60 protein-coding genes, 1 tRNA gene, 1 other RNA gene and 2 riboswitches (1 of these 64 running past the window's edge) are annotated in these 57,671 nt (G+C 40.4%); of the genes, 5 read left to right on the forward strand and 57 right to left on the reverse strand.

Features of this window, described 5'->3' with window-relative positions:
• Positions 1-1,067 precede the first annotated feature (1,067 nt).
• The 11 genes from IRY55_RS07400 to IRY55_RS07450 form a co-directional block, all read right to left on the reverse strand.
• Entirely contained in the window at positions 1,068-1,397 is a 330-nt protein-coding gene (locus IRY55_RS07400; protein ID WP_194562674.1) for a hypothetical protein, read from the reverse strand.
• A gap of 187 nt (positions 1,398-1,584) precedes the next feature.
• Positions 1,585-1,980, reverse strand: a complete 396-nt coding sequence (locus tag IRY55_RS13415) for a DUF7695 domain-containing protein (RefSeq protein ID WP_213086684.1) — start codon at positions 1,978-1,980, stop codon at positions 1,585-1,587.
• A gap of 92 nt (positions 1,981-2,072) precedes the next feature.
• Positions 2,073-3,362, reverse strand: coding sequence for a MobP2 family relaxase (gene mobP2, locus IRY55_RS07410; RefSeq protein WP_194562675.1), 1,290 nt, complete (start codon positions 3,360-3,362; stop codon positions 2,073-2,075).
• 34 nt (positions 3,363-3,396) lie between these two features.
• Complete coding sequence (locus tag IRY55_RS07415; RefSeq protein ID WP_194562676.1) at positions 3,397-3,801, reverse strand: hypothetical protein; 405 nt, start codon at positions 3,799-3,801, stop codon at positions 3,397-3,399.
• The gene (locus IRY55_RS07420) at positions 3,798-4,133 is read right to left on the reverse strand and encodes a hypothetical protein (RefSeq protein WP_194562677.1); all 336 of its coding nucleotides are present in this window, start codon (positions 4,131-4,133) and stop codon (positions 3,798-3,800) included. Before IRY55_RS07420 ends, IRY55_RS07415 begins: the two co-directional genes overlap by 4 nt.
• Positions 4,134-4,639: 506 nt before the next feature.
• Positions 4,640-5,014 (reverse strand): hypothetical protein, encoded by a 375-nt coding sequence (locus IRY55_RS07425; RefSeq protein WP_194562678.1) that lies wholly within the window; start codon positions 5,012-5,014, stop codon positions 4,640-4,642.
• Complete coding sequence (locus IRY55_RS07430) at positions 5,005-5,508, reverse strand: ArpU family phage packaging/lysis transcriptional regulator (RefSeq protein WP_194562679.1); 504 nt, start codon at positions 5,506-5,508, stop codon at positions 5,005-5,007. The genes IRY55_RS07425 and IRY55_RS07430 overlap by 10 nt, the downstream gene beginning before the upstream one ends.
• Before the next feature lie 74 nt (positions 5,509-5,582).
• Entirely contained in the window at positions 5,583-5,828 is a 246-nt protein-coding gene (locus tag IRY55_RS07435; protein WP_194562680.1) for a hypothetical protein, read from the reverse strand.
• An 18-nt stretch (positions 5,829-5,846) separates the two neighbouring features.
• Positions 5,847-6,641, reverse strand: coding sequence for an ATP-binding protein (locus IRY55_RS07440; RefSeq protein ID WP_194562681.1), 795 nt, complete (start codon positions 6,639-6,641; stop codon positions 5,847-5,849).
• A 17-nt stretch (positions 6,642-6,658) separates the two neighbouring features.
• The gene (locus tag IRY55_RS07445) at positions 6,659-7,594 is read right to left on the reverse strand and encodes a conserved phage C-terminal domain-containing protein (RefSeq protein ID WP_194562682.1); all 936 of its coding nucleotides are present in this window, start codon (positions 7,592-7,594) and stop codon (positions 6,659-6,661) included.
• Positions 7,595-7,646: 52 nt separating this feature from the next.
• On the reverse strand, positions 7,647-7,928 hold the full coding sequence (locus tag IRY55_RS07450; RefSeq protein WP_213086685.1) for a helix-turn-helix domain-containing protein: 282 nt from the start codon (positions 7,926-7,928) through the stop codon (positions 7,647-7,649).
• Positions 7,929-8,098: 170 nt separating this feature from the next.
• On the opposite strand from IRY55_RS07450, the gene IRY55_RS07455 reads away from it, so the two are divergent.
• Positions 8,099-8,986, forward strand: a complete 888-nt coding sequence (locus tag IRY55_RS07455; RefSeq protein WP_194562683.1) for a helix-turn-helix domain-containing protein — start codon at positions 8,099-8,101, stop codon at positions 8,984-8,986.
• 34 nt (positions 8,987-9,020) lie between these two features.
• A complete protein-coding gene (locus tag IRY55_RS07460) occupies positions 9,021-10,160 on the forward strand; it encodes a site-specific integrase (protein WP_194562684.1) in 1,140 nt (379 codons plus the stop codon).
• Between the two features lie 130 nt (positions 10,161-10,290).
• On the opposite strand, the gene ssrA is transcribed toward IRY55_RS07460, so the two are convergent.
• From ssrA to IRY55_RS07580, 24 genes are all read right to left on the reverse strand, one after another.
• Positions 10,291-10,654: a transfer-messenger RNA gene (gene ssrA / locus IRY55_RS07465) on the reverse strand.
• A gap of 91 nt (positions 10,655-10,745) precedes the next feature.
• A complete protein-coding gene (gene smpB, locus IRY55_RS07470) occupies positions 10,746-11,213 on the reverse strand; it encodes an SsrA-binding protein SmpB (RefSeq protein WP_194562685.1) in 468 nt (155 codons plus the stop codon).
• A 15-nt stretch (positions 11,214-11,228) separates the two neighbouring features.
• Positions 11,229-13,553: a ribonuclease R gene (gene rnr, locus IRY55_RS07475; protein WP_194562686.1), complete on the reverse strand. Its 2,325-nt coding sequence runs from the start codon at positions 13,551-13,553 to the stop codon at positions 11,229-11,231.
• A 17-nt stretch (positions 13,554-13,570) separates the two neighbouring features.
• Entirely contained in the window at positions 13,571-14,320 is a 750-nt protein-coding gene (locus IRY55_RS07480; RefSeq protein ID WP_194562687.1) for an alpha/beta hydrolase, read from the reverse strand.
• Positions 14,321-14,429: 109 nt separating this feature from the next.
• Positions 14,430-14,657, reverse strand: a complete 228-nt coding sequence (gene secG / locus IRY55_RS07485) for a preprotein translocase subunit SecG (RefSeq protein ID WP_194562688.1) — start codon at positions 14,655-14,657, stop codon at positions 14,430-14,432.
• Between the two features lie 135 nt (positions 14,658-14,792).
• Complete coding sequence (eno, locus tag IRY55_RS07490; RefSeq protein WP_194562689.1) at positions 14,793-16,088, reverse strand: phosphopyruvate hydratase; 1,296 nt, start codon at positions 16,086-16,088, stop codon at positions 14,793-14,795.
• Positions 16,088-17,626, reverse strand: coding sequence for a 2,3-bisphosphoglycerate-independent phosphoglycerate mutase (gpmI, locus tag IRY55_RS07495; protein ID WP_194562690.1), 1,539 nt, complete (start codon positions 17,624-17,626; stop codon positions 16,088-16,090). Before gpmI ends, eno begins: the two co-directional genes overlap by 1 nt.
• Complete coding sequence (tpiA, locus tag IRY55_RS07500) at positions 17,626-18,384, reverse strand: triose-phosphate isomerase (RefSeq protein ID WP_194562691.1); 759 nt, start codon at positions 18,382-18,384, stop codon at positions 17,626-17,628. Before tpiA ends, gpmI begins: the two co-directional genes overlap by 1 nt.
• 14 nt (positions 18,385-18,398) lie before the next feature.
• Positions 18,399-19,586, reverse strand: a complete 1,188-nt coding sequence (locus tag IRY55_RS07505; RefSeq protein WP_194562692.1) for a phosphoglycerate kinase — start codon at positions 19,584-19,586, stop codon at positions 18,399-18,401.
• Between the two features lie 124 nt (positions 19,587-19,710).
• Positions 19,711-20,718 carry a type I glyceraldehyde-3-phosphate dehydrogenase gene (gene gap / locus IRY55_RS07510; RefSeq protein WP_194562693.1) on the reverse strand — a complete coding sequence of 336 codons (1,008 nt, stop codon included), beginning with the start codon at positions 20,716-20,718 and terminating at the stop codon, positions 19,711-19,713.
• 32 nt (positions 20,719-20,750) lie between these two features.
• The gene (locus IRY55_RS07515; protein WP_194562694.1) at positions 20,751-21,785 is read right to left on the reverse strand and encodes a sugar-binding transcriptional regulator; all 1,035 of its coding nucleotides are present in this window, start codon (positions 21,783-21,785) and stop codon (positions 20,751-20,753) included.
• 202 nt (positions 21,786-21,987) lie between these two features.
• A complete protein-coding gene (locus IRY55_RS07520) occupies positions 21,988-22,227 on the reverse strand; it encodes a glutaredoxin family protein (RefSeq protein ID WP_194562695.1) in 240 nt (79 codons plus the stop codon).
• Positions 22,221-23,021: a TPM domain-containing protein gene (locus IRY55_RS07525; RefSeq protein ID WP_194562696.1), complete on the reverse strand. Its 801-nt coding sequence runs from the start codon at positions 23,019-23,021 to the stop codon at positions 22,221-22,223. Before IRY55_RS07525 ends, IRY55_RS07520 begins: the two co-directional genes overlap by 7 nt.
• A complete protein-coding gene (locus IRY55_RS07530; protein WP_194562697.1) occupies positions 23,021-23,599 on the reverse strand; it encodes a LemA family protein in 579 nt (192 codons plus the stop codon). Before IRY55_RS07530 ends, IRY55_RS07525 begins: the two co-directional genes overlap by 1 nt.
• Positions 23,600-23,614: 15 nt before the next feature.
• Positions 23,615-24,157, reverse strand: coding sequence for an HdeD family acid-resistance protein (locus IRY55_RS07535; protein ID WP_194562698.1), 543 nt, complete (start codon positions 24,155-24,157; stop codon positions 23,615-23,617).
• 157 nt (positions 24,158-24,314) lie between these two features.
• Positions 24,315-25,436 carry an acyl-CoA dehydrogenase family protein gene (locus IRY55_RS07540; RefSeq protein ID WP_194562699.1) on the reverse strand — a complete coding sequence of 374 codons (1,122 nt, stop codon included), beginning with the start codon at positions 25,434-25,436 and terminating at the stop codon, positions 24,315-24,317.
• Between the two features lie 12 nt (positions 25,437-25,448).
• A complete protein-coding gene (locus IRY55_RS07545) occupies positions 25,449-26,846 on the reverse strand; it encodes an LLM class flavin-dependent oxidoreductase (protein WP_194562700.1) in 1,398 nt (465 codons plus the stop codon).
• 43 nt (positions 26,847-26,889) lie between these two features.
• A riboswitch (SAM riboswitch) is annotated at positions 26,890-26,989 on the reverse strand.
• Positions 26,990-27,643, reverse strand: coding sequence for a carboxymuconolactone decarboxylase family protein (locus tag IRY55_RS07550; protein ID WP_194562701.1), 654 nt, complete (start codon positions 27,641-27,643; stop codon positions 26,990-26,992). It abuts the riboswitch before it with no gap.
• Between the two features lie 162 nt (positions 27,644-27,805).
• A riboswitch (SAM riboswitch) is annotated at positions 27,806-27,910 on the reverse strand.
• 215 nt (positions 27,911-28,125) lie between these two features.
• A tRNA-Arg gene (locus tag IRY55_RS07555) sits at positions 28,126-28,197 on the reverse strand.
• Positions 28,198-28,323: 126 nt separating this feature from the next.
• Positions 28,324-29,820, reverse strand: coding sequence for a 5-carboxymethyl-2-hydroxymuconate semialdehyde dehydrogenase (gene hpaE / locus IRY55_RS07560; RefSeq protein WP_194562702.1), 1,497 nt, complete (start codon positions 29,818-29,820; stop codon positions 28,324-28,326).
• A gap of 101 nt (positions 29,821-29,921) precedes the next feature.
• Complete coding sequence (hpaI, locus tag IRY55_RS07565; RefSeq protein ID WP_194562703.1) at positions 29,922-30,827, reverse strand: 2,4-dihydroxyhept-2-ene-1,7-dioic acid aldolase; 906 nt, start codon at positions 30,825-30,827, stop codon at positions 29,922-29,924.
• A gap of 94 nt (positions 30,828-30,921) precedes the next feature.
• Positions 30,922-32,223 (reverse strand): TRAP transporter large permease, encoded by a 1,302-nt coding sequence (locus tag IRY55_RS07570; protein WP_194562704.1) that lies wholly within the window; start codon positions 32,221-32,223, stop codon positions 30,922-30,924.
• The gene (locus IRY55_RS07575) at positions 32,213-32,722 is read right to left on the reverse strand and encodes a TRAP transporter small permease (RefSeq protein WP_194562705.1); all 510 of its coding nucleotides are present in this window, start codon (positions 32,720-32,722) and stop codon (positions 32,213-32,215) included. Before IRY55_RS07575 ends, IRY55_RS07570 begins: the two co-directional genes overlap by 11 nt.
• A gap of 12 nt (positions 32,723-32,734) precedes the next feature.
• Entirely contained in the window at positions 32,735-33,778 is a 1,044-nt protein-coding gene (locus IRY55_RS07580; protein ID WP_194562706.1) for a TRAP transporter substrate-binding protein, read from the reverse strand.
• 219 nt (positions 33,779-33,997) lie between these two features.
• On the opposite strand from IRY55_RS07580, the gene IRY55_RS07585 reads away from it, so the two are divergent.
• The gene (locus IRY55_RS07585; RefSeq protein WP_194562707.1) at positions 33,998-34,657 is read left to right on the forward strand and encodes a GntR family transcriptional regulator; all 660 of its coding nucleotides are present in this window, start codon (positions 33,998-34,000) and stop codon (positions 34,655-34,657) included.
• A 74-nt stretch (positions 34,658-34,731) separates the two neighbouring features.
• Here the strand turns inward: IRY55_RS07585 and IRY55_RS07590 are convergent, their stop codons facing one another.
• The 7 genes from IRY55_RS07590 to hpaB form a co-directional block, all read right to left on the reverse strand.
• Positions 34,732-36,162: an NAD-dependent succinate-semialdehyde dehydrogenase gene (locus tag IRY55_RS07590; protein WP_194562708.1), complete on the reverse strand. Its 1,431-nt coding sequence runs from the start codon at positions 36,160-36,162 to the stop codon at positions 34,732-34,734.
• Positions 36,163-36,240: 78 nt separating this feature from the next.
• Positions 36,241-36,624, reverse strand: coding sequence for a 5-carboxymethyl-2-hydroxymuconate Delta-isomerase (locus tag IRY55_RS07595; protein ID WP_194562709.1), 384 nt, complete (start codon positions 36,622-36,624; stop codon positions 36,241-36,243).
• A gap of 11 nt (positions 36,625-36,635) precedes the next feature.
• Positions 36,636-37,394 carry a fumarylacetoacetate hydrolase family protein gene (locus tag IRY55_RS07600; RefSeq protein ID WP_194562710.1) on the reverse strand — a complete coding sequence of 253 codons (759 nt, stop codon included), beginning with the start codon at positions 37,392-37,394 and terminating at the stop codon, positions 36,636-36,638.
• Entirely contained in the window at positions 37,391-38,179 is a 789-nt protein-coding gene (locus IRY55_RS07605) for a fumarylacetoacetate hydrolase family protein (RefSeq protein ID WP_328799637.1), read from the reverse strand. The genes IRY55_RS07600 and IRY55_RS07605 overlap by 4 nt, the downstream gene beginning before the upstream one ends.
• A 149-nt stretch (positions 38,180-38,328) precedes the next feature.
• The gene (locus IRY55_RS07610) at positions 38,329-38,802 is read right to left on the reverse strand and encodes a flavin reductase family protein (RefSeq protein WP_194562712.1); all 474 of its coding nucleotides are present in this window, start codon (positions 38,800-38,802) and stop codon (positions 38,329-38,331) included.
• A 16-nt stretch (positions 38,803-38,818) separates the two neighbouring features.
• The gene (locus IRY55_RS07615) at positions 38,819-39,649 is read right to left on the reverse strand and encodes an FAD synthetase family protein (RefSeq protein ID WP_194562713.1); all 831 of its coding nucleotides are present in this window, start codon (positions 39,647-39,649) and stop codon (positions 38,819-38,821) included.
• An 18-nt stretch (positions 39,650-39,667) separates the two neighbouring features.
• The gene (hpaB, locus tag IRY55_RS07620) at positions 39,668-41,116 is read right to left on the reverse strand and encodes a 4-hydroxyphenylacetate 3-monooxygenase, oxygenase component (protein WP_194562714.1); all 1,449 of its coding nucleotides are present in this window, start codon (positions 41,114-41,116) and stop codon (positions 39,668-39,670) included.
• Positions 41,117-41,309: 193 nt separating this feature from the next.
• Here hpaB and IRY55_RS07625 point away from each other — a divergent pair, with 193 nt between their 5' ends.
• Positions 41,310-42,215 (forward strand): LysR family transcriptional regulator, encoded by a 906-nt coding sequence (locus tag IRY55_RS07625; protein ID WP_194562715.1) that lies wholly within the window; start codon positions 41,310-41,312, stop codon positions 42,213-42,215.
• On the opposite strand, the gene IRY55_RS07630 is transcribed toward IRY55_RS07625, so the two are convergent.
• The gene (locus IRY55_RS07630) at positions 42,178-43,017 is read right to left on the reverse strand and encodes a MerR family transcriptional regulator (RefSeq protein WP_194562716.1); all 840 of its coding nucleotides are present in this window, start codon (positions 43,015-43,017) and stop codon (positions 42,178-42,180) included. The genes IRY55_RS07625 and IRY55_RS07630 overlap by 38 nt on opposite strands.
• Positions 43,018-43,096: 79 nt before the next feature.
• A complete protein-coding gene (gene hpaD / locus IRY55_RS07635) occupies positions 43,097-44,086 on the reverse strand; it encodes a 3,4-dihydroxyphenylacetate 2,3-dioxygenase (RefSeq protein WP_235961088.1) in 990 nt (329 codons plus the stop codon).
• A gap of 246 nt (positions 44,087-44,332) precedes the next feature.
• Between hpaD and clpP the strand changes: the two genes are divergently transcribed.
• Positions 44,333-44,932, forward strand: coding sequence for an ATP-dependent Clp endopeptidase proteolytic subunit ClpP (gene clpP, locus IRY55_RS07640; protein WP_194562717.1), 600 nt, complete (start codon positions 44,333-44,335; stop codon positions 44,930-44,932).
• A gap of 88 nt (positions 44,933-45,020) precedes the next feature.
• Here the strand turns inward: clpP and IRY55_RS07645 are convergent, their stop codons facing one another.
• The 13 genes from IRY55_RS07645 to uvrA all read right to left on the reverse strand — a co-directional run.
• Complete coding sequence (locus tag IRY55_RS07645; protein WP_194562718.1) at positions 45,021-45,278, reverse strand: HPr family phosphocarrier protein; 258 nt, start codon at positions 45,276-45,278, stop codon at positions 45,021-45,023.
• Between the two features lie 14 nt (positions 45,279-45,292).
• Positions 45,293-46,237: a DNA-binding protein WhiA gene (gene whiA / locus IRY55_RS07650; protein WP_194562719.1), complete on the reverse strand. Its 945-nt coding sequence runs from the start codon at positions 46,235-46,237 to the stop codon at positions 45,293-45,295.
• A gap of 48 nt (positions 46,238-46,285) precedes the next feature.
• The gene (locus IRY55_RS07655) at positions 46,286-47,251 is read right to left on the reverse strand and encodes a gluconeogenesis factor YvcK family protein (protein WP_194562720.1); all 966 of its coding nucleotides are present in this window, start codon (positions 47,249-47,251) and stop codon (positions 46,286-46,288) included.
• Between the two features lie 6 nt (positions 47,252-47,257).
• Positions 47,258-48,142 carry an RNase adapter RapZ gene (rapZ, locus tag IRY55_RS07660; protein ID WP_194562721.1) on the reverse strand — a complete coding sequence of 295 codons (885 nt, stop codon included), beginning with the start codon at positions 48,140-48,142 and terminating at the stop codon, positions 47,258-47,260.
• A 606-nt stretch (positions 48,143-48,748) separates the two neighbouring features.
• On the reverse strand, positions 48,749-49,699 hold the full coding sequence (gene trxB, locus IRY55_RS07665) for a thioredoxin-disulfide reductase (RefSeq protein WP_194562722.1): 951 nt from the start codon (positions 49,697-49,699) through the stop codon (positions 48,749-48,751).
• Between the two features lie 113 nt (positions 49,700-49,812).
• A complete protein-coding gene (locus tag IRY55_RS07670; RefSeq protein WP_194562723.1) occupies positions 49,813-51,312 on the reverse strand; it encodes a tetratricopeptide repeat protein in 1,500 nt (499 codons plus the stop codon).
• 92 nt (positions 51,313-51,404) lie between these two features.
• A complete protein-coding gene (locus IRY55_RS07675) occupies positions 51,405-51,923 on the reverse strand; it encodes an acyltransferase (RefSeq protein ID WP_194562724.1) in 519 nt (172 codons plus the stop codon).
• The gene (ppaX, locus tag IRY55_RS07680) at positions 51,920-52,576 is read right to left on the reverse strand and encodes a pyrophosphatase PpaX (RefSeq protein WP_194562725.1); all 657 of its coding nucleotides are present in this window, start codon (positions 52,574-52,576) and stop codon (positions 51,920-51,922) included. Before ppaX ends, IRY55_RS07675 begins: the two co-directional genes overlap by 4 nt.
• Positions 52,569-53,507: a nucleoside recognition domain-containing protein gene (locus IRY55_RS07685; RefSeq protein ID WP_194562726.1), complete on the reverse strand. Its 939-nt coding sequence runs from the start codon at positions 53,505-53,507 to the stop codon at positions 52,569-52,571. Before IRY55_RS07685 ends, ppaX begins: the two co-directional genes overlap by 8 nt.
• Before the next feature lie 13 nt (positions 53,508-53,520).
• Positions 53,521-54,345, reverse strand: a complete 825-nt coding sequence (lgt, locus tag IRY55_RS07690; RefSeq protein ID WP_194562727.1) for a prolipoprotein diacylglyceryl transferase — start codon at positions 54,343-54,345, stop codon at positions 53,521-53,523.
• Entirely contained in the window at positions 54,338-55,285 is a 948-nt protein-coding gene (gene hprK / locus IRY55_RS07695; RefSeq protein ID WP_194562728.1) for an HPr(Ser) kinase/phosphatase, read from the reverse strand. The genes lgt and hprK overlap by 8 nt, the downstream gene beginning before the upstream one ends.
• Positions 55,286-55,421: 136 nt before the next feature.
• Positions 55,422-56,555, reverse strand: coding sequence for a DUF4097 family beta strand repeat-containing protein (locus IRY55_RS07700; protein ID WP_194562729.1), 1,134 nt, complete (start codon positions 56,553-56,555; stop codon positions 55,422-55,424).
• Between the two features lie 56 nt (positions 56,556-56,611).
• Positions 56,612-57,671, reverse strand: partial view of an excinuclease ABC subunit UvrA gene (gene uvrA / locus IRY55_RS07705; protein WP_194562730.1) — the 3' end only. 1,823 nt of this gene lie beyond the right edge of the window; only the last 1,060 of its 2,883 coding nucleotides appear in the window; the start codon falls outside the window, past its right edge — the gene reads right to left on this strand; it ends in the stop codon at positions 56,612-56,614.

Below are 57,671 nucleotides of genomic sequence, written 5' to 3' on the forward strand. Positions count from 1 at the left end.
TATATTATTCAAGCTTATTAATCGTAACATCAAACCTTTCATCAATGGATCGTACGTTTAAATTTTAACAAACCACTGCATACTTCTCATTGTTGTCCAAAATGGAATGAGCTTCTGCCCCTCCCGTTACTCCAGATAGTAAAATAATATAGCAATAGTTTTACCTTCTGCTGTTCGCATAACTCGCCCTACTGCTTGTGCTATATCAATTTTCGATTTATGTGGTTTTAAAACATAACAGCATTTAAATCAGGTACGTCTACATCTTCTGTTTTAAAAAACGAGCATGGGACAGCCCTCGACAATTGTTATCGGGTAATTCGCTCTTTAACCAGTCGATTTCCTCATTTTCTCAACAGCATTCATTGTTCCATCCGCATGTTGAATTTTCTATTTTAAATTGTCGTCCATATATGTTTTGTTCTATAAATAGATATTCATCTACAACAGTTGAAAACATTTCTGTAATCATTTTGAATCTTTAATTGTGACTGTAAATGCAATTGCTCTTTTCATTGGTAAGCCAAAAGTTTTGTTTGAATCACCATTACGCTTTACAAGACCGTTCCAACAGCTAATGTTTTTTGTTACATCATCAAACTGTAAGTCTGATGATGTTTTCGAGAACATACCTTGGAATCGTCTTGCTATTACATTTTTACTTTTTATAGGTGAGTATTTTCTCAAAAGCTCTGCAGATTGCCTTCTATTATGTTGTAAGATATTTTATTAATAGCTCAGCTTATTAACTAGCCTTCTTAATAAACTGTAATATAAAACTAATAATACAGCTAAAAGAACACTCCATCAATATTCCCTATATATGTGAGAAGCTTGTATTATACTTTAACCAGTTATTTTCTTATTCAGTACGATAGATAATCTGAGAATGAACCTTGCTATAATCAATTAAAAAGAAGAAAGGATGCATCCGTTAAGAGTAACAATCTTTTTGGACACATCCTCGTACGCAATGCTAGATTTATTATATTATCGTACTATTTAAAGAGCAATTTAATGTATAAAAATGTTCAAAATCTGACCCGATACGCCTCATTTAGATTTGTTTAAGGAGTCATTGCCATCATTGTCATCGCTCTTAAACCTTTGTGATTACAAGTAATCAGATAAACAATAACATTTTCCTCTCTACTCTCGGACCAACCAACTTCTACTACAAAGTGATTTGCTCTTAACCCACAAAAATAACTATCGTCTTTCTCAATCATAGCTACTTCTGTTGCATGAAATTGATTTAGTTCATCTATATGCTCATTTGTTAACTCTTCAATTGAAACTGAATCTAATACAACAGTAGATCTCATACCTTCATTTTTTTTATCATACAAAGCATTTAACCTATTTTCCAACTCTAATAATTCTCTTTTGTTGTCCATTTACTTCAAACCCTTCTATAATTTGATAAGATAACATTTTAGCTTTATTTAAAATTAGTTTCGAATAATTTTCAAAACTAATAATTACAACTATTATAACTTTTTTCATAATAATGTTAGAGTCTTTAAACATAACACTATAAGTTACCTACTTCACTGAAAATATACTACGCATAGAAACGGCTCATTATTCTTCGCTAGTCTCTCGATAATCTAACTCATGTTTTAAATTAACTAAATCAGCTAAATGCCCTTTTAGTCTCCTTTCATAGTGACTGACTTCATAAATGTTCTCACCTTTTTTCATTGCTTCAATCTGTTCTGCTAGTGCTCTAATTACTTCAAAAAACTCTTCTAAATTTTGATGCTTTGGTTCAGACATCTGATAAATAGATAGGCTTGTATCAATAAAGTCTTCCATTACTGCATCGGCTTCACCTCTCCCCCAACCCATTCGTTGATAGTCTGTGCCGCCATCAATAAAAATAGCGTTACATTTACACGATCGATTATCATGTCGATGTTTAGAGACAATTACATTATTACACTTTCTGCAGCGTACTTGATTTAAAATAATCTTCATAGAAAAACCTCCTGATTATACTTGATATTTATTGTTTCTTACTTTCACTGACAACATGTTTAAAACCAATAGTGAAAGCGTTCATTTAGATACTATTCATAATCAAATCCTTCAATCATACGATCAAACTCTTGTTGATTTCTTTCTTTTTGATAGTCATGGAAAGACTTCCTCATGACTTGGTTCAATTGAAAGACTGCTTGCCTGACTTGCATCTTATGTCTTTGATCTTGCGATAAAAGTTGATGAATACTTGGTTGCGAATGCTGCTTGCTCTTCTTACTAGTACTAAAAGCAGTTCTTCTTTCTTTTTCGACTGCTCGCATCGTATGTAAAACCGCATTGCCCATTCGCTCTCGTAAATCATCGAGTTTATTCTGTTTATAACTGTCAAATTGACTATCTGAACCATATAACCGTTCTGACAGTGCTACCTGTTCATCTAATTGAAGATGAAGTTCCTCGAGTTCTTCTGAGTGATAAGTTGAAAGATATGTGTCTACAAGCTCATCGATGTAAGGACGAGCTTCATTAACTGTATGATATCTATAATACCATTGATTCATTTCTTTTGGAAGATAATGTAATGCCTGTTCAAAGAGCTGTGAAACCTCTTGTACTTCGGTTAGATCAATCGTTTTCGTTTTAGTCGCAGTGTCTCGAATCAGTTCATCAATCCGTTTGTAAGCTTTACTACGGTCAACAATTTGATTCGCTACACTCGACCGTACTGCCATTCTTGTTTTATCTTTTCGCCATCCTCTCCTTTGTAAGATAGGCTCTCCTTGTTCATCAAATAACATTTCTTTCGTCTTTTTATCTTGTCCATGAACAAGGGGAAGGTGACTCGGATCTAACTCAACTGTGGCGATATGCACATGTATGTTGTCCGTATTATAATGAAAAGATGCAGTCCAAATCGGATCATGCATCTTTTCTTCTTCAACCATTTTATTCATCGCCCCACGAACAATTTCTTTCATTTTCTTCTCGTTTAACCAGTGTGTCTCGCCTTTGTATAGTCCCTGTTCTTCAAGCCAGTCATTATCAAAACTCAACACGTCTTTCCAAAGAGGAGACCCTTTTTCTTCTGCTTGGGCATACAACTCTCTCACTTCTTCCAATCTCTCTTCTGCGATTACATCTTCTTCTGCCGAGAAGAGTTGACCATTTTTCATCTCATCTTTCATATAGTCCATGTAACTATGAAAGACTCCTTCCACTTGGTTCATCTCCGACAATTGGAGTGGTTGCTCTTTCTTGTCTTTAGCATCCTCACGATCAATATAGGAAACGTATCCTCCATATTTTTTAGTAGTAGCCTTTGGATTTGGACAATCAAAATCCATCATGAGATTGACAACTGGAGTAATTTTTGACATGTGACGAACACCTCATGTTCATTTAATGATTTCCTTAACTATATTTTTTCTGTTGCATTTTTAAGATTCGATTTTGAATATTCGCTTCTGCTAAAGATACTTCATTTGATTTTTTGACATCTGACGTTAATAAATTCCCCGTTCCTTTTTCAAGGTATTGATTGTTCCAAAATTCGATTTGCATTTGACTTTCTTTTGAAATTTGGTTGACTCCCAACTTAATCTTTTTTAATTCATTATTTATTTCTTTTTGATAATCTTCAAACATCTTCCCCATCGCTTCATAGAATCCAACGTATTCAGCACCTTCATTTTTAATAAAATAATCGACAGTCATAGCCATAAATTGTGATTGACTCACATGTAAATGTTGCGCATATCTTTTAATCTTCTGATCCATTTCTTCTGTAAATCGAAATAACTTTTGTACCTTGCTCACTCTAGAATCCCTCCTTCATTTTCAATTGTGTATCTTTGAATAATTTGTTCGAGTTCTTGTACTTCCATGCCAGTTAGTAACGCAGTTAAAATCATTTGTCGATCCACGACTTCTTCCACTCTTGCTATTTTCTTCGTTTGAATTTCAAGCAATAATTTGATATCCGTTAATACATTTGCATATGCTTTTCGATCCTCTTCTAACAGTCCATCACGTGCATATTTTTCTAATATTTGCTTTCCAAGTTGTGAACGACTCGTCCCTAATTGTCTCGCTTTCTCATCGATTTTCTTCACTGCAATTGCATCTACACCTCGAATCAGTACATCCAACTTCATCACTCCTTTCGATAAAACTAGTTAAACAAGAGCTTTAAGTAATTGGTTAAATAAGAGCATAAGGACAAAGTGTTATCACATGCTGTGATATCCTCGGCAGTGCCGAGTTTTGTCTGTGTACAGCGTTTTTCAATTTTATATCGCTTTGCTATCGGTATTTTTGGTTGAACTATCACTTTGATAGCATTATTTTCAAACTTTCTATCACATTGCTATCGGTTTTTATGCTGATTTCACTTGCCTTTTTTGAGTTTACTTTCATTTTAAAACCATTTTCGGCTCTTTTATCCCATCCCTCACTTTTGATTGAACTGCTAATTCATTTTGTATTTCTCTTCCTACTTTTTATTTTTTATCGATTCATTTGTATTGAAATTTCTGACGAATCTACACTTAAAAGATAGCTGGGAAAGAAATAAAAAGATATTGTATAGGATTTTAAATTCAATAGACTCTACTTCTTCATTCTCTTATTGGATAAATATTAGTGATATCCTCTTTTATATGACTTGTGATACTTGTCCCATTTCAACTTCATTAAACTTCGAAAAAATTATGAAAGGCTCAATGTCAGTAACAGTAATATGTTGATTGGATTGGATGAACTCTTTTTCTAATTCATATAAATGCTTATAGGCATAGTTGAGCAACATTACCCCATCAGTAATATTTTGAGATAAACTATCATGCTGAAATCGATTTTGAAGCCCTGAGATGCACCTTGTAACTACTGAATCCAATTCGAATAGTTTTATGCAGTCTCTAATAACAAACCCTTCTTCCACTCCTTTAAATGCGATGAACGGATTAAGTAAATGATACAATTCAATAAAACTTGATTTTTCTTTTACGAACGTTGCAATTTTCAGATACATTTTTCTTCCTCCTTTAATTTTTTGTGTTCAGCTTGATACAATTTCATTCCGAGCATCTCCAATGCTTTTGGTTTTAAGCGATAATAAGTTGCTCTTGAATAGCCCAATGTGTCATACACATAATCATCGTTATAAAGCTTGCCATTTCTTCCTCTTGTTAAATATCTCAATTCGATTAATTCTTGATAATCTTCAGGTAGTTTTTTTAATACTTCATGAAAAGTAGCAATCCACTCTTCAGCACCTAGCTTCTTTAGCGTTAACTCTTCGACTTTACTTTTATTTGATGCTTGTTTTGAGATAGGAGTATCTGCATACATGGTCGTGAGTGAACCAATCTCGACCATACTTGCCATTCGCTGCATGATAAAATACCGCTCTAACCAAGCCTGCTCACAATATTTGATAAAGAACTTTTTTTGATCAATCAATATATCTTTTACTTGATCGTAATTAAATTCTTGAATGACGTGTGTTTGTACATAATTTAACAAGTGATCACCTCTTCACTGATTGACGTCAGCACTAATATTTGTTTTACTTGTTAGTAATATGATTTCGCCAAAAATCATATTACATTGCGCTCCTGCCAAGGGGGTGCTTTTTTTGTATTGCACGTTTTGAGCATTACAAAATCTTGAATGATAAAATAGTCCTTTCCAAAATAAAAATCTCCTTCTATTCTCGATCGTCTTGTTGTTTCATACACTTCATCCTTGCTGTAGCAGATTGTCTTATACTTTTCTTCTCCATCTTTGAGCCAAACAACAATCGCAAAAGGTTGCGAATCAAAACCAATCATTTCTGTAGCCATTTTTATCACCTCACTTTTCTATTTCTTAAGATGCCTTCTCCTAAAATCTTCTCCATGCATTTTAAAAATCTCTGCCTGATCCATTAGGCGACTTAAATTTCTTTCGCCAATAGCTCTTTTCAACTCTTCTGAACCCAAATTTGTTGTATAAATATTGTATTTATTTAATCTACTGTCTAAAACTTCAAATAATTTTGTTTTGCCCCATTCACTTGTCGAAGCATTATCAGCTCCGATGTCATCTAAAATTAATAAATCAACTTTTGTGATGCGATTCATTAAACTAGTTTCCGAAAAATGAGAAGTTTGATTGTAACTCGCTTTTATTTTCGTTAACATTTGCGGTAAGTTAATAAACATAGCCGTATAGCCAATGTTAGCGACATGTTTTGCGGTTGCATATGCCAAGTGCGATTTTCCGATTCCATATGTGCCAGTGAATATAAATGTTTGTTTTGACTCACTTTTCGGATCAAAATGGAGTGCAAATTCATAAACAACGTCTCTTACTCTCTTAAACTCACTATCTATCACTTCAAAATTTTCAAATGCAGCTTGTTTTAAGTCATCGTTGACTAGTGATACATTATTTAAAAATACTTGAGCATGTGTTATTTCTGCTTGCTTTGCTAGCTTTAGATCCTCACATTTGCACCCTTTATTAATGATGGCAGTCTCGCCTTTACGAGGTCCACCTGGCAAAATTATTTCAACCACTTGAACAACTTGATTACATTTACATTTTTTTGTTTCTACTATTTTTTCTTTGGTGACTATCTTCAACATCGGATGTAACTCTTTGACTGATTTCATTTTTTCCCTCCTTCAATTTAAAAACCATAATCATATTCGACTGACGAATCTTCTTCTTTTTCTTTTTTTATCCTTGCACCTTGATTCAAATACGCTTCAAATTTCTCACTATTGAATAACGTTGAAGGTCGAAGGTATTGCTCCATCTTTGTACCAATCCACTCTTCCACTTTTATATCAATCACTTGTTTAAAATCATCAAAATCATAACCTTCAGATATTCTTCCATTAATATATTTTTGATTACTCTTTGAATCATACTTGTATCTCTTTTTTGTTTTATCATTTAAATAATCAATTATTATTTTGTATATGGATATATCTTCTGAAACAACATTATTATTTTCTGTAGTAATTTTTGTAGTAGTCTTTGTAGTAATCTCTGGTATTGCTTGCTCATCTTGAGCATTCGATTGCTCATATTGGACTTTCGATTGCTCATATTGAGCCTTCGTATGCCCATATTGGACTTTCGATTGCTCATTTTGAACTTCGGACTGTTCAAAATAACTATTAGGTAAAGAATAACCTTCTAGGGAATAACCTAACTCAATAAGTTTCTGGTTAATAAATTGCAAGTCTACTCGATATTGCCATGTCTTATCCCACTTATATTTTGGATTTCTTCTACGGTTCACAAACTTTTTATCAACTAGATTTTTTAATACACGATCCATTGTTTGTCTGCTAATTGTTAACATAGTTTCATCTAACATTTCCTCAGCCGTTTTATAAATCCAACCATTAAGCAATGTAGATTTTGCTTCTTCTGGACTCATCACTGAACCATCATTATATCTTTTAGATCGCTCAATCTCTTCTTTCAAAAAGCTATCAGAGTCTTTGACTCTTTCACTCCAATATATAAATTGATTTAATACTATCGCTTCATTTACCTCATTAGTTAATTTTACTAATTCTTCTTTTATTAATGCTCTTTTCAGTTTTTTCATTAATAATTATTACTCCTTTAATCAATGTGTTGAATCCTCCTAATGTTTTAACTTAAATGATATTTTTTTCAAAAAAATTGTCGATATCCACTTTTCTGATATATTGCATCCCATCAATATCAACTACTGGTAACCCTGCAATTAAAAATCTTTTTAAAGTATTAAAACTTACTCCTATATATTCAGCAGCTTCTTTTTTATTAAAATATTGTTTTACAGTTTCTTTTGTTCGTAGGTCATTTACTGCCTTTTCGGCTAGTTCTCTAAACAAATTCTCTAACTCTTGCAAACTATCATTTGAAAAGGTTATAGGTAGCAACATCTTATGAGTCATTTCTTCACCTCCTTATTTTTTAATCTATAAAACAATAAATATTATTCTATAGATTAAATATAATATACATGTGATTGTATAACGAGTCAAATTTTAACTTACTCATACACATATTCTTATTTCTACTTGTAATGATGTATAATTAAATAAAATGAAACGGAGGGATTTATTTGGCAATTAAAGTGAATTTAAAATCTCTATTGAAAGAAAGAAAAATGACTATGACTCAATTGCATCAACTCACTGGTATTTCGATGAATGCGCTGAGTTTATTCTCAAATTTAAAAAGTAGTGGGATTCAATATTCAACCATAGAAAAAATTACAAATGCATTAGATGTTGGGGTTGGTGATTTAATAGAAGTAGTTGATAACGTGTTTGAACTAGTCATTGAAGACTGTGATGAAAATGACTACGAAGAAATGTTTAATTTAAAAGATCTGGATATTGAGAAGGGTTTAGTTTTACACAAATCATTTGGAAATGAAAAAGAAAATTATAATTTTAACTATAAAATAAAATTAAAAGATATAAATAACGATACAACAGAAGTTTATGTCAAGACATCTATAAACTATAATAAAACGAGCAATAGTTTATGGATTAAAATATTGAAAATCGACTTAAAAAATTCAAGCATTATATTAAATAATATTACTCATCTTTATAAAAACACATACAATGGTTTTCCAGAATTTTATTATATTGTGTCTCATTTAATTGTTAATAAGATTATTTCAAGTGAATATTTCAAAATTATGAATATCTATTGGGAAGTTATTGTAGATTGGAGATATTCAGGAGAAATACCCGACTTTTATTACGATGACAGAGCTTCTGAATCACTTAGTAATAATAATGATGCATTAATATTTGTATCTCAGTTAATCAGAGTGAATTTAGTGCCAAAAGATCCAAAGGCAAAAAAAGAACTTTTACATGAATTTAATTTAGACATTCCTTATATAGCCAACTTAGATCATTTGACACAATTAAAGCTTGTACACAATGTTGAGATTGATGAAGCTACATTTAAAAGGACAGTATACATTTCTTAAATTGGATTAATTACTTTATAAGGTGGTAAGTTCAATGATAAAAAAATACACTTTAAAAAATGGAGAAATTCGATACAAATTTCAAGTATATTTAGGAACTAACGAATTAACTGGTAAACAAGAAAGGACTACAAGACGTGGATTTAAATCAAAAAAACAAGCAGAATTAGAATTAGCAAGGATAAAGTTACAAGTTGCTAATAAAGAATTTAGACAGAGAAAAATAGAAACTTTTAATGATGTGTATAATTTATGGATTATACAATATGAAAAAACTGTAGAAGAAAGTACGTTCGTTAAAACTGAAGGTATATTTAAAAATCATATACTACCTTCTTTAGGAGCATATAAAATAGATAAAATAACTATTGAGGTTTGTCAGGAAGCTCTTAATGAATGGTCAAATAAATTAAAGCGATATGCAATGGTTAAATCTTACGCTTCGAAAGTATTTGATTTTGCTGTTAAACGTGATTATATTTCAAGAAATCCTTTTCAGTATGTTGAATTACCTAGAAAGAAACACGATTTAATTAGTAATAAAGTTTCCGAAAAGAATTTTTATACAAAAGAACAACTTCTTGAATTTCTTTATTTATTGGAAAAAGAAAATAATAGAATGGCCTACGTTTTTTTTAGACTCCTTGCTTTTACTGGTATGAGAAAGGGAGAAGCTTTTTCATTAACTTGGGGAGATGTTAACTTTAAAAAGAATGAATTACACATCAATAAGGCATTGTCTCGGGGAAAGGATAATAAACTTTACGTAAAATCAACTAAAACTAATGATGTTAGAAACATCATTATCGATAGTGCTACTATTGATATCTTAAAAGAATGGAAAAAATATCAGCAGGATAACTTCGATTATATTAATACACATCATGAATCGCAATTAATATTCAGCAACAGTAATAATCAATTTATTCAACCAAGTATGACTAGAAAATGGATTCGACAAGTGCAGCTCAAGTACGATTTAAAGCAGATTACCACACATGGATTAAGGCATACTCATTGTTCTCTACTATTCGAAGCAGGAGCAAGCTTAAAAGAGGTACAAGATCGCTTAGGTCATAGCGACATTCAAACAACTATGAATATCTATACTCACGTTACCGAGAAAGCACAAGAAGAAGCAATAAATAAGTTTTCTAACTACTTGAATATCTAATTATCTACTTTTTTTGAATACGTATTTGACTACGTTAGGTTGAAAATATATGAAATAGAATGAAACAAAAAATCTTCAAAACCCCTACTTTGAAAGGTTTTGAAGATTTTTGAAATACTATGAAATTGTATTATGGAGACGGCGGGAGTCGAACCCGCGTCCAAAGGCCCTGCCACCCAAGCGTCTACGCGTGTAGATTGATTACTTACATTTCACACGTCGTTATGCCACCAATCAAGGCGTCCCGCGTGCTATTCTGATTAATCTCTTTCTCTCGCTACAGAAGGAAGCGAAAAGACGTATCCCACTAAAGTTGAGCCTTTATCCGTACTACATGGGCGATAGACAGTAAAGGCAGTTTCGTCAGCTTACGCTGCGAAAGCTAAGTTTTGTTCTTGTTTGCCAGTTATTATTGGCTTGACGTTTCTGACGGAGCCGATCCCTCCGACGCGCAGCTCAAGCTCAAGTACCCCTGTCGAATCCGTAACGTCCCCGCAATTGGGAGAGTGTTCCACTCTACACGTATACAGAAATAGAGGCAAAGCTCTACGTACTCCAATAGTATACCAAAGTTCTAACCAACTATCAATATTGCTGTTTTGCTTTGAAGGCACGTTCCATCTCACGTTGTGCATCTTTTTTACGTAAGTCGTGACGCTTGTCGTACAATTTCTTCCCTTTTCCGAGTCCGATTAACAATTTCGCAAAGCCGTTTTTCAAATATACTTTCAACGGAACGATCGCGTAACCGTCTTGTTGGACACTGCCTTGCAGTTTATCGATTTGATGACGATGCAACAACAATTTACGTGCACGCACGGGATCGTGATTGTATCGATTCCCTTGTTCGTACGGGCTAATGTGCATATTCGATACCCACGCTTCGTTGTTTCGCACGAGGACGAATGCATCGGCGATTTGTACTTTGCCTGCGCGAATCGATTTAATTTCTGTTCCTTGTAAGACGAGTCCTGCTTCGATCGTCTCCTCAATCGCAAAGTTGTGATTCGCTTTACGATTGACGGCGACGACCTTTCCTTGTCCTTTTGCCATCTGGCTCACCTCTCATTATTTTCGTTTGCGACTTCTTTTTTTCGATGATTTTTTAGCGATTGTTTCATAAAACTTACGCTCTTTTTTTTGACCGCTGCGCTCTGTGCGTTCAATCGGCGCATTGCCTTTTTTCTTCGCGCGTTGACGCGGTTTCTTTTCCATTTGAATGACGCGTGGTTTACGGTTTTTCGTAAATTGACGTTCCGGTTCATTCGGATTGTATAAGACGAAATCAATCGTTCCTTCTTCTGGAACGACATTCGTCACTTTAACTTCGACTTTGTCTCCGATGCGATACTGTTTTGCGGTACGTTCTCCAATCATCATCATCGTGCGATTGTCGAAGTTGTAGTAGTCATCGCGCATATCACGAACGTGTACGAGACCTTCCACTGTATTATCCAATTCGATAAATAATCCAAAGTTCGTCACACTTGAAATGACCCCTTCGAAGTTTTCGCCGACTTTGTCGACCATAAATTGCGCTTTTTTCAACGCTTCTACGTCACGTTCTGCATCGACGGCGCGTCGTTCACAGCTCGACGTATGTGTCGCAATTTCTGGCAGTTCTTTCGTCCAATATTCCGTCGTCTTTTTATCCGTTTCGCCTTTTAATAAGTATGTGCGAATGAGACGGTGGACGATTAAGTCTGGATAACGACGAATCGGCGCCGTGAAGTGCGTGTAAAATTGTGTCGATAATCCGAAGTGACCGAGACTTTGATCCGAGTATTTCGCTTGTTGCATCGAACGAAGTAACATCGTCGATATGACCGTTTCTTCTGGCAAACCAGCGATTGCGTCGATGATTTCTTGTAAGGCACGCGGGTGAACTGTATTGCCGACCCCCTTCACCGAAATACCGAAATGGGTAATAAACTCAAAGAAACGTTGTAATTTTTCTTCTTTCGGATTTTCGTGAATTCGGTATAAAAACGGCAACTGCATCCAGTGGAAATGTTCTGCGACGGTTTCGTTCGCCGCTAACATAAACTCTTCGATTAAACGTTCTGATACCGTCCGTTCAATCATTTCGATTTCTGTCGGCCATCCTGCTTCATCGACGATCACTTTCGACTCTTTAAAGTCGAAGTCAATTGCGCCGCGTTCGAAACGACGTGTGCGTAAAATTTTCGCAAGCTTCGCCATATCGAATAACATTGGCACGACATGTTCGTACTTCTCCATTAATTCCGCATCATGGTGGTCGATAATGTGATACACCTCATCGTACGTCATACGCTCTTTCGAGTTAATGACCGATTCGAAAATTTCGTGGTCGAGCACTTTTCCTGATTCGTCGATATGCATGCGACATGACATCGTTAAGCGATCAACGCCTGGATTTAACGAACAAATTCCGTTCGAAAGTCGGTGTGGCAACATCGGGATGACGCGGTCGATTAAGTAGACACTCGTGCCACGTTCATACGCTTCTTCCTGCATCGGTGAACCGTCCGTCACATAATAACTGACGTCTGAAATGTGCACCGTTAAAATGAATGTGCCGTCTTCCATTCGTTCGACCGAAATCGCGTCGTCTAAGTCTTTCGCATCCGCTCCGTCAATCGTAATCGTCAAGTCTTGTCTGCAGTCCATGCGCCCTTCCATCTGTTCGGGTAAGACGTGATCCGGAATAGCATTCGCTTGTTCCATCACTTCTTCTGGAAATTCTGTCGGGATGCCATGTTTGTAAACGATCGATAAAATATCGACACCTGGGTCATTTTTATGACCGAGCACTTTCGTCACATAACCGGTCGCGCCTGATATTTCAGTCGGATAATTCGTCATTTCGACGACGACTTTATGTCCTTCCATCGCACCGAGCGTTTGTCCTTCCGCAATAAAAATATTGATCGGAATCTTTTTATCATCGGGAACGACATAGCTATACTCTTCCGAACCGTAAAATGTTCCAACGACGGAACGTTTTTGACGTTCGACAATTTTCGTCACTTCCCCTTCTCGGCGATCTCCGTGAGAATGTTCGGATACTTGTACGAGAACAGTATCACCATCGAGTGCGCCATTTGTCGCGTTCGGTGGAATGAAAATATCATCCATCTTCTCTTCCATCGGTGCGACGAAGCCGAACCCTTTTGCGTGTCCGATAAAGCGGCCTTTCAAATGATTCATCCGCTCTGGTATACCGTAACGATTCGCTCTGGAACGTACGATATCCCCTCTCTGTTCTAATTGAACTAATGTTTTCACCAACTGTTTAAACTGTTCAGCACCATCGAGTTGTAGATGTTCTTCGATTTGTGCGACTGTACTCGGTGAATACTTCGGGTTGCGCATCAATTCGAGTAAGCGCTCTTGTAATTGTTCTTCCATTGTTCTCCTCCTTTCTATTATGAAACTGTCCAAGGTAATTGTTCTAAAAATGCAAATAAATCTTCATGCAATTGTTCTTTCTCTTTATCTAATGTAATAATATGTCCTGACTCCTCATACCATTTTAATGTTTTATCCGATGACGAAATGTCATCGTAAATGACTTGCGCAGATTGTGGATCGATGACGCGATCGAGTCGTCCTTGTACGACGAATGTCGGAGCGTACACTTCATCCAATGTTGCGCGTGTCTCTTTTACAAGTTGTTGTAACTCAGGAAGGGAATCCATCGTCTGCTCGCGCAATGCCGCAACTTCTCGTTCGATTTCTTCTTCGGATTTACCTTCATATTTTTTATATTGTTCCGCATATTGCAGGACCCCTTCATACATGAGGTCTGTCGTTTTCATCGACATTGGCGCACACATCGGCGCGATGCCGAGCACTGGATATTCCGTGCTTAATTTCAAGGAAAAGACGCCCCCTAATGATAAGCCTGCTACTGCGATTTCTTCATACCCTTTTGTGCGTAAAAATTCATACCCTTCGACCACATCTTCCCACCATTGATCGGGGTTCGTTTTGATCAATTCTTCCGGTGGAACACCATGTCCGCGATAATGCGGGGCATGAGATGTATACCCCTTTTTCTCCAAATAACGCCCGAACATGCGCACGTCTGCTGATGTTCCTGTAAAGCCATGCAATAACAGCACCGCACGTGGTCCGTGTTCAAAGAAAAACGGCTTTGGTTGAACGATTTTCATATTCCCATACTCTCCTTCTCATCCATTTACCTCTAGTGTAACAGTTCTCGCTTCTTTTTAAAAAAAAGAAGCCGAACCAACGGATATTGGCTCGGCTTGGATCATTTTATTAAAATTTCATCACAGCTAAAGTTAATACGAAAAATAAGACAGATAATACAATGGTGACACGTTGTAAGACTAAATCTAATCCACGTGCTTTTTGTTTACCGAATAGTTGTTCAGCACCACCAGAGATGGCTCCTGACAAACCTGCGCTTTTTCCAGACTGTAATAAAACTACAACGATGAGGCCGATTGCCACGATTAATAATAAAGTCACTAATAAAGAATGCACTTTTTCCACCTCCTGATTAATACTAACAACTCTCCTCATTTTAACAAACTACGAGCAGTGAAGCAACTATTTTCGATAGAAGTACATGCAAAGAAACCCCGTTACAGCAAAATGCGTAACGAGGCTTTTTAAAATTTATTTTTCGATGTTATAGAAAGAATTTAATCCTTCATAACGTGCTGTTTTATCGAGTTGTTCTTCGATGCGGAGAAGTTGGTTATACTTCGCCACACGGTCTGTACGTGATGGTGCACCTGTTTTAATTTGTCCAGCGTTCGTCGCAACCGCGATATCTGCGATCGTTACGTCTTCTGTTTCACCAGAACGGTGTGAAATAACAGCTGTGTATCCAGCGCGTTTCGCCATTTCGATCGCGTCGAATGTTTCTGTTAATGTACCGATTTGGTTCACTTTAATTAAAATAGAGTTTGAAATGCCTTCTTGAATACCGCGCTCTAATTTTTCAGTGTTCGTAACGAATAAGTCATCTCCTACGAGTTGTACTTTGTCGCCGAGCTTCTCTGTTAACAATTTGTGACCTGCCCAGTCGTTTTCGTCTAAGCCGTCTTCAATCGAGATAATTGGGTATTTGTCGCACATTTCAGCGTACCAGTTGACCATTTCTTCAGAAGTGTATACGACGCCTTCTCCAACTAAGTGGTACTTGCCGTCTTCTTTATTGTAGAACTCTGAAGATGCTGCGTCCATTGCGAGGCGGATGTCGTCGCCTGGTTTATAGCCTGCTTTTTCGATCGCTTCGATGATTGTTTGAAGCGCTTCTTCGTTTGATTTTAAGTTTGGAGCGAAGCCACCTTCGTCACCTACTGCTGTATTCAAACCTTTGTCGTGAAGTACTGCTTTTAATGAGTGGAAAATTTCAGCGCCCATACGCATCGCTTCACGGAAGTCTTTTGCACCTACTGGCATAATCATAAACTCTTGAATGTCTACGTTGTTATCCGCGTGCTCTCCACCGTTTAAAATATTCATCATCGGTACTGGAAGTTGCTTCGCGTTTACGCCACCTAAATATTGGTATAACGGCATATCTAAGTAGTCTGCTGCTGCGTGTGCAACGGCCATTGACACACCTAAAATTGCGTTCGCACCGAGTTTGCCTTTATTTGGCGTACCATCTAAAGCGATTAAAGCTTCGTCAATTACAACTTGATCAAGTACAGAGTAGTTTAAGATGAGCTCTTCGGCGATGAATGTGTTGACGTTTTCGACCGCTTGTAAAACTCCTTTACCGAGGTAACGTGCTTTATCTCCGTCGCGTAATTCTACCGCTTCGTATTCACCAGTTGATGCTCCTGACGGAACCATCGCACGGCCGAATGCACCGCTTTCTGTAAATACTTCAACTTCTACTGTTGGATTGCCTCGTGAATCGATAACTTCTCTTCCTTGGATATGTGTAATGATTGGCATTAGTTATTCTCTCCCTCGATAATTGATTGACCTGTCATTTCGGCAGGTTTGTCTAACTGTAATAAGTGTAACATGGTCGGTGCTAAATCGGCTAAAATTCCACCTTCGCGCAACTCCGCACCTTCTTTTGTTACGATGAGTGGAACTGGGTTCGTCGTGTGGGCCGTCATCGGTTTGCCTGCATCGGTGATGACTTCGTCTGCGTTTCCGTGGTCCGCCGTAATGAGTGCGACGCCACCTTTCGCAACGATTGCATCAACGACACGTCCGAGACATTCGTCAACCGCTTCGATCGCTTGAATCGTCGGTTCCAACATACCGCTATGACCGACCATATCTGGATTCGCATAGTTTAAAATGATAACGTCTTGACGATCATTTTCGATTTCATCAACGAGTGCGTCCGTCACTTCATAAGCGCTCATTTCTGGCTTCAAGTCATACGTCGCCACTTTCGGTGAATGAATTAAAATGCGTTTTTCTCCTGCGTATTCGTCTTCTTTCCCACCGCTGAAGAAAAATGTAACGTGTGGATATTTTTCAGTTTCGGCGATGCGTAACTGACGTAATCCGGCATTCGCTACAACTTCTCCGAACGTATTCACTAAGTTTTCTTTTTTGAAAACGACTTCGCCCCGTACTTCATCGCTATAGTGCGTGAATGTAATGTAGGGCATATTGTCGAAGTTTTTCGCTCCTGTGTCGAATCCGTCAAAACCTTCTTCCGTGAAAGCACGTGACAATTGAATCGCGCGGTCTGGACGGAAGTTAAAGAAGATGAGTGCATCGTCTTCTTCGATCGTCCCGACAGGTTTGCCATCTCGTTCAACGACGAACGGAACGACGAATTCATCGACGACATCTTGTTCGTACGAAGCGAGCACGCCCGCTTCTGCAGAAGGATATTCCGAACCTTTGCCGTACACCATCGCATCATAGCTTGCTTGTGTACGCTCCCAACGTTTGTCGCGGTCCATCGCGTAATAACGACCTGAAATTGTGGCGAATTCGCCAACTCCGTATTCGTTCATTTTACGTTCTGTTTCTTCGATATACGTTAAAGCAGATTTCGGTGCGACGTCACGGCCGTCTAAAAATCCGTGTACGTACACTTTCGTTAATCCTTCATTTTTCGCCATTTGTAATAAAGCGAATAAATGCTCGTAATGGCTGTGCACGCCACCGTCTGATAAAAGACCGAGCAAGTGAAGTGCGCTTCCTTTTTCTTTCGCATGTTGCATCGCGCGTTTTAAAGGAGCGAGTTCAAAAAATTCACCGCCAGCAATCGAACGGAAGATACGCGTTAAGTTTTGATAAACGACACGGCCTGCTCCGATATTCGTATGACCGACTTCTGAGTTCCCCATCTGTCCATCTGGTAATCCGACTGCTTCACCTGATGCTTCCAAAGTCGTATGTGGATAGTTGTTCCAATATTTATCATAATTCGGTTTGTTCGCTTGTGCAACCGCATTTCCTTCTACTGTGTCACGAAGTCCGAATCCGTCTAAAATAATGAGTGCTACTGGTTTTGTCATTACTTCGCCCCCGCTTCAACTAGTTGTAAAAATGACACAGGATCTAAACTAGCTCCACCGACAAGCGCTCCATCAATATGTTCTTTTTCAAGTAATTCTTCGATATTGCCTGGTTTTACGCTACCGCCGTATTGGATGCGTACCGCTTGTGCGACATCGTCATTGTAGAGTTCTGCCATTTTGCTACGAATTGCGCCACATACTGTGTTCGCATCGTCTGCTGTCGCTGTTTTCCCTGTGCCGATTGCCCAAATCGGTTCATACGCGATGACCGCTTCTTTCGCTTGTTCAGCTGTCACATTTTCAAATGCTTTCGCTACTTGGTCATTCACAAAGCTTTCTGTGTCATTTGCTTCACGTGTTTCGAGTGATTCGCCTACGCAGATTATTGGTGTAATGCCGTGATCGAATGCCGCTTGTACTTTTTTGTTTACCGTTTCGTCTGTTTCATTGTAATATTCACGGCGTTCTGAGTGGCCGATGATGACGTAAGGAACTTGAATGCTTTTGAGCATCGCTGGGCTCACTTCACCTGTAAATGCTCCCTCGTTTTCGTAATGCATCGTTTGTGCACCGATTTTCACCGGGATGTCTAACGTTCCCGCGAGCAATGGTGCAACATATAATGTCGGTGGGCAAATTAATGCCTCGACTTTGTCACTTTCATAAATATTTCCACGAATTTCTTCGAAGAAATGGATCGCTTCTTCGATTGTTTTATACATTTTCCAGTTTCCTGCAATAATTTTTTTACGCAATGGAATGCCTCCTCTTATTTTTCGCTTAATGCTGCGATACCTGGTAATACTTTACCCTCCATTAACTCTAATGAAGCGCCTCCGCCTGTAGAAATATGGTCCATTTTATCCGCTAAGTCGAATTGCTCAACTGCTGCTGCTGAGTCTCCCCCGCCGATCACTGTGTAACCAGCTGTCGTCGCCATCGCTTCAGCTACAGTTTTTGTGCCGTTTTCGAACGGTTTCATTTCGAAGACGCCCATCGGTCCGTTCCAAATGATGAGTTGTGACTTCTCGATAATTTCAGCATAGTGTTTCGCCGTTTCTGGTCCGATATCTAATCCCATCCATCCTGCTGGAATGCTGTCGATTGCAACTTGTTGGACATTCGCCTCCGCACTGAATTCATCCGCGATCACAGCGTCTGTCGGCAAGTGCATGCTGACACCTTTTTGCTCTGCTTTTTCGATAAAGCTTTTCGCAAGATCTATTTTATCTTCTTCGACGAGTGAGTTTCCGACATCATGTCCTTGTGCTTTCGAGAATGTGTACGATAAGCCACCACCGATTAATAAATGATCGACTTTGTCGAGTAAATGATCGATGACACCGATTTTATCTTTCACTTTCGCGCCACCGATGATCGCTGTGAACGGACGTTTCGGTGTTTCGAGCGCTGCGCCGAGTACTTCGATTTCTTTTTCAAGCAATAAGCCTGATACGCTCACATCGACGAATGATGCGATGCCTGCTGTTGACGAATGTGCACGGTGTGCTGCGCCGAATGCGTCATTCACATAAACGTCGGCTAAGCGTGCGAATGCTTTACTCAATGTTTCGTCGTTCTTTTGCTCGCCCGCATGGAAACGAACGTTTTCTAATAAGATGACGTCTCCGTCTTCCATTTCTGCTACTTTCGCTTCCACCGTTTCACCGATTGACTCTGAAAGTGCTTCCACTTTTTGGTCGAGTAACGTTTCTAAATGTTTTGCGATTGGTGCGAGACGTAACTCTTCTTTTACTTCTCCACCTGGACGACCTAAATGGCTTGCTAAAATCACTTTCGCGCCTTCGCCTACTAAATATTGAATTGTCGGTAATGCTGCTTGGATTCGTGTATCATCCGTAATGATGCCATCCTTCATCGGTACGTTAAAATCGACCCGAACGAAAACGCGCTTCCCTCGAACATCGATATCTTTCATCGTCATTTTTGACTTCATGAAAACTACACTCCTTCATCTTCTTTTGAATATACAAAAAGGGAGAAAACGGATAAGTCCGCTTTCCCCCTTACCCACTTCTTATTATAGTAGGTTCATCCGTGATTGGCTATTGATTATCGGTTTATAATCCACGTTCTTGCATGTAAAGTGCTAAATCGACACAACGTGTAGCATAACCCGTTTCGTTGTCATACCATGCGATGATTTTCACCATGTTGTCGTTTAATACTTTCGTTGATAAACCGTCAACTGTTGAAGATACTTTCACACCGTTGTAGTCCACTGAAACGAGTGGTAAATCGCTATAAGCTAAAATGCCTTTTAATGGGCCTTCTGCTGCTTCTTTTAACAATGTGTTCACTTGTTCTTCTGTTACTTTTTCTTTTAATTCGACAACGAGGTCAACCATTGAAACGTTTGACGTTGGGACACGCACTGCCATACCGTCTAATTTTCCTTTTAATTCAGGAATAACTTTCGATACCGCTGCTGCCGCTCCCGTTGTTGTCGGAATCATCGAAACTGCTGCTGCACGTGCACGACGGTAGTCTGAATGTGGCAAGTCAAGAATACGTTGGTCGTTTGTATAAGAGTGAATCGTCGTCATTAAACCACGTTCGATTGAATATTCATCATTCAATACTTTCGCTACTGGTGCTAAACAGTTTGTCGTACATGATGCGTTCGATACAGCAACATCTGTTTCTGGGTTGTATTCTGTATGGTTAACACCCATAACAAATGTCGGCACATCACCTTTTGCTGGTGCTGAAAGGATGACACGTTTTGCACCTGCTGTAATATGTTTTTGAAGTCCTTCTGCATCGCGGAATACGCCTGTTGATTCAACAACAATGTCTACACCGAGATCTTTCCATGGTAAGTTTGCTGGATCTTTTTCAGCGAATACTTTAATTTCTTTGCCATTTACGAGGAATGCGCCATCTTTCGCTTCTACTTCACCTTGGAATGTCCCATGTACTGAGTCATATTTTAAAAGATGTGCAAGCATGTTTGCGTCTGTTAGATCGTTCACCGCTACAACTTCGATGTCGTCGCGCTCTACTACTTCACGTAATACTAATCGTCCGATACGTCCAAATCCGTTAATTGCTAATTTTACTGTCATAATAAAATCCCTCCATGTAGGTTGTTTGTCATTTATTTAAATTGAATTTGCTTCATCATTTCATTCGCAGCACCTTCATCCGTAATGAGTACGGTTTGGGGCGGTGCAATATTTAAATAAGAAAGAATGGCTTCTGCTTTCTTTTTGCCACCTGCTAATGCAAATATATTCGGTACTTCTTTTAAATGCTCTAGTTGAATACCTACCGTTCGAATGCGATGTACAACATCTCCATTCGCATCAAAATAATAACCGAACGCTTCACTTTTCGCCTCGAGTTGTTTAATTTTCTCTTTTACTTGGTCAGAACTGTTGCGCCACTTTACTAATTTCTCTGCGACACCTATTCCATGAATGACGATGTCTGTCTTTTCGTAAAGTGCCATCATCTCTTTCGCTTCTTTTTCGTTTTGCAATACTTCATGCGCTTTTTCACTCAATTCGTCTGGGTAGAAAAAGACTCGATATGAAGCATTTCCCTTTTTGGCAAAAGTTGAAACGATAGAGTTTGCTTGGAGAGGAATCGCATCTCCCATTCCACCACGTGCTGCAATAAATAAATAATTTTGCACGAGCGAATGACCAGATAAAAATTGTGGCACTGTCGCTACACTCGTTCCACCGGTGATTGCTACGATTTGTTGTTCAGATGTAGCAAGTCGTTCCAGTGCATGCGCTGCCTGTTCTCCAATAAGTAATTTTGTACTTTCGGAATGATCGCTATCTCCATCAACAATTCGCACTTCACGAATGCCATAATGCTCGGCAATGCGTCGAGCTTTTGTCGTTCGTCCAATATAATCGTTCATCATCGCCTCGAGTGAGGTCAATAAATCAAATCCTAACGTTGTAATGGACGCTCCTTCTTTTTCGACACGAATTAAATTCGTATCGCGCAAAAAGTCGACTGCTGCACGCACTTCTCGTTCAGGTAGTCCGACGATTTCAGCAAGCTTTCGCCTCCCGACCGGACCACTCGCTTGCACATGTCGCAAAATTGTATAGCGACTTTCAAGCAATGCTTTCATCTCTGGAACCATCATCCATTGGGCTTCTAATTTTTCCATTTTTCATCCCCTCCTACTCAAGAGGTTGAATTTTGTCCCTATGAACATTTTTCGTCCCACTTAGGTTAAAAAAATATGCCTTACACTTTTTGATTATAATTCATCCGTCCTAAAGTTGCAATCATTTCACGTCTACTTTTATGAAATATTGTCTATTTTCTCAAACAAAAAACGACGAACCTATACAGTTCGTCGTCTCATTTTATTCATCTAGCAATGTTTCAAGAAGTTCTCCGTACGTAATATGCCCTTGAAATTTTTGTTCTCCATCGATGAATAAGACAGGAACTTCCAACATATATTTTTTCTGAAGTTCATCATCTTTCACAATCGATACGACATCGAGTAACAAATCGACATCTTGACGAACGAGTTCAATCGATTGGAGCGCTTCATCACAAAGCTCGCAATTGTCATTAATATATAACGTTAATTTTACCATGAACGACCTGCACCTCCTCCACCGCTTGAACCACCGCCACCAAATCCTCCGAAGCCACCGCCGCCAGAGCTACCCCCTGATCCTCCGCCGAAACCTGTCGGGAAGAAGATCGGCGGGCCCCCGCCACCGCTACGTCCTCTCGGTCCTTTCCCACCTTTGTTGCCACCTGAGGAAAGGAGGAGAACGACAATAATGATAACGATGATGACCCAAATTGAGATACCTTCGTCTGAGGACTGACTGTCATACTCACCATTCAATGTATCGACGAGCACTTGCTCCCCGTCTAATCCGTATTCAATCATAATTTCATTGTATACCGCTTTATACAATTGTAAAATCGCTGCATCAATGTCCCCTTGTTGTAAATAAGGGATTGCAATTTCATCCAACATGCGCCCGAGCTTCCCATCCGGTAAGGCACCTTCCAATCCGTACCCGACTTCAAAGCGCAATTGTTTCGCTTCGCCTGTGTTCGGATTTTCCTCCGTCGTCATGACGAAAAGTACACCATTGTCTTCCCCTTTTTGACCGAGGCCCATCTGTTGGAATGTGTTATGCGCATAATCAACGACGAGTTCATCGCCCGTATTCGGTTGAATGATGACCGCAAATTCCGCTCCTGTTTTTTGTTGAAGCGCAAAAGCATAGTCCGTTACTTGTTGTTTCGTCTCGGTAGAAAGTACGCCGCTACGATCTTGCACGGCATATTGTTGATGATTTAATGCTTGAACAGGTTGAACTTGAAAGAAAATCGTAAGCAGTGTGACGATGACGAACCACCGTCTCATCATTACTTAGCTCCGTTTCCAAAATCGACTGTCGGTGCTTGTTCCGCTCCTTTTTGCGCTTCAAAGTACGGACGTTTTTCGAATCCGAAAATTTTCGCCGCAATGTTCGAAGGGAAACGTTGCACTTTATTGTTGTACACTTGAACCGCTTCATTGTATTTACCACGTTCGACACTAATGCGATTTTCTGTTCCTGCGAGTTCATCCATTAACTGCGTAAAATGTGCATCACTTTTTAATTCTGGATAATTTTCAACGACGACGAGTAAACGAGAAAGCGCACTCGATAATTCATCGTTCGCTTCTAACTGTTCAGCTGTTGTCGATGCGCCAGCCATTTTAGAACGAGCGTCCGCAATATTCGTCATCACTTCTGTTTCATGTGAAGCATAACCTTTCACCGTTTCTACTAAATTCGGAATTAAATCCATACGACGTTGTAACTTATTGTCGATTTCACTTTTATGTTTGTCGACGGATTCTGATAATGTGACGAGGTTGTTGTAAGGAGAGATTAATAAAACCGCACCAATCCCTAACACGACGAGAATCCCGATTAAAGGACCTAACCATTTTTTCATACATTCCACACCTTTCTAATCTCGATAAATTGTTCGACGCGTTACGCGACGAAGTAGTAACCAAATGACAAATAATCCAATACCCTGCACGATAAAATACAAACCAAATGACAAGCTGACGACGAAAGCGACTGTCATTTTAGATAAGAGAGAAGCGATTGCAAAGACGAAAATAATGATTCCTACAGCGAGCAACCAGCCCCATCCTCTCACATCGCGCAAAGAGAACGCTGCGTACATTTGAATGAGCGACGATAAAAGTAACCAAATCGCAAAAATGTACACGAATGTTTGCTCCGCTAAATCTGGAACGAACAATGTAATACCACCGACAACGAACGACAACAATCCATTTACGAGAAAGATAAAGGAAATGTTCCATATTTTTCGTTGTTCGATGAAAGAAATCATCTCGACGATTCCGTGAATAATTAACAAAATGCCGATTGATAATGTAAAGACACGCAATGACACAGTCGGGTTAAAGACGATCCACACCCCGAATGCGACGAGCGCCAAACTAATTAAAAAGATGGAAATTGAATAAAATTTTCGCATACATCTCTTCCTTCCATTCATCGATAAGACTACCTAATCTATTCCCACTTTCAATAGAAAAGAAACGTCTTTTCTTACTTGATATACTAGTATAGTTTATCATCTTTTGCATAAAAAAGGTAATCACCCTCTAGTATAGAGAATGATTACCTTTTCGTCACTGTGCGGTTTCTGTTAAATACGTATAAATTTCGTCATCTGAAGGCGGATTATGCAAACCTGCTCGCACATTTAAATAATAGCGATATAAAATACTCTTCTCCGATAATCCACTCGCGCCAACGATGCGCATCGCAAGATCGACGACTTCAATCGCGTAATGCGTTGCTGTAATTTTCGCACTCGATAAAATGCGTCTCGCTTCTTCAAAAGAGCGTTCTTCGTCAAACAATAGCGCACCGTATGCGAGATGACTCGTCGCCGTCGCTAACCGCCATTCAATTTCTCCGAGCTTCTGTTGAATATGCGCTGCATCGATGATCGCTGTTGCTCGTCCTCTCGGAACGTACGCACGAGCAAAGGCGAACGCTTCATCTCTCGCTGCTTGCGCAATCCCGATATAACATGCGGGAATATGTAATAAACTAGCCGGTGAATTGCGCACCGCATGTGCAATATTGACATATTTAATGAAATGCTGTTCTTTCACAAAAACATCTTTAAAGTAGACATCGCTACTCGCCGTTCCTCTCATCGCTACACTATCCCAAGCAGATGTATCGATTGTGATGCTTTCCGAATTCGGTACGACGAAGAGCGCTTCTTCACCTTCACAGTTCGCACTAATAATAAAGAGATCAAGAGCTGGTGCTAATGTTGCGAACGATTTATGACCGTTAATGAGATAGCCCCCTTCTACTTTTTTCGCTGTCGTTTGTGGACCAGCATTGCGCGTCGGACTACCCGCTCCTCTTTCCGATAAGACGTAGTTGAGAAGCGCCCCTTTTTTTACTTCTTCAATCACGTATCGCTTCGTCTTTTCCGGCCATGTTGTATCACGTAAAATCGCATACAATGTGCTCACATGCCAACCGATTGCGACCGCTGTCGGGCCATCTCCTGAAGCGACAATTTGCTGGTAATGAACGAGTTCACTTGCTGTTAAGCCTTGCCCTCCATCTGTAGTACATAGAGGAGACTTCGTATAACCAGCATCGATCAAGTTTTGAATGTTTTCTTTCGGAAATTGACCGAACACAGTATCTTTTTTTGCTCGTTCACGAAATATTGGGACAAATTGAAGTAGTTCTTCTTGTAATGTTACTGTCGTTGTCGTCATGTCGCTTCCTCCTTACACGAGTGCTTCTTTTTCTAATTGCACGCTATGGCCGTAGTGATTGTTTTGTAAACGTTGTTGCCCTTTACCGTAGTAATGTTCACGCAATGTTTCCCCTTCGTAATCTGTACGATAAATGCCACGCTTCTGCAATTCTGGCACGACCGTTTCGACAAAGTCTTCTAAAGTAGACGGATTCACCGTTTGACGAATATTGAAGCCGTCCGCATCGCCTTCTACTGAAATCTCTTCTAAACGAGCGGCGATTTGTTCCGGTGTACCGACAATCACTTCTGAACCTAATGAGAAACCGTGATATTGAATCGCTTCTCGAATCGTCCATTTATGATTCGGATCGGTCGACGTATAGTTGTTTAAGCGACTTTGAATCGCATTCGTTTCAATATTTTCAACGTAGCTATCTGGATCGAATTTTGAGAAGTCGATGCCTGAGTGACCGGATAAAAGAGCTGCTGCCCCGTCATAATCGACATAGCTGCGAAGTTCTTGGAATTTTTTCTGCGCCTCTTCTTCCGTTCCTCCAACGACTGTTACGACAGCTGGTATAATTTTCACATCTTGACGTGTGCGGCCGTATTTTTGAAGTTTCGGTTCTAATTGACGGATAAATTCACGCAATTCGGCTGTCGCATTTTTTTGATTTTGCGTATTCGTGAAAATGCCTTCCGCATGTTTTGCTGCAAATGACGTTCCTCGGTCAGACGCTCCTGCTTGGAATAATACCGGTGTGCGTTGTAAAGAAGGTTCTACTAAATGGACACCGGGTACTTTAAAGTATTTTCCTTCGTGATTAATCGGATGCACTTTCGTCGAATCGATATACTTATTCGCTTCTGGATCGTTTAAGAGTGCGCCTTCTTCCCAACTTTTCTCCCACAATTTGTACACGACATCTAAATATTCTTCTGCACGGTCGTAACGCTCATCATGTGGAATCATGCCGTCTAAACCTAAGTTGATCGCTTCACTTTCTAAATAAGAAGTGACGATATTCCATCCGATGCGTCCATTCGTCAAATGGTCGAGCGTCGAATATTGGCGAGCTAATTTGTACGGTGGAATGTATGTCGCGGAACCAGTTAAAGCGAATCCAAGTCGCTCTGTCGCATGAGCCATTGCCGAAATGATTAAAAATGGATCATGTGCGGGGAACTGCACCGCTTGCTCAAGCGCTGCGCGATTGCTTCCTTCGTAAACGTCGTACACGCCTGTCACATCCGCTAAAAACAATGCGTCAAACTTTCCTTTTTCCAATGTTTGCGCAAGCTTTACCCAGTAATCTGTCGAAGCGTGAGTGCTTCCTTGATGATCCGGATGTTTCCAAAGTCCAATTGCGTGTGGGGATACCGTATGTTGTGCGAAACCGTTTAAGTGAATTTGTTTTTTCGTCATGTTTTCTTCCTCCTCATTGTAGGTGGAGAATGAACGTCACTCTCCCTTATCTATCAAGCGATGCTTGCGGGATGGCGCACCGTGCGAATGCCGGTTGCGAGAAGTTCATCAGGCCCGTTCCTTCCCTTCGTTCTTCATAAGGTTTATTTTGCGTCGTAAGTATTTAATGCGTTGATACTGTGAGCGTATGCACTTCCTGCATTTAAAGCGCTCGCGACGAATATTGCTTCCGCTAATTCTTCTTTCGTCACGCCTGCTTTTTTCGCACCATTCGTATGAATGTCGATGCAATAAGCACAAGCTGTAATGTGTGCGATCGCTACCGCAATCAATTCTTTTTCTTTTACGGAAAGGACACCTTCCGCTACTGCTTCGTTCGAAAATGCGACGAATGTTTTCAATGCATCGGGTGCGAGTTTGCCAAATTCATTCGTTTTGCTGAAGTATTCTTTTTTATACAATGTGTCTCCTTCTTCTCCATCGTATGAACGGAATGCGTTCGCCGCATGTGCAAATGCACTTCCTGCTTTCAATGCACTCGCTACGAGGATTGCCTCCGCTAATTCTTCTTTCGTTGCGCCCGCTTTCTTCGCTGCTCCTGTATGGATATCGATACAGTATGCGCATCCTGTCGTCGTTGCGCTCGCTACTGCAATGATTTCTTTTAACTTCGTCGATAATGCACCTTCTTGGAATACTGCTTGGTTCCATGCGCCGAATGCTTTATTCGGCTGTTGTGCTAATTTCCCTAATTGTCCTAATTGTTGAATGCCTTCTTTTGCGTATAATGTTGTCATATTTACTCTCTCCTTTTTTGCTTTTCTTATATTAGTTAATTCCTATCGGTTTACTATGTTTAGAAGAAAGTGAAAACGATGATTTCTGTCTCTCTTTTAAATAAAGAAAAACCTCTCCCAGTAGGAAGAGGTTAGAATGACTGAATTCATCGTTCGTTCTCTTCCTCATCTTTCAAGCGTATGCTTGCTGGAATTGGCACCATTGTACTCTCGTACTGGTTGCCGCAGGATCGTAGGACCAGATTCCTCCCCTGCTCTGGATAAGGAAAAACTATGCAATTGAAAAGCTTAAATACAACTATACAAGATGCTTTTTTGAAAGTCAACACCTTTTATTAACTTTTCTGAATATTTTGTTTGGATGATATTTTTAAAGTGCTCCAACCTGCTAAATGTATAGAAACGTAGGTAGCGAAATATGTGAAACTAAAAAAGTCTAAAATGAGGAGTGCTCATTTTAGACTTTTTCTCATTATTTATGACGCCCCTACCAGGAGTCGAACCCGGATTTCAAGAACCGGAATCTTGCGTGTTATCCATTACACTATAGGGACAGACTTTTACCATTATAGCGAAATGAAAGGAATTTCGCAATGTTCAATTTAAAAAAGGAACGAGTAAGTCCCGTCCGACTCACTCGTTCAAACTGTTTTATTTACTTGATTATGGAGGATGAAATCTTATTTACCGAACTGTGGAATTCGGTGATTACCGATGGCAACGTGTACGATCTTCTGCTCTGTGTAGAAGCCAAATCCGTAATGTCCACCTTCGCGGCCGATACCTGAATCTTTACTTCCGCCAAATGGTGTACGTAAGTCGCGTACGTTTTGAGCATTCACCCAAATCATTCCCGCTTCTAAAGCATGTGCCACGCGGTGTCCGCGTTTGCCGTCATTCGTCCAAACGTAACCTGCTAAACCGTATGCGATATCGTTCGCAAGACGTACTGCTTCTTCTTCGTCTTTGAATGTCATCACAGCCATTACTGGGCCGAAGATCTCTTCTTGTGCTACGCGCATATCGTTCGTCGCATTTAACAACAATGTTGGCGCAACGAAGTTTCCTTTTTTGTTCTCTTCAGAGATTTCAGATGTGAATACTTCACAACCTTCTTCTTTTGCGATTTGTAAGTAGCTCACTACTTTATCGTAGTGCTCCTTATGAATTAATGGACCAACTTGCGTGTTGTAGTCAAGCGGGTTACCTAAGTTAATGTTTAAGACACGCTCTTTCAATGCTTCGACGAAACGGTCTTTAATGCCTTCTTGTAAGAAGAGACGTGAGTTTGCTGTACAACGCTCACCGTTAAATGAGAAGATTCCCCAAATACATGCGTCTAACGCGCGATCGAAATCTGCATCGTCAAATACGATAATTGGTGATTTACCCCCGAGTTCCATCGATACTGATTTTAATGTGTCTGCACTGTTTTTAATAATTGTTGATCCTGTCGTCGTTTCACCTGTAAATGAAATTAATTGTACGTCAGGATGCTTAACGAGTGCGTCACCTGCTGTTTCACCAAAACCGTGAACAACGTTGAATACGCCTGCTGGAATACCTGAACGGTCAATCACTTCTGCGAGTAAGTTCGCTGAAAGTGGTGAGAACTCAGCTGGCTTTAATACGACTGTATTACCTGTCGCAAGTGCTGGCGCAACTTTCCATGTTTCTAACATGAACGGTGCGTTCCAAGGTGTAATTAAACCTGCTACGCCGACTGGTGTATTTAATGTATAGTTGATGAATTCATCATCGACTTGGTACGCTTCGCCTACGAGACGAGCTTCTACCATACGCGCGTAGAAACGGAAGTTTTCCGAAGCACGTGCTACCATGTTTGTCGTCTGGCTGATTGGAAGACCTGTATCGAGTGATTCTAAGTATGCAATACGCTCTACTTCTTCGTCGATCAAGTCAGCGATTTTGTAGATGTATTTCATACGCTCTTTTAATTTCATCGTTCCCCAAGGACCATTATCGAAAGCTTCGCGTGCTGCTGCAACTGCTTGTTCGATATCTGCTTTATCCCCTTCTGCTACTACGTTCACTTGTTCATTCGTGAATGGGTTGAAATTTTCGAATGTTTTACCGCTTGCGCTATCTACGAATTCCCCATTAATGTAAAGTTGAATGTCTTGTTGTTTTTCGTGTTTCAATGCTTCTTTAGACATGAAACCACCCTTTCCATTTTAAGTTTAAGTTAAATCTATCCATGAGAAAAGCCTCTCTCCTCGCATTCGGAATGAGAGGCTTTTCATTGATTTAATGTGAATTAAACTAAATCTAAGCTTTCTAATACTTCGCGTACTTCTGCTTGTAATTCTTCAGTTGGCAATCCTAATGGACGGCGTAATTTTGGTGTAATTTTGCCCATCATACCGAGAGCTGCTTTTACTGGTGCTGGGTTCGTATCTTTAAATAATACGTCGTTCAATGGCATCATTGCGTAGTGCATATCTTGTGCTCCTGCTACGTCGCCGTCTGCCCATTTATTATAAAGATCTGCTACACGCACTGGGTCAACGTTCGCTGTCGCACTGATAAATCCAGCACCACCGATTGCGAGCATTGGGTAACAAAGTAATTCGATTCCTGAATAGAGTAGGAAATCACGGCCACAGTATAACATGACGCGGTTAACGTGTTCGAAGTCTTTGTTTGACTCTTTTGCACCGATGATATTCGGGCAAGCGTCAACTAAAGCTTTCATCGTTTCTACTTCTAAGTTCACACCTGTACGTCCTGGAATATTGTAAAGGATAATTGGAATTTCAACTGCATCCGCAATTGTTTTGAAGTGATCGAAAAGTGCTGCTTGGTTTGGTTTGTTGTAGTAAGGTACGATAACCATCGCTGCATCTGCACCGATTTCTTCCGCATACTTCGTCAATTCCATCGCTTCGTCAAAGTTTGTAGATCCTGTTCCAGGAGTGAAGAATACACGTCCGTCAATCGCTTCTTTTGCAAGATCCATCACACGTTTACGCTCTTCGATTGTCATTGAGCTCGGCTCACCGCTCGTTCCAGTAACTGAAATTCCGTGGCTCCCGCTCTCGATCTGCCAGTTCACGAGTTCTTTGAATGTTTCTTCATCTAATGATCCATCCTCTTTGAATGGTGTAATAACAGGACAAATTGAACCTCTTAATTTTTTTCTAGCTTCTGCATACTTTGGCATTGATATCTGCTCCTTTTCTAATGGGATTGTTCTTCATATATAAAATCATATATGATTTTATATAAAAAATCAACGGATATCGCTGATTTCTTATTTATTTCATTAAGTCAGGTAAAAATGTCACGATTGATGGGAAGATGATGACGAGTACCATACATAAAATCATCGCAAACAACATCGGCAAAACACCTTTGAAAATTTTATGAATCGGCACTTCTTTCGCTACCCCACTAATAATGTAAACACTTAAACCGAGCGGCGGTGTTAATAATCCGATGTTCATAACGAGAACCATTACGACACCGAACCAAATGCCGTCGAAACCTAACATTGTGATCAATGGATAAACGACTGGTAATGTTAATGTGAAAATCGCAATACCGTCTAAAAATAAACCTAAAATGAAATAGATGACGAGAATTACGGCTAAAATAATCATCGGACTTAATGATGATTCCGCTACAAATTGTGTGATCATCACTGGAATTCGGCTAAGTGCTAAAAACTTACCGAAAATATCTGCACCGATTAAGATGAAGAAAATCATCGCTGTTAAACGTGTCGTTTCACTTAATGAAAGCTTGAAATCATTCCAGCTTAAACGGCGTGTTAATACAGCAAGTAAGAATGCTCCAAATGCTCCTACGCCCCCTGCTTCTGTCGGTGTGAAGAATCCTAAGTAAATTCCTCCAATACTAATGACAAAAAGCAATAAGAACGGCCAGACACTATTTAATGATTTCAGTTTTACGGACATCGGTTTCTTTTCTGTGACTGGTGCAATTTCTGGTTTGCGTAAAACCATGACATAGATGACGATCATAAAGAGCGCCATTTGTAATAATCCTGGTACGATTCCGGCAATTAACAATTTTCCAATCGGTTCCATCGTTAAAATACCGTAAAGCACTAAAATAACACTCGGTGGAATTAAAATTCCTAATGTTCCACCCGCTGCAACACATGATGTAGATAAACCTGGATCATATTTGTACTTGCGCATTTCTGGCAAGGCAATACGTGCCATCGTCGCTGTCGTTGCGTTTACTGAACCTGAGATTGCTGAGAAGAGCGCACTCGTTCCGATTGTCGTAATCGCAAGACCCCCACGCACATGACCAATCCATGAGTCGACTGCGCGATACAAGTCATTTCCGAATCCACTATAAGAGAGGAACATCCCCATCAAAACAAATAGCGGGATAACGCTTAATGAATATGAACTAGCAGTTGAGAACGGAGTCGTTCCTAATTGAATTAATGCAGCGTCCCATCCGCGAATCATCGAAATTCCGAAGATCCCTACGATAATTAATGAAACACTGATCGGTACTCGCAATACGAATAATACGAGCAGTAATATAATTCCTATCATTCCAATTGTTTCAGGACTCATGTCGTTCCACCGCCAATCCCCAATGTTTTAACATTTTCATAATGGATACAAAAGCAAACACAATAATCGCAAACGTGATGATGAAAAGCGCAGGATAAATTGGAATTCCTAAATCCGTCGTCGTCACACCACTATTCATCATACGTACTCCATTCCCATACACTTGCTTCGCCATAAAGAATAAAACGATTGTAATCACGAGTTCTACAAAGCCGTAAACGATTTGTTGGACGCGCTCTGAAAACTTCGTCATGACGAAATCAATCGTAATATGATCGTTCACTTTATGCGTGACTGCAAGTGCGAAGAAAACGAGAAGTGCCGAGCTGAGCTCGGTCACTTCATAGCTTCCTTGCAGTGGCTTATTAAACAAGTTACGTCCTAAAACGTCCATTGAAATAAGCACCATGATAAATAGAAGTAATAAGTTCGCTAATTGTTGTTGGATGAATACGATTTTATCTGTCACAGTATCTACAATCGATATGAATTTTTTCATCCTGTCTCACTCCTATTTATCGCGTAATTCTACCGCACGGTCATAAACCGCTTGACCTGGTAAGTTACGTTTTTCAACTTTGTCAATCCAGTTTTGGATTGTTGGATTAATGAATTTAGACCATTCTTCTAAATCGCGATCCGATAATTCGTAAATCTCAATTCCTTTTTCTTTCGCTTGTTCGATTGCTTTTTCACTAATTGCGTCAAATGCTTTACCTGTCTGTTCTGCCATACGCCCATTCGTTAATTCTTTTAACACTTTTTGGTCTTCTTCGCCAAGTGCGTTAAATTCGCCTTCGTTCATGACGACGAACATTGTCGTTGAGTAGAAGTTACCGATTGTTGCGTATTTTACAACTTCGTCAAGGCCCCAAGTGTAAATTGCTTCCCAAGGTGCGATCGTTCCGTCAACAACGCCACGCTCTAACGCTTCGAAGTTTTCGTTCATCGGCATTGATACGGGTGTTGCGCCTAACGCTTGTAACCATTCGCTCGTTTCAGCTGAAGGCGAACGAATACGCATACCTTTTAAGTCTTCAATTGATTTCACTTGTTTCTTCGTTGTAAATAACTGGCCTGGGTCTGTCGTGTATAACCAAAGTGGAACAGTTCCCGCATACTCTTGGTCAAATTCGTCAAACTCTTGGTAAAGCTCCCATAAATTCTTTGAACCACTCTCTGCATCTGTCGTCATAAATGGTAATTCCATGACTGACGTTAATGGGAATTGGTTCGGTGTGTAACCGTGAACACTTAATGAAATATCGACTGATCCTGTCGCCGCTGCATCAAACTGCTCGTCTGGTGCTGCGAGTGATCCACCAGGATACGATGTCACTTTAATCCGGCCATCTGTCGCTTCATCAATCTCCTCAATTAACCCTTGAATCTCTTCTTCTTGGAAGTGTGCTGGTGGGAAGAAATGAGATAAATCAAGTTTCACTGCTTTACCGCCATCTGTTGATTCGCCGTCTTTGTTACCGCTTCCACAAGCAGCGATAAAAAGAACCCCTAATAAAACGACTAGCAACTTCACATTCAATAATTTTTTCATACATTTTACCCCCTCATCAATATGTCCGCTTACGCAATTTTCAGAAATGTAAGCACTCTCACAAAAGTGATTAATCATATCGTATATTATTTTATATATGTTTTCAACACATTTTTACATATTGTTCGATAATTTCGACAAAGCACGACAGTTTCGGTTGGAATCTGTTTATTTATTCCAATTACCATAGTTGCAACAACATATACGATGAGATATATTATGATTATGACAAAAACAAAAATGAATAAACGACAATATGCGTATCATGTGATACGTTCGAGAATTGTGGATGGAACTTACGTAGCGGGTCAGCGAATTGTTATCGATCAAATCGCAAAGGAGGTCAATTCGAGTCATATTCCAGTGCGTGAAGCAATTCATCAATTGGAATCTGAACAATTAATTGAATATGAGCCAAATATCGGTGCTATCGTCAAAGGCATCAACAAACAAGATTATGAACAAACATTGGAAGTGTTAGCGGTACTTGAAGGGTATGCTACTGCTTTATCGGCTCCATATATGACAGAAAAAGCGATCGAACAATTGACAGCTATCAATTTAGAAATGAAACATCATCTCGAAAATTATGAAATTGACGAAGTGAATACGAAAAATAGATTATTTCACTATACAATTTATCAACAATGCCCGAATGAGCCACTTATTCGCAGCATTAAAGAATTGTGGGAACGTCTCGATATCGTAAGACAAAATGGTTTTACGTTCTTTCCACAGCGTACGCCACACTCTATTGGCGAGCATGAACAATTACTACAATATTTCCGCGAGCAAGCCTCATTAGCTGTCATCGAACGAGCAGCTCGTGAACATAAAATGAATACATTACACGCTTTTCGTGAAACACATCGTCCGTAAAACAGAAAAACGAAGCTACTCTTATGGAGTAAGCTTCGTTTTTTATATGTTGAGATAAGAGGGTGTCGTAATCATTAAAGGCGAATGGATATAAATTTCGTTTCTAAATAGTCTTCGATACCTTGGCGACCGCCTTCACGGCCGAGACCACTTTCTTTAAAGCCACCAAATGGCGCTTGTGGCGTTGAAGGTGCACCGTCGTTTAAGCCGACGATTCCGTATTCTAACGCTTCGCTCACTTGGATCGCTTCTGTTAAGTTCGTCGTGAAAACATATGCCGCTAAACCGAACGGAGAGTTGTTCGCACGTTCTACTGCTTCGTCGATCGTTTTAAACGTCGTTACAGGAACGAGGGGACCGAATGTCTCTTCGTACATACATAACATGTCATCTTGAACATTCGAAATGACAGTTGGCTCATAATAGAATCCTTCAAGGTCCGGACGCGCTCCACCGACCGTTACTTTCGCACCTTTCGATACAGCGTCCTTCACTTGTTCATCTACTTTATCGATTGCTGCTTCGTCGATTAAAGGACCGATATCTGTCCCTTCATCAAGTCCATTACCGATTTTGAATTTTTCTACCGCTTCTGTTAAACGTGCAACGAATTGTTCTTCAATCGATTCATGAACGAAGACACGGTTCGTACAAATACATGTTTGACCCGCATTACGGAATTTAGACGCAAGAACCCCTTCAACTGCACGGTCGAGGTCCGCATCTTTTAAAATGATGAACGGTGCGTGGCCACCGAGTTCGAGCGATACTTTTTTCATCGTATCTGCTGCATCTTTCATCAATAATTTACCGACCTCTGTTGAGCCTGTGAATGTTAACTTACGCACGCGCGAGTCTTCATTCCATGCTTTTCCGATTTGGCTACTACTCCCTGTTACAAGGTTTAAGACGCCTTTCGGAATACCTGCTTGTTCTGCAAGTTCAATTAATTTAATCGCTGTGAGTGGTGTATATTGCGCTGGTTTCATCACAGCTGTACAGCCCGCTGCTAATGCAGGAGCTAATTTACGTGTAATCATCGCCGCTGGGAAGTTCCAAGGTGTAATCGCTGCGACGACACCAATTGGCTGATGGTGAACGAGCAAACGCTTATCGCGATGAGATGCTGGAATCGTCTCGCCGTAAATGCGTTTTGCTTCTTCTGCGTACCATAAAATATAACCGTTCGCATAACGAACTTCTCCAAGTGCTTCTTGGAGAGGCTTTCCCTGTTCTGTCGTCATCGTTTTGGCGATGTCAAGTTCGTTTTCTTTTACGAGTTCATACCAGCGATATAAGTATGCACTGCGCTCTTCGGCTGTCAGTTGTTTCCATGATTCAAATGCTTCAGCTGCCGCATCTGTTGCAAGCCTCGCTAAATCTGTGCCTCCGTAAGGAACTTGCGCGACGACTTCTAATGTCGCTGGGTTAATGACTTCTTTTTGCTCCAAATCTTGTCCGATCCACTCGCCATTGATGTAGTTAAGATATTGTTTAACTGCCATTCTATTTCCCTTCTTTCTTCCTTCAGGTTTTGTTTTGCACTACTAAAATCGAGTGTATCATCTATCGCTCGATGTTTCTCACTTTTTGTATCGTAAATGAATATTATTTTTCTTATATGTCGGACGATCTAAAATTTGCATTTCTAATGAGAGCGCAAGAGAACGCTTGTCAAAAATAGCTTGGAAATGCTCGACAATCGTATTGAACGCTGCATCGCCTACGAGTTGAAGCTGTTCTTCCGTACGTCCCCCTCCAAGTTTCATCGTCGCATGAACGAACGCATCATCTTGTACACCGTCCGCTACGACATACTCGTCTAAACGAATAGCACGCGTGCGCAACCCGCCGATTGGAATAATCGTCGGGTGCTCAAGCAATGCATCGTTGATTTTTTGGAGTAATGCCGGAATATCGCCCTCTTCGACGAGATTTTTCGTATATTCAATAATAATATGTGGCATGTATTTCGCTCCTATCGATTAAATTGATCGTCGCCTACAATCGTATTCACTAAGCGACCTACCCCTTCAACTTCTGTGACGACAACGTCGCCTACTTTCGTATCGACTGAACCTTTCGGAGTTCCTGTTAAGATAAGATCTCCTTCGTTCAATGTCATATATGAACTAATGTTTTCGATTAATTCTGGGATGCCGAATACCATATCCCCGGTCGTACCTTCTTGTTTCACTTCACCGTTAATGTACGTTTTTAACGATAAGTTCATCGGATCTTTCACTTCGTCTTTTGAAACGAACCATGGACCGATCGGTGTACATGTATCGCGGTTTTTGACACGTAAGTTTGGGCGATAGTAGTTTTCTAAATAGTCACGGAGCGCATAGTCATTCGCTACAGTGTATCCTGCCACGTAGTCATAGGCATCTTCCTTTTTAATTTTCTTTCCTGATTTTCCGATGACGACTGCGAGCTCACACTCATAGTGCATGAATGTGACATCGCTCGCACGGCGTGTTTCACCGTTATGTCCGATAAATGTGTTCTTCCCTTTTAAGAAGACGAGTGGTTCTGTCGGTGCTGCGAATGATAATTCTGCCGCATGATCTGCATAGTTCAATCCTAATGTAAACACTGTGCGTGGCTCGACTGGTGGTAACCATTCGACGTCTTGTTCGTTAACGATTTGGCCACTCGCTAAGCGAATTTCATCTTCTGTATGTGGATATGCTGCTTGAATTGCTCCTTTATAAACGACACGTGCTGTTCTCATCGTTTTACCTCCTTCAATGCTGACTCTTTCATAACGCGGTTGTATAACGTACCGACACCTTCAATTTCGATTGTCACGCCATCATTTTCTTTCACGATGGGCGCTCCGTGATCGACACCGACTAAAACAACATCTCCTGCATAAAGCGTCATGAAGTCCGTTAAATCTGCGATAATCGTTTCAACATTACGAATTAAGTTTTTCGTTTGAACGGTTTGTTTCACTTCATCGTTCACTTTTACAGTGATCGTTAAGTCATTCGGATTCGCTACTGCTTCTTTACTCATGACCCATGGGCCGACTGGACAGAAACCGTCACGCGCTTTTTCTTTGACAGCTGGGCGGTGAACGTTCGTATGTGGAAGTGAAATATCATTTACGACTGTGTATCCAGCGATGTAGTCATAGGCGTCTTCTTTCGATACACGTGTTGCATCGCGACCGATGACGATTCCGAGTGCCGCGCCAACGCGAAGCTCTTCTTCCTCATCTGGAAGTGGAATCATTTCACCATCTGCGATAAATGTATTTTCTGGTTTAATGTAGAGAACAGGCGCTTTTGGTGGTGCAATGTATGGTTTGTCGTTCATTTCACCTTCTAAAGCAGCATACTCATCTTTGTAATTTAATAATAAGCCGTACATCGTTCCTGAAACCGGAACGTCGAATGGCACTTGTTCGATTGAATAGTCGAGACCGTTCACTTCTACTTGTTCTGATGCGAAGTCTACTTTCGCGTCAAGTACGTGTTCGACCCCTTTAAACTTTAATTGAATATCTTTCACGATAAAACACTCCTTTTTCATATGTTCTCACTATGGGAAAAGCGTTGACTCAAAAATCTATTAATCCAATAGGATATATAGATGATTATAGACAACGCTTCCATTATGCAAGCGGAATCGTTTCGTAACAAGCGAACCGCTCATGTATCTTATTCTTCGTTTTCTTCAATTGAACGATATTGTCCTCGATAGAAAAGTAACGGATCTCCGTCTTGCACTTTCGTATCGAGTACTTTACCGATAAATAATGTATGGTCTCCTGCAACGATCATTTCGTGAACGTCACAAACGACAGAAGCTAACGAATTTGGAATATAAGGAATATTATCCATATACGCAAATTCAATCTCTTCTTCCATCGGTTTTTGGTTCGCAAAGTGCATCGAAATTGGCTGTTGTTCTTCACGGAGGAAGCTTACACCGAATTTGTCCGCTTTACGAATCGTTTCGAGCATATTCGCTCGATTATCAATCGAAATCATGACGAGTTTTGGATCAAGTGAAATCGATACGAAAGCATTCGCTGTCATACCGTGTACGCCACCTTCTTGTTCAGGGGCTGTAATGATTGTCACACCTGTTGCGAAACGACCCATCGCATTTCTAAATTCGCGTCCATCCATTCTAATGTCCTCCCTTTCACTGCGCCAAGGCTTGTGCTTGTACATTCGAATATTCCGTCACTGTACGGATGAATGTAATGCGCGTTGCACCTGACCAGTCTGATAATTCTTCCGTGCGCAATGTCATTTGGACACCATCGCTCATCACACGACCGATTGTCATGCGACGGCCTTGTTGCATCACAACTTCGTACATGCCCGTTGCAGGTACGGTGTATGAAGGGTCCACATTCATACTGTAAGTGTGTAATTGCTGGGGGGCAATTGTAGCAACCATTTCAAATGGGCGACCGAGCAAGTTTGTCACTCGCTCAATTCGTCCATCGGCAATTAATTGACGCACTAAAGTAGAGCTAATTTTTTCTGCTGCGCCGTCTGTCTTTTTACGGATGACCGAAACGCCAAATCCATATTGTAGACCGCTCGCTTGCAAAGTATCCGCATTGCCGCTCGCTTTTTTCCCGTAATGGTAGTCAAAGCCGATCACCGCATGCTTTGTTTTCAGTTGAACGACATAACGTTCAACAAATTGTTCGGGAGATAAGGATGCGAAATCCCAATCAAATTGGACGATATACATACGCTCGACGCCAAACTTCTTCATCACGCGAACTTTTTCAGCGAGTGGCGTAATGTATTTTTTGTCCTTTAAGCCACGAATGACTTCATCTGGATGGGGACTGAACGTCATCACCGCAAATGTGTGACCGTTCGTCTTCGCCTGTTGCTGGGCTGCTCGAAGTAGCGCCTGGTGTCCACGATGAACGCCATCGAAAAATCCGATCGCCATCGCTTGTTCATCTATCGGCTCATATTCAGTTGCGCCATTCATGTAGACGATTTCCATCCTAATCTCCCCCAATCATTATTTTAAATCGCTTAAGAAATCTTTAACGAAGTTTTTGTATGGCTCTTTTTCAAACGTATCGAAGTATGTCATGCCCATACGAACTGGATCTCCGAAGAAGTAATATTCGTAGTGTGATTGACGTGTTCCGAATGCGCTCGCTGTTAAGTCCCAAGCTAAGCGGAATAATTGTACACGTTCGTATCCATCCACGTGAGCACCTTGTAATCCACGACGTAAAATGTCGCCAATTTCTTCGTTTTCGAAGTCTGCTTGTGTTGGAATCCCTGTTAATCCTGAAGCTGCAAGCACGCGAATGATTTCAGCTAATTTTGGATAAATACGTGGGTACCAGTTACGCGCTGCGTTTAATGCTGCGAAATCTGGAGTCATCATGCCTGATTCGTCAAGTTTCGCGTTATGTTCTGCACGGTAGATATGTGAACGCATCGTTTCGAGCGTAATCATAATGTCGCGCCCTTTGTCTTTTACGTGTTGGAACTGGTCAATTCCGATCGCTTCCATAATTGATAAAGCAACCCCTAAGATGAACTCCGTTTTAATGATCGCTTTTGAAACCACTTGGTGAGCCATGTGAACAACTGCGTTTGTATCACCGAACGTACGGTTACAAATGTCTGAGTTCCCACATACGAATACGCGCTCCCAAGGAATGAATACGTTTTCAAATGAAACAATTGCATCTCCTTCTTCAAATTGTGAAGAAAGTGGGTAGTCCCATTTGTTATCACGGTAATCCCATGATTCACGGCTGATCATTTTCACACCTTCAGCGTTATTTTCTACAACGAATGCGAGTGAATATGGATCGTCTAACTCTCCAGCTTTTTTAACTGTTGATGGGAAGACGAGTGTTTCGTCTGTAATCGCTGCTTGTGTTGCGAGTAAACGAATACCGTCTACGATAATTCCGTCTTGGTTTTCTTCTACTAAGTGCAATGAAACGTTTGCATCTTTCTGTTCGTGTTCTGCTTTCGCACGGTTCACTTGTGGGTGAATTAATGTATGCGTTAAGCTGATGTCGTTTTCACGTGCATACTCATAATATTTACGAGCATTGTCTGCGAAGCGCTCATCTGCTTCTGCGAATAATGAGTTATTCATCCCCATTGCCATTACTTCTGCGTTTAAATAGTCTGGTGAACGTCCCATCATACCTGCGTGTGAACGTGCCCATTCTTGTGTTGCTTCACGGCGTGCAATTAAATCATCGATTGTCGTTGGGTGTTTGAACGTCATGCCAACTTGATCACCTGTTGTTGGCGACGTATATAACATTTTCTCTTTCTTTTCGTGTTGGATATCGTATAAACGTGCCATCGAGTTTACAACGTTTTTAAACGCCTTATGCTCTGTTACGTCTTCAACTTTTTCTCCATCCACATACACTGTATTTTTTGCTTTTTTCAAACGCTCAATATACTGCTTACCTGTTTTAGCTCCCATTACTAAATTCCTCCCTAGTTGAATAAATGATTTTAAAGTAAACGCTTTCTATTTTGTGAAAGCAACTTATCATGCTTGGCAGAAAAGTCGCACGATTAAGTTAATTTCATTATCATATATGTTATGATATATGTAAAATATCAAAAACATTGTTTATTCATATCTTTTTTATATAATAGGGGAGGAATTTTATATGAATATGAAACAGCTGTACTATTTTTACACTATTGCAGAAGAAGGACAGATTACGAAAGCTGCGAAAAAGCTTCATATGGCACAACCGCCACTTAGTCAATCATTACAAAAATTCGAACAATCTCTTAATACACAATTATTTACTCGCCATGGTAGACGGTTACAATTAACGGCGGCAGGCGAAATTTTATATAAAAGAGCCGAACAAATTTTTTCAATGATTGATCATACGAAACAAGAACTGCTTGAAGTAACTGAAGGTATACGCGGTATATTGCCAATTGGCTGTGTAAAATCATGCTTTTCTTATTTACCGAATGAAATGAGTGCGTTCCGCGAACAGTTTCCAAATGTAAAATTCGATTTGCGCGAAGGGGATTCTTCATTTCTCGCTGAATTGCTCCATACAAATGAAATTCAAATCGCGATTGTCCGTCTGCCCATCGACTTACAAGACTTTCACTCCATTCCACTCAATCCTGAGAAATATGTGGCCGTCATTCCGAAAGAATGGGGGGAATTTGAAGAAGTTGATACGATTACGTTAGAAACACTCGCTCAGTACCCACTCCTCCTCCTCCATCGCATGAGAGGGATCGGACAGTATGAAATAATCGTCAATCAATTTGATCAAATCGGCTTACACCCGAATATTTTATGTGAATCACCGAATATCGATATGTTGCTTGGACTGGTCAGTGAAAATCTAGGCATTACGATTATTCCCGCTTCTTCTTTATTAAAGTTCCATAAAGATAATTTCATCGTCTTGCCCATTTCAAACATGGCGATCTATTCAGAACCTGCTGTGATATGGAAGAAGACGAATATTTTATCAGCGAGTACGAAATACTTTATCGAACAACTTACTCAACAAGTACTTCCGCAATCGGCACTGAAATGACGGATAAATGTTCTTTCGGATCATCTGAAATAAATTGGTCGATGAGGACGCGTATCGTATAAGGTCCGATCGGTTGAACTTGCTCTTTCGTAATATAATGTTTTAAAATTTCGTAATATGTTCGTGCTTCCGGATGTCCACCGCGAAAATAAATCGTCGCATACGTCCCTTCTACTAATTCGGATACCGCATCTAAGTAAAGTACAGGGAGTCGATCTTCTACTTCTAAGACGTAAAATATCGAGTCATACGTTAACATCGAATCTTCCATCTGTTCTTCCGAAATGACTAAACCGATCTTTCCAACGAATACGGATATAAAATGATCGGTTTGTTCTTTTAACGTGCGCAAGGCAATTTCTAAATCATAAATGGATGTAATTTCACTTTTAAAATTGAGCGTATGACGCTTCGGAATGTATTCGAGAAGCGGTTCGTTTAATTGATCGAATTGTTGAAGGCGCTTTAATTCGTGCATGCGTAAATCAATCGTTTTTTGAATATAATGCAATTCTTCAATTTTTGAGCGATTAATGGCGCTATACATTTCCATCGTTTCAATAAACCCTTCTAAATTGCGTTCATGAAGTTGTTCTTTAATTTCTTCTAAACTTAAGCCGACCGTTTTTAAATAGTTGATAAAGTCAAGTTGTTTAAACTGTTCAGCAGAGTAATAGCGATACCCATTCTCTTCATTCACTTCAATCGGCTTAAATAAATCAATCTCATCATAATAACGAAGCGTTTTCGGATTCATATTGTGTAGCTTCGCCATTTGACCAATTGTAAAATGCGCATTCATCGCAATTCCCTCCATTTCCTTCTATTATAACGACCTAAATAGAGAAAAGCCCCCAAAATATTCATTTGGAGGCTTGTTTTTATTTCTTTTTATTGTGTGCGAGTTCTTCGATTGGAAGGTATTCTCCTGTTAAAATATCTTCTACTGGAACTGCTTCTTCTGTCCAGCTTTTCGGTGGCATCGCACCCCAAAATGTCGCACGTTGTGGGTGATCTAAATTCCACTTTACTGGCTCCCAGTCCGGGTCATTCGTGAAGTAATCACCCGTGTAAAGTTCCATACGGTTGCCGTCTGGATCGCGAACGTAGACGAAGAATGCGTTCGATGTGCCGTGACGTCCTGGTGAACGCTCGATATTTGCATAATAGCCGAGCGCTGCTAAATGGTCACATGCATCGAGAATCGACTTCGCATCGTCCATCCAGAAACCGGTATGGTGGAAGCGTGGCCCTCGGTCGCTAATGAGTGCGAGGTCATGAACGCTTGGCTTACGGTGCATCCAAGCTGCCCACATCGCTTCTTTATCTTCCGAAATTGTTTTTACTGTATATTCTGACGTACGGAAACCTAAGTTGTCTGCGTACCAATCATATAAATCATCAATATTCGTAATTAAGCAGTTTGCATGGTCAATTCGTTTAATCTTCACATTCCCTTGTAAATGATACTTCTGCAACATACGCTCTGCTTTGTCCATTTCGAAGAAAAACTCTACCGGAATACCGCCTGGGTCTTGGATGCGGAGTGCACGTCCTTGTCCTTTTTCTTCACCTGGCTTTAACCAACGTTTCGTAACACCGAGATTTGTAAACAATTTATCGAGTTCATCTAAATCACTGTCAGCGCTTACACGATATGCGATATGTTTTAAGCTAGCACGTTCGCCCTTCGTCAATACTAAACAATGGTGGTTAGCATCTTCTAATGCGCGTAAATAAATGTGATTGTCGTCGGATTCTGTTTCAATGAAGCCGAGCCCTTCACAATAAAAATGACGTGCACGTTCTAAATCTGTTACTGTCACTTCTGCGTGGTGAAGTCGAACAATGTCGAATGGTTTTGTCATCATGTATTACCCCCTTGAATGATTGTATTTTCAATATAAACCTTCCAGTAGGTGTAAGGTCAACACTTTTATTCTTATTTTATTCACATTTCTAAAAAGTGCGATTATTTATCGATTTATTTAAGAGCTAATGCATTTCTTTTGACCTTCATTGACCATAGGTGTATGATACGTATAAAGCTAGTGCTTGCACACTTCTTTCTATATAATAAAAAGTGTTCGAGCGTATCCAAAAGGAGGAACTACTACATGAACTTAATTCCAACAGTTATTGAACAAACGAGCCGTGGTGAGCGTGCTTACGACATTTATTCACGTCTTTTAAAAGACCGCATCATTATGCTTGGTAGCGGAATCGATGATAACGTAGCAAACTCAATCGTGGCACAACTTCTCTTCTTAGAAGCGGAAGATCCAGACAAAGATATTTCAATCTACATTAACTCACCAGGTGGAAGCATTACTGCAGGTATGGCAATTTACGATACGATGCAATTTATTAAACCAGATATTCAGACAATCTGTATCGGCATGGCTGCATCGATGGGTGCTTTCTTATTAACAGCAGGGACGAAAGGCAAACGCTTTGCTCTTCCAAATGCTGAAGTCATGATTCACCAACCACTCGGTGGTGCGCAAGGTCAAGCGACTGAAATCGATATCGCTGCAAAACGCATCTTATTCTTACGCGATAAATTAAATCGCATTATGGCAGAGCGTACAGGTCAGCCGTTAGAAATTATCGAAAAAGATACAGATCGCGATAACTTCATGACAGCAGAGCGAGCACTCGAATACGGTTTAATCGACCATATCGTTGATCGCCATGATGAAAAAATGAAAAAATAATAAAAAATCCTGAACAGAGCGGTTTGCTCTGTTCAGGATTTTTTTATAATGAAAGCAAATATGCGATTATGCCATCCACTTCTTCTGTTTATTCTTCTGATTCTACAAGTTCGCGTAATTCTTCGAGCGCTTTTTCATCGTCTGCGCCTTCTGCTAATAACTTGATTGTCGTCCCACGTGCGATCGCTAAGCTCATGACACCCATAATACTTTTCGCATTGACACGTCGACCGTCCTTCTCTAAAAAAATATCTGCAGCAAATCGATTTGCTACTTGAACGAATAATGCCGCTTGTCGTGCTTGTAAACCTGTCTTCATTTGAACTGTTGTCTCTATCTCTCGCATGTCGTCTTTCCTCCTCATCTTACACTTTCATGTTCTTTTAAGTTGTTCGCAATTTCTTCGATTTTTCGTAAGCGATGGTTAATTCCAGATTTGCTGACGGGTCCACCTGAAATCATTTCGCCGAGCTCTTTTAACGTGACGTCTTGATGCTCTACTCGCAATCTTGCAACTTCTTGCAAGCGTTCTGGTAATTCATCAATGCCGATCGTTCGCTCAATTAATTTAATATTTTCGACTTGTCGTTGCGCTGCACTAATCGTTTTGTTTAAATTAGCCGTTTCACAATTGACGAGTCGGTTCACACTATTTCGTACATCGCGAATGATGCGGACGTCTTCGAATTTCATAAGCGCCACATAGGCACCGACAATTCCGAGAAAATCGGAAATTTTTTCGGCTTCTTTTAAATACGCGATATAGCCTTTTTTACGCTCGATTGATTTGGCATTTAAATCATATAAATTCATCAAATCGACGAGTGCTTTACTTTGTTCTTCGTATACTGAGAATATTTCTAAATGATAGGATGATGTTTCAGGATTGTTAACCGAACCTCCCGCTAAAAATGCCCCTCGTAAATAAGAACGTTTGCAACAATCATCTTGAATTAATTTTGGATCAATTTCATTTTGAAATTGAAATCCTTCTTTTAAAATGCTCAGTTGTTCTAATATTTTTTTCGCATCTTTACGTATGCGACAAATGTACACATTATTTTTTTTCAAACGCATTTTGCGGCGGACGAGTAATTCTACCTCCACTTGATACAATGCTTTTAAATTAGAGTACATCCGCCTCGCAATCGCTGCGTTTTCAGTTTGAATATCTAAACTCAACTGTTTATTGGACAAAGATAGAACACCGTTCATTCGAATGAAGGCAGCTGTTTCTGCTTTTAAACAACATTCGTCTGCTTCGATTTGCGTTAATTCTTTCTTCGTTTTTGAAGCGAATGACAATTGAATTTCTCCCTTCCGTTCACGATATGATATCGTCTCTTCATTATACTACACATATGAAAATTGTTTAAACCAATTCCCCAATTTCATCGGATCATGAACAATTCGTCCATCTCGATACGATGCGATATTCACTCGTGCAATATGTAAACCTAGATGTTGTAAAGCCTCCATATCATGTTCAACGAAACGTATTCTCTTCTCTTGTAATTGCGCATCGCTTATTTTATCAAAATAATCGGCTTCATGTAGGACGACGGTATGCAAAAAATGTTCACCCACATGATCGTATAAAGCTTGGACATGCTCGGAAGCCGTATATTGCACGGTCTCTCCAATTTGTGTCGTCAAGTTGCTAATATACACCTTTTTCGCTTGCGCTTCAATAACCGCTTCTTTCACTTTGCGTACGAGCAAGGTTGGAATAATACTCGTATATAAACTACCCGGTCCGATCAAAATATAATCAGCTTCTTGAATAGCTTCTAGCGATTCTTTCAGTGGCTCGACTTCTTGTGGTGATAAATACACTTTTTGAATTCGACTTCCGTATACTGGAATTTTCGACTCTCCTGTAATGATGGAACCGTCTTCTAATTCAGCGTGCAAAGTCATGCGCTCATTCGCTACGGGCAATACACGTCCTTTTAAATGAAATAATTCACTTAAATGCCGAATAGCCCCAGCAAAATCACCTGTCAAATCTGTTAAAGCTGCGAGCATTAAATTGCCAAGTGAATGTCCTTTTAATTCTTCGCCATTCTCAAAACGGTATTGAAACATTTCATCGATCATATGCCCTGTATCTGTAAGCGCTCCCATTACTTGTCTAATATCGCCGGGCGGTGGAATATTGTAATCTTGTAGCAAACGACCGGAACTGCCTCCATCGTCTGCTACTGTCACAATCGCTGTTAAATTAACGGGAAGTTCTTTCAAGCCTCTCAAAAGAGTCGATAATCCCGTGCCTCCGCCGAAGACGACGACATTTAATCGCCCTTCTTGTAAAACCAATTCCCATCACTTCTTTCTTTTTTCGATATCACGATGGGTCACATACGTTTCGAATTCATTTTGGAACAAATCATTAAAATAATTTGCCAATGTGACAGAACGATGCTGCCCTCCCGTACAACCAAATGCAATGACGGCTTGTGTCTTTCCTTCATTTTTATATTGAGGAATAATAAAGCGGAATAAATCCGTTAGTTTTTCAATTAATTGTTTCGTATCATTCCATTTTAAAACATACTCTCGCACTTCCGCGTCCATTCCTGTTTTTGCGCGTAAGTCTTCAATATAAAATGGATTTGGCAAAAATCGAACGTCGAATACAACATCCGCATCGATCGGCATTCCATGTTTGAAGCCAAACGACATGAAATGAACATTGAAAGGAGATTTGCCTTTCGTCGAAAATTCTCGTGCGATTCGCTCGCGTAATTCACGAGGTTTTAACGTGGATGTATCGATGACGAGACGCGCATGACCTTTTAATTCAGACAATGTTTCGCGCTCTTTTTTTATTCCGTCTAAAATTAGCCCACCAGTCGCTAATGGATGAGATCGACGCGACTCTTTGTATCGTTTGACGAGCGATTCATCGTTCGCCTCTAAAAATAAAATGCTCGTTGTTACATCGCTCATTTGACTCGCTTCATTTAAAGCATCGATTAATGCACTAAACAAATAACCCCCGCGCGTGTCCATTACTGCTGCGATGCGTCGCATTTTATTCTCTGATTTCGTCATCAAGTCGAGAAATGTCGGCAATAGTTCAGGTGGTAAGTTGTCGATACAGTAGAAGCCTAAATCTTCAAAACTTTGCATCGCGACAGTTTTCCCTGCGCCGCTCATCCCTGTAATAATTACCAATTCAATATCATGTATTCGATCATGATCCATATCGCTTCACCTTCCGCTAATTATGTACGTAGTTTTATACTGTATATCTTTTTATAAGATACTGTTCTTCTTAAAGAAACGATGATACCTTTATTTACGCAACTGTATTAGTGTAATTTCCAATTAAACAAACACAGTATGCGATATTTCGCAAAGCGCTCACTATTATACCATACTTTTCATTTGTTCTCTCTTAGTATACAACGTATTATCTATAAGAACAAAAAAAGAAGGTTTTTCAATTACATTTGAAAATTAAAAATGAAGAGAATAGAGAGTGGATCACTAGACGTTCCATTTTCGTTTCATTAAGGAGAGAAGATGCGAGCGTTTTGTGTATTTCATAGTAGGGAGATTTTCGTTTCACACGGACGCGTTCCGCAAGCGTGGCTGCAGCCTCCTCGAAGCTTGGCGCTTCTCCGGGGTCATCCGCTCACGCTATTCCTACTGGAGTCGCCGTGTTCCACTTCAATCTAGCTCGTATTCGGGGTGTTCATTTGAAGTCGTTTTATAGATGGATTGATTGCGCAAAACTGGTTGAATTGTCCTCTATTTCAACATGAAAAGACGACTAGTGGCATACTAGTCGTCTTCTGTCCTATGTGCTTATGCTTTTGCTGTTTGTTTTTCTTTTAAATCTTCAATATATTTTTGAACTGCTTGTGCTGCGATACTTCCGTCGCCTGTTGCTGTGACGATTTGACGTAACATTTTTTCACGTACGTCGCCTGCTGCGAAAATACCTGGCACTGCTGTTTCCATATCTTCGTTCGTTAAAATATAGCCATTTTCGTTCGTAATGCCTAAATCTTTCACAGCATCCGTTAATGGATCCATTCCGACGTAAACGAACATTCCCTCTGTATCGAACTCCGACTCAGAACCGTCTTGTGTGTCAATCAATGTAACCGAACCAATTTTTCCATCTTTTTCGTTCACTGATTTCACTTGTTTGTTCCATAAAAACTCGATTTTTTCGTTTGCGAATGCACGGTCTTGAATAATCTTTTGCGCACGTAATTCATCGCGACGGTGAATGATTGTTACTTTGTCTGCAAAACGCGTTAAGTACATTCCTTCTTCTACTGCAGAGTCTCCTCCGCCAATGACGACGATTTCGCGCCCTTGGAAAAACGCCCCGTCACATACTGCACAGTAACTTACGCCGCGCCCTGTTAATTCTTCTTCACCTGGTGACCCAAGTTTACGGTATTCAGCACCTGTCGCTACAATGACTGCATATGCTTTATAAGATTTTTCACCGACGATGACTTCTTTTAAATCTCCGTGGTCTACTACTTTGTCAACGTCACCGTACTCGTATTTTGCCCCGAATTTTTGTGCGTGTTCGAACATTTTTGTTGAAAGTTCTGGACCTAAAATGGATTCGAATGCTGGATAGTTTTCGATGGCATCCGTCGTCGCCATTTGCCCACCCGGCATTCCTCGTTCGATCATTACTGTTGAAAGGTTTGCGCGTGATGCGTAAACTGCCGCTGTCATTCCTGCTGGTCCTGCACCGATAATGATTAAATCATGAATTTGTTCTGTTGACATTTTTCATTCTCCTCTACTTGTCAGTTACAACTTATTATCTACTCAAATCGTAATCTATTTTTCCGCTTCATTCAACTTATATGCCTATACCCCTTAGGGTAAAAGTACATTACTTAAAAAATCGGTAAAAACTCGATTAATTCATTCACATATTTCGTCAATGTCGCTGGAGCGATGCCGTATTCTTCAGCAATTCCTTTTTTCGTAATATGGCTATGACGCGATGATTGAAACATGTAATCTGTCGCTGCCGCAATCGCATTCGGATTTTTAAATAAATACTGTTGATCATAAGCGACATCACAAAGAGCAAACCACATTTGAAGTAAATGAATCCCTTCTTTTTTGAGCGGTGCGTATTTTTCATATAAAGCATCTGCTACTTCAATACTGCGCGAGAAATAATCTAACTCTTTTCTTTCATACAATTCAAATTGTTGATCAATTAAACCGTAATAGAGCTTCTCTACTTCTGATAATTTATCAAATGTCATTAATTCTAAAATTGATCGCTCTTTTCGATAAATGGATTTCAATAATAAAAAATAGCCGAATAAGCGCTCGCTACGATAAGGATTTTGAACTTTATGAATGAGCATATCGATATTGTCTTCATACGCGTTCAGGTTTTTCGTCATACGTTCTTTCCAAGGCTCCATGCCTTCTTTTGAAGGATCTAATTGAACGAGTTGATTATAGGCCAGTTGGGCTTGTTTCGTGCGCCCTGAAAAATAGGCGCTGTGAGATAACCAAAAGTAGAAAGAAACATCCCCTTCAAAACCACCGCGTTGTAAAAGACGAAGCCAATTATAACCCGCCTCATGTTCTCCGATTAAAGCGAGTGTCGCTCCGAGTTTGTAACGATGTTCCAATTCAATCGGTTTAATTTTCAACAATAAACGAATACTTTTTTCGAGTTCGAACACTTCTTTTTCATAATAATAAATGACCGCAAAATTACATAAGGCGTGAATATTCCCTTGCTCTTGTTTTAACACGTCACGCAAAATTGCTTTCGCGTCCGCGACACGTCCCGCATAAAAATACGTTAATGCTAAATTGTTCGATGCCGCTAAAAATTGTGGATAATCGGCCACGATGCGCTCGAACAATTGCGACGCTTCTTCAAATTGCCCTTCTTCCATTTTGCGACGCGCTTGTTCTTGTAAAAAATAAATTTCTCCTGAAAACCAATCATCTTCTTCGGTATGAATATGTTCCTGTTCCGCGAAGTCGATAATCTCGAGCGACTCTTCCGCAAGCGGGCCATCTGGCGCCAAGGCGATATAATGTTCCGCATATCGCTTCGCGTCCGTCAGCAATCCTAAATGTGCATGAACTTCCGCTAAATAAAAGACGATATCTTCGCCTTCTGGATCAAGGGCATGCGCTTTCGCCAAATGTTCATACGCTATTTCATATTTGCCCTCTTCCATTAAAAGAGCACTATAATTTAATAAAACGTCAGCATTTTCTGGCATGCGTTCTAAAGCACGTTCAAAAGATTTTCTCGCTTCTTCTAAGCGATCTTGTCGAAATGCTCGCAACGCTTTTTGATAATAATATTCTCCATAAGGCACGAACGTTATAATTTTCTTTGTTTGATTTCGCAATCGTCTACCTCCACCACTTCAGCAAAGTGAAAGAAGGAACGACTTTTGCGTTCCTTCTTAAATCTTTTTCTTATTATACCATATTTACCCTGTCACTCTTCACCGTTTTGCTTTCGTTCTCTCTGTTCTTTCGTCTGAATGATTTGCATCGGGTTTCCCCCGACGAATGCGCCTGGCGGAACATCTTTATGAACGAGCGTCATCGCGGATACGACCGCTCCATCTCCAATGACAACGCCCGGTAAAATCGTGCTATTCGCACCAATCATCACATTATCTCCGATGACGACATCGCCGAGACGATATTCATCGATTAAATATTCGTGGGCTAATATCGTCGTATTAAAGCCGATGATCGTATTAGAACCGACCGTAATGCGCTCTGGAAACATCGAATCTGGCATGACCATGAGCGCGAATGAGGTTTGTTCTCCTACTTTCATCTTTAAAAATGTGCGATACATCCAATTTTTCCACGTGAAAAATGGCGTAATGCGGGCGAGTTGTACAACGATGAACACTTTCACTAACTTCCAAAATGATACTGTCTTATACATGTACCAAAGCGAGTTCGCTTTTCCTTTAGACGGATAATGTTCGAGTCGTCTCATCGGTTCGCCTCATCGACGATGCGCACGATATCCTCCATCGTATCCGCAATATATGTCGGATGAAATTGTTTCAAAAAGTCGATTCCTTTCGCCGACCAACTAACTGCGACTGTACGCACTCCTGCATTGTGACCGCCTTCAATATCATGATGATTGTCACCGACCATAATTGTCGTCTCTGGATGCGCTCCGATTCGTTCCATCGCTAATTGGAGCGGTTCTGGGTCTGGCTTTGCATTTTTCACATCGTCGATCGCAACGAGCGTTTCAAATAAGTCGTCCGGTAAATCTAACAGACGAATCCCTTGCTCAATGACGTCGCGACGCTTCGTCGAGACAAGCGCCATATGAATGCCACGTTCTTTCAAAGCGTATAGCATTTCTTTCACACCAGGGAACGGACGAGCATACGCATCGTGATTCGCTACATTCCACTCACGGTATTCTGCTGTTAATTGCTCTGCTTTCTCTGGTGATACTTTCGTAAATGTTTCGATTAAAGGGGGTCCTAAAAATGGTAAAATACTTTCTTCATTATATTTCCCGGGAAAGTGACGATCCAACACATGTTGAAACGTCGCAATAATTAATTCATTCGTATTGAGTAATGTACCGTCAAAATCGAATAAAACATGCGTAATTTTATTAGTCATGTACTCCTACAACTCCTTCTACTGATGTTCGTTTTTTCCACATGCGTGAAACGATTATCGCTAGTATTAAAGCGACAAATAGACGAATAAGCAATAATGGTAATACGTTAATACCGAGTGGAATAAATAACAATGTATCTTCCACAACGGCGTGACAGGCGACGAGGAAAATAAAACTGATCGTCACATCTCGATGACTGACCCCGTCCTCATGCACTGCTTGAATCATAACACCCGCTCCGTACGCCAGTCCGAAAATAAGCCCTGCTGCAAGTGTCAATGCCGCATTCGACTCTACTCCAAGCAAGCGAGTAAATGGACGCATCCAACGGGATAATTTTTCTAAAAAATGAATGTGACGCAAAAATTGAATCGCAATCATTAACGGAATGACAATCATCGCCAGTTGCACGACGCCGTAAAAGGCTTTTTCAAAACCGAGCAACGTAATCGCCATCCATCCTTCTGGGACTACTTGTTCGACAGGCGCCATCCCGTATTGCGCAATTTCGCTACCGCCTTGCCATACGAGATTAATGACGATGGCTGAAATCGCCGCTAAAGCGATGCGCACTGTTAAAATGACACTTATTTTCACACCGACTTTCGATGCGACTCCTGTTTCGATTAATAAATTGTGCGCAAAGCTCATCATAACCGCTAAAATGAATACTTCTTTCACCGTCAATTCCATCGACAAAATGCCCGCAATTCCGGCATATAAGTTTAAAAAATTACCGAGTACGAGCGGAATTGCTGCTTCTCCACGCAAACCGAAAATCCCCATAATCGGTTCGATCAGCTCTGTGATCCACGGTAAAACGGGTGTATGTTGCAATAAGACGACGATGATCGTGATAGGAAAAATGATTTTTCCAAGTCCCCACGTCGTCTTCAGCCCGTTCACTACCCCCTCTTTCAACCAAGACATATGTCATTCCCCTTTATTTTTGTTCGTATTTCGTCGTCACTTTCATACTGTATTTACGATATACGTAAATCGCCACCGCTACGACAATCGTGATGAGCGATACAATTTGTGCCGTGCGCAACCCACCGATTAACAAGCTATCCGTACGCATCCCTTCGATAAAGAAACGACCGACCGAATACCACGTTAAATAAAATAAAAAGATTGAACTGCGCATTAAGTTCGCACGTCGCAACCAAGCGAGAATTAAAATGAGCCCGACTAAATTCCACATCGACTCATATAAAAAGGTCGGGTGATACGTCACACCGTTAATCGTCATCTGTTCCATAATCCAATTTGGAATGATCGTGTTTTGTAAAAATGTTTCAGAGACAGGACCACCATGCGCTTCCTGATTCATAAAATTGCCCCACCGTCCGATTATTTGGCCGATGAGCAACCCAGGTGCGGCAATGTCTGCCACTTTCCAAAAGGACTCTCCTCGACGTTTCGTAAAGACGTACGTCGTAATGAACGCCCCAATTAACGCTCCGTGAATGGCAATACCGCCTTCCCATATGTAGAGCGCACTAATCGGATTGTCTGCATAACGAGGCCATTCGAACACGACATAGTAAATGCGCGCACTAATAATGGAGATTGGAATGGCCCAAATGAGTAAATCCGTTAAAAATTCATCGTGAAATCCACGCTTCACCATTTCTTTTTGTACGACGATGTACGCTAAAATAATACCCGTTATAATAAGTGCTGCGTACCAACGAATTTTAATCGGACCTGCATTAATAAGAAACGGATCAAATGCTAAATACGTAAAATCGAGCAAACTAGTCATTGGATTCCTCCTCGATAAGTGTATTTTGCATGACCGCTTGTTCCAAACGTTCCGCAAACTGTTCCGCTGCGTTAATACCGAGCTTTTTCATTCGGTAATCCATCGCAGCCACTTCAATGATAACCGATAAGTTTCGACCTGGTTTAACGGGTACGGTTAGACGCGTCAATTCAGAATCGATAATTTTCATCTTCTCATCATCGACACCAAGTCGATCGTACAATTTATCAGGATCCCACACTTCTAAATCGACAACGAGTAAAATACGTTTATTATCTTTTACGGAACTCGCGCCGAATAACACCATCAAATCGATAATGCCAACACCGCGAATTTCAAGCATATGTTCTAAAATTTTTGGCGAACTCCCGATTAAAATATTTTTCGCCACTTGACGAATTTCGACGACATCATCCGCAACGAGACGATGCCCGCGCTTCACGAGCTCTAAAGCTGTCTCACTTTTTCCGACGCCACTTTTTCCTGTAATGAGAACGCCTACTCCGTACACGTCGACGAGTACCCCGTGGACTGTCGTCATCGGGGCGAGTTGTCCTTCTAAATAATTCGTCAACATTCCCGCAAAACGCGTCGTTTGATGAGGCGTTTTTAATACGGGTATTTGGCGAGCTGTCGCTAACTCTAACAATTCTGGAGGCCCTCCTACACCGTGCGCTAAAATAAAAGCAGGTGTAATCGGATGACAAAGTTGATCAAATCGCTCACGTCGCGTCTTCGAATCTAACAAACTTAAATATGTTAATTCCTTCTTCCCTAATAGTTGCACACGTTCTTTCGGATAGTAATCAAAAAACCCAGCCATTTCGAGGCCGGGGCGAGATATATCACTCGTCGTAATTTTACGATGGACCCACTGTTCTCCTGCTACTACTTCTAAATGAAATGTTTCAATTATATTTTGAATGGTCAATTCCGACATTTCGTTCCCCCTCCTTGCATTTCTTTTTTCATTCTAACATGTTCATCATCTTTTTTCGTCGTCTGACTTGCTTTCTGCTGAAATGACAAAAAAACATGAGCTCCTTGTCGCACGAGCTCATGTTTCATTTCTTTTATTATTTGACAGTAATCGTTCCAGCATTCGTTTTTGCTTTCACTTGAAGGCGACGTGATGATGTGCCTTCCACTTCGAATTGAATTTCTGTTTCAAATAAAGAATCTTGTACTTCTTCTACTATTGCATTCAAAACGTCGACCGTTAATTTCCCAACATTCGTTTGCAATTTGCCTGAGACAGAAGCTTCTTTCGGTAAGTAAATTTCCACCGCACCTGCGAACGATTCAGCTTCCACTGAACGTGGTGCTGGATGTGTCGTCGTAATCGCAATAGGACCATTGACAGATTCCGCTTCGATTTCTTCTACCGAACCATCGACATAAATCGCACCGTTAAATGTTTCGATATCTAAATCTTCACCTGTAATATTACGTGCGTACACTTTACCATTCGCCGTTTCGACTTTCGCTTGTTCAAACTCATTGTTGACGAAATGGACTTTCCCGTTTTTCGTCGACACTTTCACTTGTTTCGCACGTAAGTCTTCAATCGATACAGCACCGTTCCATGTTTTCACTGTCACTTTGTCATAAAGATGCGCAGGTACTGTCAATGTACAATTCATGCGAGCTGTTTTCAACTGACTTTGAACGTACAATGTGTCGCCTTGTTGATCGTATAAAAACTCTTTCGCAAAGCGCTCTTCTGCTTTCGCTTCATCCGCTGTATCGAAAAATGCTGCCTCTACTTGCAATGTCGTTTCTTCATTTGTTCCTTTTACGATATTAACACTCCCGTGAAAAACTTCAATGTCTAAACGTTTCAATTGTTCTTTCACGGTAAACTCACGAGTGAAATTCACTTTTGATTCAAAGATTTGATTCATATCGAATGACTTCACTTGATCGACCGCCGTTTGGAAAAATTTCATAAACTGTGTTCCCATCTCTTGAACATCGGATTTCACATCACGGAAAAATTGTTCTCCACGGTCTTTCGCATCTGCAAATGGCTCTTCTTGAGAAGAATCTTGTTGCTCGCTTTGTTCGTCTTCTCGTTTCGGTAATGTCGGTTCTTCAACTTTCGGTTGCTCGTCAGTCGTGTTTAACTTACTTAATAAAACAATCGCCTCTTCTGCTGTAATCGTTCCATCTTCAACTAACTGTAAAATTTGTTTTTTCTTCGCTTCCATGTTGAGTTCCCCCTCTAATTTTCGTGCATGTAATCCTCGTGCTACTTATTGTACGTTCATTCGGACGGAGAAGTTTCATTTTCTGTTTGTTTTACTTTTTTCTTCATGCGAGCATGGTCTCTTTCCAAAACGGGTTTTAAATATTTTCCTGTGTAAGAATTCGCCACTTTCACCATTTCCTCAGGTGTTCCTGTACCGACAATCGTTCCTCCACCGTCCCCACCTTCTGGGCCTAAATCGATCATATAGTCCGCTGTTTTAATAACGTCTAAATTGTGCTCGATGACAAGAACAGTATTCCCACCATCGACGAGTCGTTGGAGTACTTTTAATAACTTGCCGATATCATGTACATGTAAACCTGTCGTCGGCTCATCTAAAATGTAAAACGATTTCCCAGTTGAACGTTTATGCAGTTCGGAAGCGAGTTTGACACGTTGCGCTTCCCCACCAGACAATGTCGTCGCCGGTTGACCTAATTTTACATAGCCGATGCCGACATCGACGAGCGTCTGTAGCTTGCGATGGATTTTCGGAATCGCTTCGAAAAATTCAACCGCATCTTCCACCGTCATTTCTAAAACGTCCGCAATATTTTTTCCTTTGTATAGCACTTCTAACGTTTCACGGTTGTATCGTTTCCCGTGACATACTTCACACGGTACGTAAACGTCGGGTAAAAAGTGCATTTCAATTTTAATGATGCCGTCACCTCGGCACGCTTCACAACGCCCACCTTTAACGTTAAAGCTGAAGCGACCTTTTTTATACCCGCGCACTTTCGCTTCGTTCGTCATCGCGAAAACATCGCGTATGTCATCAAACACACTCGTATATGTCGCAGGGTTTGAACGAGGCGTACGGCCGATTGGCGATTGGTCAATTTCGATAATTTTATCGAGTTGATCAATGCCTTCTATTACGTCATGATCTCCAGGACGCGTTTTCGCCCCATTCATATTCATCGCAAGCGACTTATACAGTACTTCGTTGACGAGGGTACTCTTACCAGAACCGGACACACCTGTTACTGCGACGAATGTTCCGAGCGGAATGTCGACCGTCACATCTTTTAAGTTGTTCGCCCGTGCGCCTCGAATCGTCAATGTTTGACCA

This window comes from Savagea serpentis (assembly GCF_015351395.1).
Lineage (GTDB): Bacteria > Bacillota > Bacilli > Bacillales_A > Planococcaceae > Savagea > Savagea serpentis.

Excerpts from the sequence above, each read along its gene's own strand:
- IRY55_RS07400 (WP_194562674.1), bottom strand. The coding sequence starts at position 1,397 with ATGGACAACAAAAGAGAATTATTAGAGTTGGAAAATAGGTTAAATGCT.
- IRY55_RS13415 (WP_213086684.1), bottom strand. The coding sequence starts at position 1,980 with ATGAAGATTATTTTAAATCAAGTACGCTGCAGAAAGTGTAATAATGTA.
- mobP2 (WP_194562675.1), bottom strand. The coding sequence starts at position 3,362 with ATGTCAAAAATTACTCCAGTTGTCAATCTCATGATGGATTTTGATTGT.
- IRY55_RS07425 (WP_194562678.1), bottom strand. The coding sequence starts at position 5,014 with ATGTATCTGAAAATTGCAACGTTCGTAAAAGAAAAATCAAGTTTTATT.
- IRY55_RS07435 (WP_194562680.1), bottom strand. The coding sequence starts at position 5,828 with ATGGCTACAGAAATGATTGGTTTTGATTCGCAACCTTTTGCGATTGTT.
- IRY55_RS07440 (WP_194562681.1), bottom strand. The coding sequence starts at position 6,641 with ATGAAATCAGTCAAAGAGTTACATCCGATGTTGAAGATAGTCACCAAA.
- IRY55_RS07445 (WP_194562682.1), bottom strand. The coding sequence starts at position 7,594 with ATGAAAAAACTGAAAAGAGCATTAATAAAAGAAGAATTAGTAAAATTA.
- IRY55_RS07450 (WP_213086685.1), bottom strand. The coding sequence starts at position 7,928 with ATGACTCATAAGATGTTGCTACCTATAACCTTTTCAAATGATAGTTTG.
- IRY55_RS07460 (WP_194562684.1), top strand. The coding sequence starts at position 9,021 with ATGATAAAAAAATACACTTTAAAAAATGGAGAAATTCGATACAAATTT.
- smpB (WP_194562685.1), bottom strand. The coding sequence starts at position 11,213 with ATGGCAAAAGGACAAGGAAAGGTCGTCGCCGTCAATCGTAAAGCGAAT.
- rnr (WP_194562686.1), bottom strand. The coding sequence starts at position 13,553 with ATGGAAGAACAATTACAAGAGCGCTTACTCGAATTGATGCGCAACCCG.
- IRY55_RS07480 (WP_194562687.1), bottom strand. The coding sequence starts at position 14,320 with ATGAAAATCGTTCAACCAAAGCCGTTTTTCTTTGAACACGGACCACGT.
- eno (WP_194562689.1), bottom strand. The coding sequence starts at position 16,088 with ATGCCAATCATTACACATATCCAAGGAAGAGAAGTTATCGATTCACGA.
- gpmI (WP_194562690.1), bottom strand. The coding sequence starts at position 17,626 with ATGACAAAACCAGTAGCACTCATTATTTTAGACGGATTCGGACTTCGT.
- IRY55_RS07505 (WP_194562692.1), bottom strand. The coding sequence starts at position 19,586 with ATGAAGTCAAAAATGACGATGAAAGATATCGATGTTCGAGGGAAGCGC.
- gap (WP_194562693.1), bottom strand. The coding sequence starts at position 20,718 with ATGACAGTAAAATTAGCAATTAACGGATTTGGACGTATCGGACGATTA.
- IRY55_RS07515 (WP_194562694.1), bottom strand. The coding sequence starts at position 21,785 with ATGGAAAAATTAGAAGCCCAATGGATGATGGTTCCAGAGATGAAAGCA.
- IRY55_RS07520 (WP_194562695.1), bottom strand. The coding sequence starts at position 22,227 with ATGGTAAAATTAACGTTATATATTAATGACAATTGCGAGCTTTGTGAT.
- IRY55_RS07525 (WP_194562696.1), bottom strand. The coding sequence starts at position 23,021 with ATGATGAGACGGTGGTTCGTCATCGTCACACTGCTTACGATTTTCTTT.
- IRY55_RS07530 (WP_194562697.1), bottom strand. The coding sequence starts at position 23,599 with ATGAAAAAATGGTTAGGTCCTTTAATCGGGATTCTCGTCGTGTTAGGG.
- IRY55_RS07535 (WP_194562698.1), bottom strand. The coding sequence starts at position 24,157 with ATGCGAAAATTTTATTCAATTTCCATCTTTTTAATTAGTTTGGCGCTC.
- IRY55_RS07540 (WP_194562699.1), bottom strand. The coding sequence starts at position 25,436 with ATGACGACAACGACAGTAACATTACAAGAAGAACTACTTCAATTTGTC.
- IRY55_RS07545 (WP_194562700.1), bottom strand. The coding sequence starts at position 26,846 with ATGACGAAAAAACAAATTCACTTAAACGGTTTCGCACAACATACGGTA.
- IRY55_RS07550 (WP_194562701.1), bottom strand. The coding sequence starts at position 27,643 with ATGACAACATTATACGCAAAAGAAGGCATTCAACAATTAGGACAATTA.
- hpaE (WP_194562702.1), bottom strand. The coding sequence starts at position 29,820 with ATGTCTAAAGAAGCATTGAAACACGAAAAACAACAAGACATTCAACTT.
- hpaI (WP_194562703.1), bottom strand. The coding sequence starts at position 30,827 with ATGCCAAAGTATGCAGAAGCTAGAAAAAAATTAAGAGGTTCAATTTGT.
- IRY55_RS07570 (WP_194562704.1), bottom strand. The coding sequence starts at position 32,223 with ATGAGTCCTGAAACAATTGGAATGATAGGAATTATATTACTGCTCGTA.
- IRY55_RS07575 (WP_194562705.1), bottom strand. The coding sequence starts at position 32,722 with ATGAAAAAATTCATATCGATTGTAGATACTGTGACAGATAAAATCGTA.
- IRY55_RS07580 (WP_194562706.1), bottom strand. The coding sequence starts at position 33,778 with ATGAAAAAATTATTGAATGTGAAGTTGCTAGTCGTTTTATTAGGGGTT.
- IRY55_RS07585 (WP_194562707.1), top strand. The coding sequence starts at position 33,998 with ATGATTATGACAAAAACAAAAATGAATAAACGACAATATGCGTATCAT.
- IRY55_RS07590 (WP_194562708.1), bottom strand. The coding sequence starts at position 36,162 with ATGGCAGTTAAACAATATCTTAACTACATCAATGGCGAGTGGATCGGA.
- IRY55_RS07595 (WP_194562709.1), bottom strand. The coding sequence starts at position 36,624 with ATGCCACATATTATTATTGAATATACGAAAAATCTCGTCGAAGAGGGC.
- IRY55_RS07600 (WP_194562710.1), bottom strand. The coding sequence starts at position 37,394 with ATGAGAACAGCACGTGTCGTTTATAAAGGAGCAATTCAAGCAGCATAT.
- IRY55_RS07610 (WP_194562712.1), bottom strand. The coding sequence starts at position 38,802 with ATGGATGGACGCGAATTTAGAAATGCGATGGGTCGTTTCGCAACAGGT.
- IRY55_RS07615 (WP_194562713.1), bottom strand. The coding sequence starts at position 39,649 with ATGGAAATCGTCTACATGAATGGCGCAACTGAATATGAGCCGATAGAT.
- hpaB (WP_194562714.1), bottom strand. The coding sequence starts at position 41,116 with ATGGGAGCTAAAACAGGTAAGCAGTATATTGAGCGTTTGAAAAAAGCA.
- IRY55_RS07625 (WP_194562715.1), top strand. The coding sequence starts at position 41,310 with ATGAATATGAAACAGCTGTACTATTTTTACACTATTGCAGAAGAAGGA.
- IRY55_RS07630 (WP_194562716.1), bottom strand. The coding sequence starts at position 43,017 with ATGAATGCGCATTTTACAATTGGTCAAATGGCGAAGCTACACAATATG.
- hpaD (WP_235961088.1), bottom strand. The coding sequence starts at position 44,086 with ATGATGACAAAACCATTCGACATTGTTCGACTTCACCACGCAGAAGTG.
- clpP (WP_194562717.1), top strand. The coding sequence starts at position 44,333 with ATGAACTTAATTCCAACAGTTATTGAACAAACGAGCCGTGGTGAGCGT.
- IRY55_RS07645 (WP_194562718.1), bottom strand. The coding sequence starts at position 45,278 with ATGCGAGAGATAGAGACAACAGTTCAAATGAAGACAGGTTTACAAGCA.
- rapZ (WP_194562721.1), bottom strand. The coding sequence starts at position 48,142 with ATGGATCATGATCGAATACATGATATTGAATTGGTAATTATTACAGGG.
- trxB (WP_194562722.1), bottom strand. The coding sequence starts at position 49,699 with ATGTCAACAGAACAAATTCATGATTTAATCATTATCGGTGCAGGACCA.
- IRY55_RS07675 (WP_194562724.1), bottom strand. The coding sequence starts at position 51,923 with ATGAGACGACTCGAACATTATCCGTCTAAAGGAAAAGCGAACTCGCTT.
- ppaX (WP_194562725.1), bottom strand. The coding sequence starts at position 52,576 with ATGACTAATAAAATTACGCATGTTTTATTCGATTTTGACGGTACATTA.
- IRY55_RS07685 (WP_194562726.1), bottom strand. The coding sequence starts at position 53,507 with ATGTCTTGGTTGAAAGAGGGGGTAGTGAACGGGCTGAAGACGACGTGG.
- lgt (WP_194562727.1), bottom strand. The coding sequence starts at position 54,345 with ATGACTAGTTTGCTCGATTTTACGTATTTAGCATTTGATCCGTTTCTT.
- hprK (WP_194562728.1), bottom strand. The coding sequence starts at position 55,285 with ATGTCGGAATTGACCATTCAAAATATAATTGAAACATTTCATTTAGAA.
- IRY55_RS07700 (WP_194562729.1), bottom strand. The coding sequence starts at position 56,555 with ATGGAAGCGAAGAAAAAACAAATTTTACAGTTAGTTGAAGATGGAACG.